This window comes from Serratia sp. D1N4 (genome assembly GCF_054552755.1).
In genome coordinates this window covers 288,358-346,028 of the sequence record NZ_CM137274.1, presented here as the reverse complement: position 1 = coordinate 346,028, position 57,671 = coordinate 288,358, and the positions used below count along the sequence as shown (strand labels likewise).

55 protein-coding genes (2 of these 55 only partly in view) are annotated in these 57,671 nt (G+C 55.9%); 16 read left to right on the top strand and 39 right to left on the bottom strand.

The window, feature by feature from the left end; translation table 11 throughout:
- The 14 genes from hemB to udp all read right to left on the bottom strand — a co-directional run.
- Window positions 1–945, bottom strand: partial view of a porphobilinogen synthase gene (gene hemB / locus ACX1CU_RS01525; protein WP_459400907.1) — the 5' portion only. 78 nt of this gene lie to the left of the window's left edge; 945 of the gene's 1,023 nt are visible here — the first part of the coding sequence; its start codon is at window positions 943–945; its stop codon lies beyond the left edge, outside the window.
- 14 nt (window positions 946–959) lie between these two features.
- On the bottom strand, window positions 960–1,742 hold the full coding sequence (gene tatD, locus ACX1CU_RS01520; RefSeq protein ID WP_459400906.1) for a 3'-5' ssDNA/RNA exonuclease TatD: 783 nt from the start codon (window positions 1,740–1,742) through the stop codon (window positions 960–962).
- A gap of 53 nt (window positions 1,743–1,795) precedes the next feature.
- Entirely contained in the window at window positions 1,796–2,566 is a 771-nt protein-coding gene (tatC, locus tag ACX1CU_RS01515; protein WP_459400905.1) for a Sec-independent protein translocase subunit TatC, read from the bottom strand.
- Between the two features lie 3 nt (window positions 2,567–2,569).
- Window positions 2,570–3,127: a Sec-independent protein translocase protein TatB gene (tatB, locus tag ACX1CU_RS01510; protein WP_459400904.1), complete on the bottom strand. Its 558-nt coding sequence runs from the start codon at window positions 3,125–3,127 to the stop codon at window positions 2,570–2,572.
- Window positions 3,128–3,130: 3 nt separating this feature from the next.
- A complete protein-coding gene (gene tatA, locus ACX1CU_RS01505; protein ID WP_459400903.1) occupies window positions 3,131–3,397 on the bottom strand; it encodes a Sec-independent protein translocase subunit TatA in 267 nt (88 codons plus the stop codon).
- A gap of 103 nt (window positions 3,398–3,500) precedes the next feature.
- On the bottom strand, window positions 3,501–5,132 hold the full coding sequence (ubiB, locus tag ACX1CU_RS01500) for a ubiquinone biosynthesis regulatory protein kinase UbiB (RefSeq protein ID WP_459400902.1): 1,632 nt from the start codon (window positions 5,130–5,132) through the stop codon (window positions 3,501–3,503).
- Window positions 5,129–5,737, bottom strand: coding sequence for a ubiquinone biosynthesis protein UbiJ (ubiJ, locus tag ACX1CU_RS01495; protein ID WP_459400901.1), 609 nt, complete (start codon window positions 5,735–5,737; stop codon window positions 5,129–5,131). The genes ubiB and ubiJ overlap by 4 nt, the downstream gene beginning before the upstream one ends.
- Window positions 5,738–5,750: 13 nt before the next feature.
- Window positions 5,751–6,506: a bifunctional demethylmenaquinone methyltransferase/2-methoxy-6-polyprenyl-1,4-benzoquinol methylase UbiE gene (ubiE, locus tag ACX1CU_RS01490; RefSeq protein WP_459400900.1), complete on the bottom strand. Its 756-nt coding sequence runs from the start codon at window positions 6,504–6,506 to the stop codon at window positions 5,751–5,753.
- A gap of 80 nt (window positions 6,507–6,586) precedes the next feature.
- Window positions 6,587–8,122, bottom strand: a complete 1,536-nt coding sequence (rmuC, locus tag ACX1CU_RS01485) for a DNA recombination protein RmuC (protein WP_459400899.1) — start codon at window positions 8,120–8,122, stop codon at window positions 6,587–6,589.
- A 127-nt stretch (window positions 8,123–8,249) separates the two neighbouring features.
- The gene (locus ACX1CU_RS01480; RefSeq protein WP_459400898.1) at window positions 8,250–9,563 is read right to left on the bottom strand and encodes an OprD family outer membrane porin; all 1,314 of its coding nucleotides are present in this window, start codon (window positions 9,561–9,563) and stop codon (window positions 8,250–8,252) included.
- A 92-nt stretch (window positions 9,564–9,655) separates the two neighbouring features.
- Window positions 9,656–10,438, bottom strand: a complete 783-nt coding sequence (locus ACX1CU_RS01475) for a histidine phosphatase family protein (RefSeq protein ID WP_459402697.1) — start codon at window positions 10,436–10,438, stop codon at window positions 9,656–9,658.
- Between the two features lie 330 nt (window positions 10,439–10,768).
- Complete coding sequence (locus tag ACX1CU_RS01470; RefSeq protein ID WP_459400897.1) at window positions 10,769–11,299, bottom strand: DedA family protein; 531 nt, start codon at window positions 11,297–11,299, stop codon at window positions 10,769–10,771.
- Window positions 11,300–11,385: 86 nt separating this feature from the next.
- Window positions 11,386–12,171 (bottom strand): tyrosine-protein phosphatase, encoded by a 786-nt coding sequence (locus ACX1CU_RS01465; protein WP_459400896.1) that lies wholly within the window; start codon window positions 12,169–12,171, stop codon window positions 11,386–11,388.
- 150 nt (window positions 12,172–12,321) lie between these two features.
- Window positions 12,322–13,083 carry a uridine phosphorylase gene (udp, locus tag ACX1CU_RS01460; protein ID WP_459400895.1) on the bottom strand — a complete coding sequence of 254 codons (762 nt, stop codon included), beginning with the start codon at window positions 13,081–13,083 and terminating at the stop codon, window positions 12,322–12,324.
- A gap of 453 nt (window positions 13,084–13,536) precedes the next feature.
- Here udp and ACX1CU_RS01455 point away from each other — a divergent pair, with 453 nt between their 5' ends.
- From ACX1CU_RS01455 to ACX1CU_RS01445, 3 genes are all read left to right on the top strand, one after another.
- On the top strand, window positions 13,537–14,373 hold the full coding sequence (locus tag ACX1CU_RS01455) for a dienelactone hydrolase family protein (RefSeq protein ID WP_459400894.1): 837 nt from the start codon (window positions 13,537–13,539) through the stop codon (window positions 14,371–14,373).
- Window positions 14,374–14,437: 64 nt separating this feature from the next.
- Window positions 14,438–15,235, top strand: coding sequence for an AraC family transcriptional regulator (locus ACX1CU_RS01450; RefSeq protein ID WP_459400893.1), 798 nt, complete (start codon window positions 14,438–14,440; stop codon window positions 15,233–15,235).
- Between the two features lie 82 nt (window positions 15,236–15,317).
- Window positions 15,318–15,983: a B3/B4 domain-containing protein gene (locus ACX1CU_RS01445; protein WP_459400892.1), complete on the top strand. Its 666-nt coding sequence runs from the start codon at window positions 15,318–15,320 to the stop codon at window positions 15,981–15,983.
- A gap of 203 nt (window positions 15,984–16,186) precedes the next feature.
- On the opposite strand, the gene metE is transcribed toward ACX1CU_RS01445, so the two are convergent.
- Window positions 16,187–18,463, bottom strand: coding sequence for a 5-methyltetrahydropteroyltriglutamate--homocysteine S-methyltransferase (gene metE / locus ACX1CU_RS01440; protein ID WP_459400891.1), 2,277 nt, complete (start codon window positions 18,461–18,463; stop codon window positions 16,187–16,189).
- Between the two features lie 105 nt (window positions 18,464–18,568).
- Here metE and metR point away from each other — a divergent pair, with 105 nt between their 5' ends.
- Window positions 18,569–19,519: an HTH-type transcriptional regulator MetR gene (gene metR / locus ACX1CU_RS01435; protein ID WP_459400890.1), complete on the top strand. Its 951-nt coding sequence runs from the start codon at window positions 18,569–18,571 to the stop codon at window positions 19,517–19,519.
- 4 nt (window positions 19,520–19,523) lie between these two features.
- Here metR and ACX1CU_RS01430 read toward each other — a convergent pair whose 3' ends face one another.
- From ACX1CU_RS01430 to ACX1CU_RS01390, 9 genes are all read right to left on the bottom strand, one after another.
- Window positions 19,524–20,384 (bottom strand): carboxylate/amino acid/amine transporter, encoded by an 861-nt coding sequence (locus ACX1CU_RS01430; protein WP_459400889.1) that lies wholly within the window; start codon window positions 20,382–20,384, stop codon window positions 19,524–19,526.
- Window positions 20,385–20,526: 142 nt separating this feature from the next.
- The gene (locus ACX1CU_RS01425; RefSeq protein WP_459400888.1) at window positions 20,527–21,483 is read right to left on the bottom strand and encodes an AEC family transporter; all 957 of its coding nucleotides are present in this window, start codon (window positions 21,481–21,483) and stop codon (window positions 20,527–20,529) included.
- Between the two features lie 103 nt (window positions 21,484–21,586).
- Window positions 21,587–22,324: a glycerophosphodiester phosphodiesterase gene (gene ugpQ / locus ACX1CU_RS01420; protein ID WP_459402696.1), complete on the bottom strand. Its 738-nt coding sequence runs from the start codon at window positions 22,322–22,324 to the stop codon at window positions 21,587–21,589.
- Between the two features lie 173 nt (window positions 22,325–22,497).
- Window positions 22,498–23,685, bottom strand: coding sequence for an aminotransferase-like domain-containing protein (locus ACX1CU_RS01415; RefSeq protein WP_459400887.1), 1,188 nt, complete (start codon window positions 23,683–23,685; stop codon window positions 22,498–22,500).
- Window positions 23,686–23,901: 216 nt separating this feature from the next.
- Entirely contained in the window at window positions 23,902–24,603 is a 702-nt protein-coding gene (gene livF / locus ACX1CU_RS01410; protein WP_459400886.1) for a high-affinity branched-chain amino acid ABC transporter ATP-binding protein LivF, read from the bottom strand.
- A gap of 4 nt (window positions 24,604–24,607) precedes the next feature.
- Entirely contained in the window at window positions 24,608–25,375 is a 768-nt protein-coding gene (gene livG, locus ACX1CU_RS01405) for a high-affinity branched-chain amino acid ABC transporter ATP-binding protein LivG (protein ID WP_459400885.1), read from the bottom strand.
- Window positions 25,372–26,655 carry a high-affinity branched-chain amino acid ABC transporter permease LivM gene (locus ACX1CU_RS01400; protein ID WP_459400884.1) on the bottom strand — a complete coding sequence of 428 codons (1,284 nt, stop codon included), beginning with the start codon at window positions 26,653–26,655 and terminating at the stop codon, window positions 25,372–25,374. The genes livG and ACX1CU_RS01400 overlap by 4 nt, the downstream gene beginning before the upstream one ends.
- Complete coding sequence (gene livH, locus ACX1CU_RS01395) at window positions 26,652–27,578, bottom strand: high-affinity branched-chain amino acid ABC transporter permease LivH (protein WP_459402695.1); 927 nt, start codon at window positions 27,576–27,578, stop codon at window positions 26,652–26,654. Before livH ends, ACX1CU_RS01400 begins: the two co-directional genes overlap by 4 nt.
- Window positions 27,579–27,816: 238 nt before the next feature.
- On the bottom strand, window positions 27,817–28,932 hold the full coding sequence (locus tag ACX1CU_RS01390; RefSeq protein WP_459400883.1) for a branched-chain amino acid ABC transporter substrate-binding protein: 1,116 nt from the start codon (window positions 28,930–28,932) through the stop codon (window positions 27,817–27,819).
- A 473-nt stretch (window positions 28,933–29,405) separates the two neighbouring features.
- Between ACX1CU_RS01390 and panM the strand changes: the two genes are divergently transcribed.
- From panM to ACX1CU_RS01375, 3 genes are read left to right on the top strand one after another with little or no spacing between them, the layout of a single operon-like run.
- Complete coding sequence (panM, locus tag ACX1CU_RS01385; protein WP_459400882.1) at window positions 29,406–29,798, top strand: aspartate 1-decarboxylase autocleavage activator PanM; 393 nt, start codon at window positions 29,406–29,408, stop codon at window positions 29,796–29,798.
- A complete protein-coding gene (locus ACX1CU_RS01380; RefSeq protein ID WP_459400881.1) occupies window positions 29,795–31,006 on the top strand; it encodes a DUF3142 domain-containing protein in 1,212 nt (403 codons plus the stop codon). Before panM ends, ACX1CU_RS01380 begins: the two co-directional genes overlap by 4 nt.
- Window positions 30,993–33,032 carry a hypothetical protein gene (locus ACX1CU_RS01375; protein WP_459400880.1) on the top strand — a complete coding sequence of 680 codons (2,040 nt, stop codon included), beginning with the start codon at window positions 30,993–30,995 and terminating at the stop codon, window positions 33,030–33,032. Before ACX1CU_RS01380 ends, ACX1CU_RS01375 begins: the two co-directional genes overlap by 14 nt.
- Window positions 33,033–33,096: 64 nt before the next feature.
- On the opposite strand, the gene rpoH is transcribed toward ACX1CU_RS01375, so the two are convergent.
- From rpoH to ftsY, 4 genes are all read right to left on the bottom strand, one after another.
- Window positions 33,097–33,954: an RNA polymerase sigma factor RpoH gene (gene rpoH / locus ACX1CU_RS01370; RefSeq protein WP_459400879.1), complete on the bottom strand. Its 858-nt coding sequence runs from the start codon at window positions 33,952–33,954 to the stop codon at window positions 33,097–33,099.
- 314 nt (window positions 33,955–34,268) lie between these two features.
- Window positions 34,269–35,222, bottom strand: a complete 954-nt coding sequence (ftsX, locus tag ACX1CU_RS01365) for a permease-like cell division protein FtsX (RefSeq protein ID WP_459400878.1) — start codon at window positions 35,220–35,222, stop codon at window positions 34,269–34,271.
- The gene (gene ftsE / locus ACX1CU_RS01360) at window positions 35,212–35,883 is read right to left on the bottom strand and encodes a cell division ATP-binding protein FtsE (protein WP_459400877.1); all 672 of its coding nucleotides are present in this window, start codon (window positions 35,881–35,883) and stop codon (window positions 35,212–35,214) included. The genes ftsX and ftsE overlap by 11 nt, the downstream gene beginning before the upstream one ends.
- 5 nt (window positions 35,884–35,888) lie before the next feature.
- The gene (gene ftsY, locus ACX1CU_RS01355; protein WP_459400876.1) at window positions 35,889–37,265 is read right to left on the bottom strand and encodes a signal recognition particle-docking protein FtsY; all 1,377 of its coding nucleotides are present in this window, start codon (window positions 37,263–37,265) and stop codon (window positions 35,889–35,891) included.
- Between the two features lie 182 nt (window positions 37,266–37,447).
- Here ftsY and rsmD point away from each other — a divergent pair, with 182 nt between their 5' ends.
- The 3 genes from rsmD to ACX1CU_RS01340 all read left to right on the top strand — a co-directional run bounded on the left by rsmD (window position 37,448) and on the right by ACX1CU_RS01340 (window position 39,084).
- Complete coding sequence (gene rsmD / locus ACX1CU_RS01350; RefSeq protein WP_459400875.1) at window positions 37,448–38,071, top strand: 16S rRNA (guanine(966)-N(2))-methyltransferase; 624 nt, start codon at window positions 37,448–37,450, stop codon at window positions 38,069–38,071.
- A complete protein-coding gene (locus tag ACX1CU_RS01345) occupies window positions 38,061–38,333 on the top strand; it encodes a DUF1145 family protein (protein ID WP_459400874.1) in 273 nt (90 codons plus the stop codon). Before rsmD ends, ACX1CU_RS01345 begins: the two co-directional genes overlap by 11 nt.
- Window positions 38,334–38,457: 124 nt before the next feature.
- Entirely contained in the window at window positions 38,458–39,084 is a 627-nt protein-coding gene (locus tag ACX1CU_RS01340) for a lysoplasmalogenase (protein ID WP_459400873.1), read from the top strand.
- A gap of 40 nt (window positions 39,085–39,124) precedes the next feature.
- On the opposite strand, the gene ACX1CU_RS01335 is transcribed toward ACX1CU_RS01340, so the two are convergent.
- Entirely contained in the window at window positions 39,125–39,484 is a 360-nt protein-coding gene (locus tag ACX1CU_RS01335; protein WP_459400872.1) for an AprI/Inh family metalloprotease inhibitor, read from the bottom strand.
- A gap of 49 nt (window positions 39,485–39,533) precedes the next feature.
- Entirely contained in the window at window positions 39,534–41,102 is a 1,569-nt protein-coding gene (locus tag ACX1CU_RS01330; protein ID WP_459400871.1) for a serralysin family metalloprotease, read from the bottom strand.
- A gap of 575 nt (window positions 41,103–41,677) precedes the next feature.
- Here ACX1CU_RS01330 and ACX1CU_RS01325 point away from each other — a divergent pair.
- Window positions 41,678–43,993 carry a zinc/cadmium/mercury/lead-transporting ATPase gene (locus ACX1CU_RS01325; RefSeq protein ID WP_459400870.1) on the top strand — a complete coding sequence of 772 codons (2,316 nt, stop codon included), beginning with the start codon at window positions 41,678–41,680 and terminating at the stop codon, window positions 43,991–43,993.
- A gap of 33 nt (window positions 43,994–44,026) precedes the next feature.
- Here ACX1CU_RS01325 and tusA read toward each other — a convergent pair whose 3' ends face one another.
- Entirely contained in the window at window positions 44,027–44,278 is a 252-nt protein-coding gene (tusA, locus tag ACX1CU_RS01320) for a sulfurtransferase TusA (protein ID WP_459400869.1), read from the bottom strand.
- Window positions 44,279–44,498: 220 nt separating this feature from the next.
- Between tusA and ACX1CU_RS01315 the strand changes: the two genes are divergently transcribed.
- Both ACX1CU_RS01315 and ACX1CU_RS01310 read left to right on the top strand, forming a co-directional pair.
- Window positions 44,499–45,164, top strand: a complete 666-nt coding sequence (locus ACX1CU_RS01315) for a 7-cyano-7-deazaguanine/7-aminomethyl-7-deazaguanine transporter (RefSeq protein WP_459400868.1) — start codon at window positions 44,499–44,501, stop codon at window positions 45,162–45,164.
- Window positions 45,165–45,299: 135 nt separating this feature from the next.
- Window positions 45,300–45,857, top strand: a complete 558-nt coding sequence (locus tag ACX1CU_RS01310; protein WP_459400867.1) for a DcrB family lipoprotein — start codon at window positions 45,300–45,302, stop codon at window positions 45,855–45,857.
- Window positions 45,858–45,896: 39 nt separating this feature from the next.
- Here the strand turns inward: ACX1CU_RS01310 and glpC are convergent, their stop codons facing one another.
- From glpC to glpA, 3 genes are read right to left on the bottom strand one after another with little or no spacing between them, the layout of a single operon-like run.
- A complete protein-coding gene (glpC, locus tag ACX1CU_RS01305; protein WP_459400866.1) occupies window positions 45,897–47,096 on the bottom strand; it encodes an anaerobic glycerol-3-phosphate dehydrogenase subunit GlpC in 1,200 nt (399 codons plus the stop codon).
- Entirely contained in the window at window positions 47,093–48,364 is a 1,272-nt protein-coding gene (glpB, locus tag ACX1CU_RS01300; protein WP_459402694.1) for a glycerol-3-phosphate dehydrogenase subunit GlpB, read from the bottom strand. The genes glpC and glpB overlap by 4 nt, the downstream gene beginning before the upstream one ends.
- Complete coding sequence (gene glpA / locus ACX1CU_RS01295) at window positions 48,354–50,003, bottom strand: anaerobic glycerol-3-phosphate dehydrogenase subunit A (RefSeq protein WP_459400865.1); 1,650 nt, start codon at window positions 50,001–50,003, stop codon at window positions 48,354–48,356. The genes glpB and glpA overlap by 11 nt, the downstream gene beginning before the upstream one ends.
- A gap of 365 nt (window positions 50,004–50,368) precedes the next feature.
- On the opposite strand from glpA, the gene glpT reads away from it, so the two are divergent.
- The 3 genes from glpT (at window position 50,369) to ACX1CU_RS01280 (ending at window position 53,737) form a co-directional block, all read left to right on the top strand.
- Window positions 50,369–51,721, top strand: coding sequence for a glycerol-3-phosphate transporter (gene glpT / locus ACX1CU_RS01290; RefSeq protein WP_459400864.1), 1,353 nt, complete (start codon window positions 50,369–50,371; stop codon window positions 51,719–51,721).
- Window positions 51,722–51,804: 83 nt separating this feature from the next.
- Window positions 51,805–52,896, top strand: coding sequence for a glycerophosphodiester phosphodiesterase (glpQ, locus tag ACX1CU_RS01285; RefSeq protein ID WP_459400863.1), 1,092 nt, complete (start codon window positions 51,805–51,807; stop codon window positions 52,894–52,896).
- 130 nt (window positions 52,897–53,026) lie between these two features.
- Entirely contained in the window at window positions 53,027–53,737 is a 711-nt protein-coding gene (locus ACX1CU_RS01280; protein WP_459400862.1) for a hypothetical protein, read from the top strand.
- A 7-nt stretch (window positions 53,738–53,744) separates the two neighbouring features.
- Here the strand turns inward: ACX1CU_RS01280 and ACX1CU_RS01275 are convergent, their stop codons facing one another.
- From ACX1CU_RS01275 to ACX1CU_RS01255, 5 genes are all read right to left on the bottom strand, one after another.
- On the bottom strand, window positions 53,745–54,653 hold the full coding sequence (locus tag ACX1CU_RS01275; protein WP_459400861.1) for a LysR substrate-binding domain-containing protein: 909 nt from the start codon (window positions 54,651–54,653) through the stop codon (window positions 53,745–53,747).
- A gap of 84 nt (window positions 54,654–54,737) precedes the next feature.
- Window positions 54,738–55,961, bottom strand: coding sequence for a cytosine permease (locus ACX1CU_RS01270; protein ID WP_459400860.1), 1,224 nt, complete (start codon window positions 55,959–55,961; stop codon window positions 54,738–54,740).
- Between the two features lie 87 nt (window positions 55,962–56,048).
- Complete coding sequence (locus ACX1CU_RS01265) at window positions 56,049–56,441, bottom strand: allophanate hydrolase-related protein (protein ID WP_459400859.1); 393 nt, start codon at window positions 56,439–56,441, stop codon at window positions 56,049–56,051.
- A gap of 19 nt (window positions 56,442–56,460) precedes the next feature.
- On the bottom strand, window positions 56,461–57,420 hold the full coding sequence (gene arcC, locus ACX1CU_RS01260) for a carbamate kinase (RefSeq protein ID WP_459400858.1): 960 nt from the start codon (window positions 57,418–57,420) through the stop codon (window positions 56,461–56,463).
- A protein-coding gene (locus tag ACX1CU_RS01255; protein ID WP_459400857.1) for a YlbE family protein crosses the window boundary here: on the bottom strand, window positions 57,417–57,671 show its end. 1,167 nt of this gene lie beyond the right edge of the window; only the last 255 of its 1,422 coding nucleotides appear in the window; its start codon lies beyond the right edge, outside the window — the gene reads right to left on this strand; the stop codon is at window positions 57,417–57,419. Before ACX1CU_RS01255 ends, arcC begins: the two co-directional genes overlap by 4 nt.

Sequence of the window (57,671 nt, the reverse complement as noted above, 5' to 3'; positions counted from 1 at the left end):
ACGCTTGAAGCACATCAGGGATTCCATCACCGCCGGTTGTTCCTGCAACCAACCGTTCTGAATCGCAGCCATGTGCATCGCATATTCACCAGAAACCTGATAGGCGAAGGTCGGTACGCCGAAGGTATCTTTCACGCGGCGCACCACGTCCAGATACGGCATCCCCGGTTTCACCATCACCATATCCGCCCCTTCCTGCAGATCTTGGGCAATTTCCTGTAACGCTTCATCGCTGTTGGCCGGATCCATCTGATAGGTCTTCTTGTTGCCGCCTTTCAGGTTACCGCTCGAACCCAGCGCATCGCGGAACGGGCCGTAATAGCAGGAAGCATACTTGGCGGAATAGGCCATGATCTGGGTATTGACCAGGCCTTGCAGTTCCAGCCGATCGCGGATCGCCCCGATACGGCCATCCATCATATCGCTGGGTGCCACGATCTCGGCACCGGCTTCCGCATGGGACAGCGCCTGACGCACCAGAATCTCTTTGCTGATGTCGTTGATCACATAACCCTGCTCGTCGATCACTCCGTCCTGCCCGTGAGTGGTGTACGGATCGAGCGCCACATCGGTCAGGATCCCCAGCTCAGGCACGGCATCTTTCAGCGCACGCACGGTACGCTGCACCAGGCCATCCGGGTTATAGGCCTCTTCCGCATGCAGTGACTTCAGAGCGGGTTCAATCACCGGGAACAGGGAGATCACCGGCACGCCCAATTTGGCGATGGTTTCCGCCTCTTTGATCAGCAGATCGATAGTCATACGCGATACACCGGGCATCGATGCGACGGCTTCCTGACGATTGCTGCCTTCCATAACGAATACCGGGTAAATCAGATCATTCACCGTCACTTGATTTTCGGCCATCAGGCGACGGCTGAAATCATGACGGCGTAGGCGGCGCATACGGCGGCCAGGGAAAGTGCCCGGAAATGCATAACTCATGGTTTTCTCCTTGCTCATACCAGCCGGAACAACCGGCGGGCGTTTTCATCGGTTATCCTGCCCAGCCACTCAGGGTCTTCCTGTCGCCAGGCAGCAACCTGCCGGACAATGTGGGGCAGAAAACAGGGTTCGTTGCGGCGAGATGCTGGCTTTGGCTGCAAATCCCGTGGCAATAGATAGGGGGCGTCGGTTTCCAGCAGCAGACGATCGGCAGGGATGTGCGGCAGCAGCGCCCGCAATTCCAAGCCACGGCGCTCATCGCACACCCAGCCGGTGATACCGATCGACAGGCCCAGAGCCAGACAACCTGCCAGTTCTTCCGCCGTGCCGGTAAAGCAGTGCACTACTGCGGCAGGCAGTTTATCCAACCAGGGTGTCAGCAGCGCGGCAAAACGTGCGTGTGCTTCGCGGCAATGCAGGAATACCGGCATATTGAGTTCTGCCGCCAACGCCAGTTGGGCATTGAATGCCGCTTCCTGCTCCGCCGGGGTGGAAAAGTTGCGGTTAAAATCCAGCCCGCATTCACCGATCGCCACCACCTCGGGCCGCAACGCAAGCTGGCGGATTTGCTGCGCCACCTCTTCGTTCCAACTGCTGGCATGATGCGGATGCACACCGGCAGTAGACCAGCAATAAGCGCGCTGTTGCTGAGACAACGTACTGGCAGCCTCGCTTTCCTGCAGGTTGGTGCCGGTAATCAGCAGGCCGGTAACGCCCGCTGCGCGTGCGCGTTCAACCACCTGTGGAGCATCTTTGGCAAATTGTGAACTGGTCAGGTTAACGCCGATATCAAACATGGTTTTTCCAAAGCAAAAACCGCCCATCAGGGCGGCTCATTGAATAACAAAGATCAAACGGCAGGCGGCTCTTCTTCACCTTCGTCTTCTTCTGCAGGCTTACGCCGTTTCCCTACGTAGAAACGGGCGCAAAATACCCCCACTTCAAACAATAGGTACATCGGGATCGCCAACAGGGTTTGCGAGAACACGTCCGGCGGCGTTAACAACATGCCGACCACGAACGCGCCAACCAGCACATACGGGCGTTTCTTACGCAGATCGTCCGGCGTGGTCACACCGCTCCAGCACAGCAGAACGATGGCAACCGGCACCTCAAATGCCACGCCAAACGCCATAAACAGCGCCATGACAAAGTTGAGATAGTTGTTGATATCGGTAGCAATTAGCACTCCAACCGGCGCCGTTTTGGCAAAGAAACCAAAAGCCAGCGGGAACACGATAAAATAGGCAAACGCCATGCCGAGATAAAACAACAGGCTGCTGGACACCAGCAAAGGCATCATCAGGCGGCGCTCGTGTTTGTACAGCGCGGGGGCGATAAAGGCCCAGACCTGATAGAGAATGACCGGCGCGGAGAGGATCACCGAAACCATCATCGTTAACTTAATCGGGGTAAAGAACGGTGAGGCCACATCGGTGGCAATCATGCTCGCCCCGGCAGGCAATTGTTTGATCAGCGGCGCAGACACCAACTGATAAATGTCATTGGCGAAAAACACCAACACGATAAAGATCACCAGCACGCTGATAATCGAATTCAACAGCCGCTTACGCAGTTCGATCAAATGACTGATAAGCGGTTGGGTATCTTCAACGGCCATGTTTTAACGTTCGCCACTAGGTTGTTGAGACGCAGGGATTTTATCCGCCACCGGCTCTTGAATGGACTGCGTTGCAGGGGCTGGCGTCACGGGCTCCGTTGCAGCAACAGTTTCCACAACGGGCGCAGGCACGGGTTCTGCGGTGTGCGGCACAGCGGCCGGTGCCGATGCAGTGGTTACCGCGTCCGCTGGAGTGACACCGTCGTGAATCGCTTCAGGGTCGGTCGCCACCGGGTTATGAATGGTGTGCGCTGGCTCGTTCGGATCGCTATGATAAGAACGCTTCAGCGACTCTGCCGCTTCTTTCAACTCATCCATGGATGCTTTGAGTTCCGGCGTCAGATTCTGCAAGCCGGCACTCTCCACCTTCTTCAGGCTTTCCTGCAATTCCTGCAGTTTCAACTCCTGCGAAAGCTCATTTTGCACCGAAGCCGCCAGCGAGCGCAGCGCCCGGATCCAGCCCGCAACTGTTCTGACCGCCACCGGCAAGCGTTCCGGCCCGAGCACAACCAGGCCGATTACCATCACCAGCAGCAGTTCACCAAACCCAATGTCAAACACGGTTTATACCTGCTCTTTGTTCTTCGACTCTTCGGTGGTTTTCACTTCCGGCTGCTTATCGGTGATAGGCTTGGCCGTAAAGTCAGCATCATCCAGGCTGCTTTTCTCAGCCGTGTTAGCCGGTGGCGTATTGTCGTCGCCGATCGCCTTCTTGAAGCCTTTGATTGATGCACCGAGATCGGATCCCAGCGTACGGAGCTTTTTGGTACCAAACAGCAGCACCACGATCACCGCGATGATCAACAATTGCGTAATACTAATACCGCCCATTCCAATAGCCTCTAGATTAAAGGGTTACTCCATGTTGCCGCATTATACCCTTTTCATCTTTCAATGGGATATGCAACAACGTATAACCAGATTTTGACTTCATTCAGGTGGTGCGCTTCCAACCCACGCACCAGGCGATCACACCACCAGCAATCAACCATAAAGGAAACACTTCGACGTCTCCCAACAGCAAAATCGTACCACTGACTAACAGTGTAGCGCCAACCCCAAACAAATATCGTGATTGACCTTGGCGAATACGCTGCCCTTGCATCTGGCTGGTCAGCTTATCGACGCTTTGCTGCAACCGTTTATGCTGCTGCAAGCTATCGTAAAACAGTTCAGGTAACTCAGGCAGTTTCTCGGCCCAGTAAGGCGCTTTTTCTTTCAGCGCCCGGATCACGGCGGGGATCCCCACCTGATCGCGCAACCAGCTTTCCAGGAACGGCTTCGCCGTAGTCCAGAGATCCAGTTGCGGATAAAGCTGGCGGCCCAAGCCTTCAACATACAACAAGGTTTTCTGTAATAACACCAGTTGCGGCTGCACTTCCATATTGAAGCGGCGCGCCGTGTTGAACAGGTTGAGCAGCACATTACCAAACGAAATTTCCGCCAGCGGCTTTTCAAAAATCGGCTCACAGACGGTGCGGATGGCAAACTCAAAATCTTCTACGTTGGTATCACGCGGCACCCAGCCGGAATCGACGTGCAATTCCGCCACCTTGCGGTAGTCGCGGTTGAAAAAGGCAATAAAGTTTTCCGCCAGATAGCGCTTATCATCCTTGTTCAACGAGCCAACGATGCCACAGTCAATACCGATATAGCACGGATCATGCGGGTGTTCGTAGCTGACAAAAATATTGCCAGGGTGCATGTCGGCATGGAAGAAGCTGTCGCGGAACACCTGGGTAAAGAATACCTGTACGCCGCGCTCTGCCAGCAGCTTCATATTGGTGCCCTGCTGTTCCAAGGCTTCAATATCCGACACCGGGATGCCGTAAATCCGCTCCATCACCAGCACGCTTTCGCGGCAGTAATCGGAGTAAATTTCAGGCACGTAGAGCATCGGGCTGCCATCGAAATTGCGGCGTAGCTGGATGGCGTTGGCCGCTTCGCGCAGCAGATTCAGTTCGTCCAGCAGGGTTTTCTCGTACTCGCGCACCACTTCACGCGGGCGAAGACGGCGGCCATCCGGCATCAGCATCGGCACCCAACCCGCCAGGCGGTACATCAGGCGCACATCGGCCTTGATAATCGGCCCAATGTCCGGGCGGATCACTTTCAGTACCACTTCCTGCCCGGTAGTTTTCAAGCGTGCGGTATGCACTTGTGCGATGGAAGCGGAAGCCAGCGCCTGCTGATCGAAATCATCAAACCAGGTTTCCAGCGGGCCACCCATCGCCAGTTCGATATGTTGGCGGGCCAACGCGCCATCAAACGGCGCAACGCGGTCCTGCAACAGCGTCAGTTGATCGGCAATGTGCGGAGGAAACAAGTCACGGCGGGTCGACATCATCTGGCCGAACTTGATCCACACCGGGCCCAGTTCCTGCAACGCCAAACGCAGACGTTCGCCCAGCGGCATGTCTTTATGGCGATTCGGCATCCAGAACAGCAGGCGGCGGCCAAAACGCAATGGCCACGTCAGGCGCATTTTAGGGATCAGTTCATCCAAGCCGTAGCTGAGAAAAACGCGGATAATCAAATACAGGCGGCATAGTTCGCCAGGGGTCATCGTTTACCCTCCAACTTGTCCATTCGGGCAATCAGTGCTTCCGCACTACGGGCAGCGGCATCAACCTCTTCGTTAAACCACACCACTTCAAGCGGCCCGGGGGCCACGCGCCATTCTTCCGTCAAGGTTTCCGCCACATAATGCTGCTGGCGTTGTAAACCTGATTTAAACAGTTCGGCACCTTTACCGACAATCTGGCTGATCCCTTGCGCGGCGATGTCACCGATATAGGGTGCCAACCATTCCGCCGGATCCCATTCTGCCAGATCGAGCAGCGCCACCAGCTGTTGCACCACCTGAATATCGCCTTCGACGATCAGCTCACCGCTGCGCATCAGCGGCGAAAGCTGCTGGCGATCGCGCAATTTCAGCAGCACTGAAAGGCGGGTTTGCACCGTGCAATCCGCGCTGTCTTCAGACTGGCCGAGCACATCGACCCGTTGCTCGCTAAACACCAGCACCAGCGGCGCATTGAGTTCCTGCAATTCGATGCGCAACACTTTCCCCACCAGCCGCTGACGCGCGGCCTTCATGCTGCGATCGCGAAATAGCAGGCTATTGAGCGAAGTTTCCACTACGCCGGTCAGTAACGGGGTTAACAGCATTGGCATTTCCATATCAGAACTTGAAGCCTCGGTGCAGGGCAACAATGCCACCGGTCAGGTTGAAATAGCTGACGTTTTCAAAACCGGCGTTCTCCATCATCCCTTTCAGCGTCTCCTGATCGGGGTGCATGCGGATCGATTCCGCCAGATAGCGGTAGCTGTCCGGATCTTTCACCACTAGCTCACCGATTTTTGGCAGCACGTGGAAAGAGTAGGCATCATAAGCTTTGCTCAGCGGCTCCAGCAGCGGTTTGGAGAACTCCAGCACCAGCAGGCGGCCGCCCGGTTTCAGCACGCGGTACATCGAGCGCAGCGCTTTGTCTTTATCGGTAACGTTGCGCAGGCCAAAGGAGATGGTGATGCAATCGAAATAGTTGTCTGGGAACGGCAGGGCTTCGGCATTGGCTTGCACGTAATTGATGTTACCGACGATGCCGAGATCGCGCAGTTTCTCACGCCCCATTTTCAGCATCGAATCGTTGATATCCGCCAGCACCACCTGCCCTTGCTCACCCACCATGCGGGAAAACTTGGCCGCCAGATCGCCGGTTCCACCCGCCAGATCCAGCACGCGCTGCCCACGGCGCACGCCGCTGCAATCAATGGTGAAACGCTTCCAGATACGGTGGATGCCAAACGACATCAGGTCGTTCATCACGTCATACTTTGCGGCTACCGAGTGAAAAACATTGGCCACCATGGCCTGTTTTTCCTCTCTTGCCACGGTGCGAAAACCGAAATCAGTGGTTTCCTGCGTTTGATCTGCCATTGTCCTGCCTGCTATTCAGTCAATTTTGTGTGGTGGAGTGTACCAGAAAACCGGCGAAACACCCCACCTTGCAAAGGCTTTCACCCCTGCGATGCGGAGCGCGGTTCTTCGGTGCTATCGTCGTCTTCTATTTCGGGCAACGCGTCGATCTCGTCATCGGCATCGTCGTCATGTTGGGCGCTGGCCTGCTGCGCCAGCAACGGCTGGATGGGTCGTTTGACCTCAACTCCCAGCGTGCGGAAGCCTTCAATCCGGCCGATAAGATTACCACGGCCTTCGCTCAGTTTACTCATGGCCTGACGATAGCTACCCTGGGCCTTGTCCAGGCTTTGCCCCAGCGCAGACATATCGTCAACGAACAGACGCATCTTGTCATACAACCCGGCAGCACGATCGGCAATGCGCTGGGCGTTCTGGCTCTGGTGCTCGTAACGCCACAGATTGCTGATGGTACGCAGCGCCACCAGCAGCGTGGTGGGGCTCACCAGCATAATGTTGTGTTTCAATGCTTCGCTGATCAGTTCCGGTTCGCGATCTATCGCCAGCAGGAACGCAGGCTCAACCGGGATAAACATCAGCACATAATCCAGCGAGCGCAGACCAGGCAGTTGCTGATAGTCTTTGCGGCCCAACAAGCGAATATGACCACGCAGCGAAGCAAGATGCTCACTCAGCGCCGCTTCGCGCTCAAACTCATCTTCACTATTGAAGTAACGCTCGTAAGCTACCAGCGACATTTTGGCATCAATCACCACATCTTTGCCCTGCGGCAAGCGCACGACCACGTCGGGCTGCATGCGGCTTTGATGATCCAACCGTACGTTGACCTGCGTTTCATATTCATGCCCTTCACGCAGCCCGGAGGCCTCCAGCACCCGGCTCAACACCACTTCCCCCCAGTTGCCTTGGGTTTTGTTGTCGCCTTTCAGCGCTTTGGTCAGGTTAAGAGCTTCCCGCGCCATCTGCGCGTTCAGTTGCTGGAGGTTACGGATTTCGTGCGTCAACGTATGGCGCTCGCGGGCTTCCTGGCCGAAGCTGTCTTGCACCTGGCGGCGGAAACCGTCCAGTTGCTCGCGCAGCGGTAGCAACAGGCGATCCAGGCTTTGCTGGTTCTGCTCATCTACCTTGCGGCCACTGTGTTCAAAAATGCGATTCGCCAGATTTTCGAATTGAGTGGTCAGCCGTTGTTCACTGTTGATCAGCAACCGCTGTTTCTCTTCGGCGGCCATGCGGGTTTCTTCCAGGCGAATGGTGACTTCGCGCAGTTCCGCCTCCTGAGCACTGTTCACTTCGCGCTGCGCCCGCAGTTCCTGATTCAGTTGCTCACATTCATTGCGCCAGTGATTGAGCTGTTGCATCCGCTCCTGCCCGGCAGCCACCTGGCTATGTAACTGACGTAGTTCCAGATCGTTGTGCCGCAGTTGCTGTTCGTGGCGTTGCAGCATCTCCTGGCGGGTAGCGGTTTCCTGCTGCGCCTGTTGCAGGGATTGTTCCAGCAAGCGCAGATCGGTTTCATGCTGGGCGCTGTGCTGTTGCAGGCGCAGGCTGGCGATCAGCCAACCCAGCAGCATGCCGATCGCCACCCCGCCAATACCGTAAACTAAACTGGACTCCACCCTGCCCCCTATAACCTATGACATTACGTTGCCTGCCACGTTAAAGGGAGCCTGTATGGATGTCCAGCGTGTTTTTATTCAGGAAGAGGCGGTGCCTGGTTGCAGCACCGCGCGAGTTAAAGCGGGGCTAAAACAGTTTGAAACGATACTCGGCGATAAACTCAGCCCCCAGAGAGTGCGACGTAAGGTAATCCCCTTGGGACAGTATCGGTGTTTTATTCACGTTCTTATAGGACCAGCCGGGGCCGACCATGGCAAATACCGTCAGATTTTTTAGCTGCGGATGAGAAGGTGCCCAACGGCCGAAAATATTGACCTCGCCGGTACGCACCGTCGCACTCTGGTAGCCGAACTGGCTGTAGATGCCGGTCAACCCTGCGGTGAATTCAGGCGTGATGTTGTATTCGGCAATCGACGCCAGCATGGTTTCGCCATCTCGCATATAGTCTTCACCGGCATACGCCATCGAAGTAAAAGTACCGCGTGAGTTTCGCGCCATATGACGCGGGTAAAACCCAAGCTCGCCGTCGGCCTTCGGTGCCCGCGTGTGAGCAATACCGAGTTTGAAGCTCCAGAGCTTCTCCTGCCATTTGGCGTCAAAGGCGTAGTGGTTGGCATTACGATCGAAATTACGCCTGCTCAACGCCATTTCTTTGTAATCATCCAACGCCTGAGTGGTGTAAATCTGGCTACCCAAGCTGAGGTTGTTATTGGGTTTCAGCGCCACGCGCAGGATCTGGCGGCGCAGATAATTTTGCGATTCACCGTAAGCCAGTTGGCCGTTGAACAGGCTATTTTCATACCCCAGTTCGCCGGTGGCCAGATGGTTAATCTCACGGCCATCGTTGGTTTGCAGGCGCAGGCTGTCTGGCGAGTTGCGCTCCATGGAACGATCAACATAGGCCCCGCGCAGTGATAACCCCTCCCTCGCCACCCCGCCGGACCAGCCCAGATAAGTGGTGGGTGAAAGCCGGGTTGAATTGGAGATCACGCCATAATTACGCAGCGTTTGCCAGCCGAACTGCGCATTCAGCGCCGCATCGCCAACCTCCCCCTTCAGTTTGAGATAGCGCTGGCCGAATTTGCTAAAGCCGGTCGCGTTATCTTTGCTGTTGCCGGGGCCGTTGTTGTACAGCACCCCGCGCGAATTGAAATAGTCACTGGCCCCCAACTTTACCGCACTGTAGTAATCGACGTTCACGCCAAGCGTATCAGCCAGATAACCAGACTGATACCCCAGCGCCACCCCTTGCCCCCAGGCGTTGTGCACCGTGGTCGGGTTGGCGGCGTCTTCTTTGAGGTATTTCCAGTAATTCTTCAGCGATAATTCAGCTTTACTGTCAGTGAAAAAAGGCGAAGAAAATACGCTTTCATCGGCGGCTTGAGCAACCGTTGAAAATAAAGCAATCGTAATTAAACACCATGAAGCAGAGTTTTTCATTATTATTCCCTGGAGTCGGCATAGGAAAGCCCTACCAGGGCATTTAATATTATCACCCTGGCGTTTATTTATTGTTTTATATACCTAAGGAATTAACGGCCTTTATTTAACGCTTCCTTTCCTTTGGCGACATAACTCATATCACCCAATTCGGCGATCGTATATTTCCCGTCTTTATACGTAATCTTGACTACCGCCGCGTTAGCCAGTGGCTTATTCTTATTCGGATTGTCGGTCATATCTGAAACCATCATCAGCATCGATAACCCGGAGGAAACAGCCAACACATTCTTGTCACCTTCCTTCAAAGCATCCTGCACAATGGTATGCAATGCACGCTGCATGCGTGTTTTTACCTGCAAGGCATTTTCTGCTTCCTTCTTCTCATCGCTTTGGCTAATGGCATTCACCATCGAAATAAGATCAAGCTTGCCTTCGCCCGCCTGTTGGAACATTGCTGCCCCAGATGCCATCCCCATCTTCTTGGCAGCGGCGTTCGCCATATCAGGGTTTGGTAGGCCTTCAAAACCACCAAAGAACATTTCGCGTAAATCAGGCAGCTCCGTTACTTTAACGTCTGACTTACCCATTTCCTTAAGGATCACCTGCATGGTTTCACGCTGGCGGCCAGCATCGCTGGTGTAATAACGGTCGAACGGAATATCTTTTAAACCGGCACCAAGATAGCGGGCGGTTTCAAGCCCCGGAGCCGTCAACGGTGAGTCTGACCACCCTTGAACGCGATCATAAGTATTGAGTATGGTTTTCCCATGGCGGGCGAAGTAAATCGTCACGCTATCGTCCGCAGCCGCAAACGCATTGGATGTGGTGGCAAAAGAAAGAGAAAGCAGAGAAGCAAATAACCATGTTTTTATTTTCATCTGATACTCCATGACTCATATAGGTTAATTTAATTAATCATTAGCGGAGTAATCCTAATAATCAGGGTAAAAAAAAACCCAAACCCCTGACATTGATGTCAAGAAAGTTTGGGTTTTGCCTGTTTATTAACAGTAACAATCCACTTGGTTAAAAATTAACATTTTCGAAAAATAAGGGAAGTGAAAAAGTCAAATTAAAGACAAATTCGTGATCGTATTCTCATTCTGCCTGCAATACTTAATAAGTAACCTAAAGTGAACTCATAATAAATACGGGAATATTGTCACGCCCCTGCAACAGCAGGGAACGCTAATATAAGGGATTTATCCCATCCATTGACTGAGCCATTTAATGCCATATACGCCCGGTGCGAGAATACCGAATGCCCAAATCATCGCCGAGGTAATATTGGCAATCTGGAAAGAGGTTTGCGGCATCGCACAAATCCCCCCCACCAGCGGCACCACCGCGCGCAGCGGGCCAAAGAAGCGGCCAAAGAAGATGCCCAGCACGCCCCAGCGTTCAAAAAACGCATGGCCACGCACCAGCAATTGCGGATTACGCGACAGTGGCCACATATGGGCAACGCGATCCTGATAGTGATAACCCACCCAGTAGGAGAGCCAGTCACCAAAAAATGCGCCGGCGGCGGCAGCGGCCCAAATCGGCCAGAAAGCAATACCGCTTTCACCGATCAAAGCCCCCAACGCCAGCAAAATAACCGTGGCGGGCAATAACAGCGACAGAAAGGCCAGTGATTCGCCGAAGGCCAGAAAGAAGATAATCGGAATGGCCCAGCCTTCATGCTGCCGCACGATGTCGCTGACCCAATGGACAATATCATTGAGGCTCAATAGCAGGCTCCTTAAACGAAAAATCCAGCCCCAAGGATACGCAATGCCAGCCCGCCTTGGTTAAACCCTGGCTAAACATGCCGTTTTTACTGTTCCAGATAAAACGCCTGTAACTGCTCACGCTGGCTTTGCCCCAGCCCATATTCGCTTTCCAACCAGCGATCGGCAGTACCATATTGTTCGCGAATGCAGCCCAGCGCCGTCATCAGGAACTCTTCACGCGCACTCAACACATGGGCAAACTGCGCCAACGCGGCCGTATTCAAACGAACGGAGAGTTGTTCCAGCATATGCTCGCGGAAAGCCGCCAGCGTGGTTTCGGTCAGCAGATAGTCTTCAACCACCGTGTCCTCATCCGCCCCCAGCGCCAGCAGTACCAACGCCGAACCGACCCCGGTGCGGTCTTTACCCACCGCACAATGTTGCACAATCGCCCCGGGTTCAGGCGTGATCAGCAACTGTGCCAATTGGCGATAGGCCGCATTGTTAAACGGCAGGCGGCGGTACAGTTCCAACATAAACGCTTGGGCGTTGAACCCGGCCAAGGTTTCGTTGGTGAGCTTTTCCAGGTTGGCATTCACTTCGCTACTGAGCGGGTTCGCCGGGAAATGGTGGTAATCGGCCCCTTGCCACAGCACATCCGGTTTGGCCTGCACTTCATCAGCATCGCGGTAATCAAGCACCGAACGTACCGGTACTCCGGCCAGAAAAGCACAATCGCTTTCACTTAAGCGCTCGAGTGAGCCGGAACGGAACAGCAACCCACGTTTGATGCGGCGGCCATCGGCCACGCTGTTACCGCCGAGATCGCGGAAGTTGATACCACCGTCAAGCGGGGCCAGTGAAGGATGAAGCAGGGTCTGAGCGGTCATAGACATCCTCATAGCGATTATCTTGGGGAAATGTCATCACAAATACCGGCCTGAAAAAACAGCCGGGAGAATGACGCAAGTGGGCTCTACCCTAACAGATTACTGCGGGATGGAAAAACGGGCCGTTGAACGGCCCGAGATTGGCAAGGATTACAGCAGGCGGCGGGCAGCCTCGACCACAATCTGCACGGCCTGGCTTTCAGTTTTCTTCATGGTTTCCGCGTCAGGGATCTCCTGCTGGGTGCGGTTGACGATCACCCCGGCCACCATCCCGGCACGCAGGCCCTGGCTGGCACACATGGTCAGCAGGGTAGCGGATTCCATTTCATAGTTCATCACGCCCATAGATTGCCACTCGGCCATCGAACCTTGGAAACGGCTGACCACCCGGCCGGAATAAGTGTCGTAACGCTCCTGGCCTGGGTAGAAGGTATCGGAAGAAGCGGTGACGCCAATATGGGTGGTAGCGCCACAGGCCTTGGCTGCTGCCACCAGCGCCGTGGTGCAGGCAAAATCGGCCACCGCCGGGAACTCCAGCGGTGCAAAGTGCAGGCTGGCACCGTCGAGGCGCACTGCCGCCGTGGTGACCAGTACATCCCCCACATTAATATTGGCTTGGATCGCACCGGTGGTGCCAATGCGCAAGAAAGTACGAATGCCCAGTTGTGCCAGTTCTTCAACCGCGATCGACGTCGATGGGCCACCGATCCCGGTGGAACAAACGATGATCGCTTTGCCATCCAGCTCTGCACGCCATGAAGTGAATTCGCGATGTGTTGCCAAGTGCACCGGATTTTCCATCAGCTTGGCAATCTTCTCTACGCGCTGCGGATCGCCGGGGACGATGGCGAGCGTTGCTCCCTGCAAGTCGTTTTTAGTGAGGCCGAGATGGAAAACGTCAGATTGAGACATAGAAGACTCCTCTTGGATGCTGTTTATGGGGAGGAACAAATAGGTACTCTACTGAAAATCGTCGGTCATTTTTGTGAATTAATTCACTATTAATTAAGAAACAAAAAATTAAATTACAAATTTTTTGTGAATTAAATCACACAAAAACGACGTATTGGCCCACTGGATAAGTTTAGCTGGCGTAAAAAGACGAGTCCCAACATGGGACTTGAGGTTGATGACAAAGTGGTTTTTTAGCCCGAGATACTCGGGCCTAGCGCACCGAGGGGCGCTCCGGCGGCTTACGCCGCTACGACCCCTGCGGCACGCTCTCCCTAATATCTGGCTTTGTCAGCAGTCTGGTAGTCACAACTTCAAATGGCTAAAAATACCCCACAAGATGCCAATACGCGGTAATCTTGCCTATAGTTAGCCGTTCCCGAGCTTTTCTCTCATTGATTGCATGGAGACCGCATGAAAACCGAACAAGAGATAGTACTAAAGCAGGCTCAGGGGGGATTTGCCCCGGCAGTGGCGCCGTTAGCCACATCGACGATTCTGACCGATGAGCAGGGCATCCATACCGGGGAAACCACTATTCCTTCACAAGGCGACGAACTCCCGGCGTATATCGCCAAACCCGCCGATCACCCAGGGCCGCTCCCGGTGGTGCTGGTGGTGCAGGAGATCTTCGGCGTGCATGAACATATTCAGGATCTGTGCCGCCGCCTGGCGAAACAGGGCTATCTGGCAATTGCCCCGGAGCTCTATTTCCGCCAAGGGGACGCCAGGGATTACAGCGAAATCGGCGATCTTCTGCAAAATCTGGTCAGCAAAGTGCCGGACAATCAGGTGCTGGCGGATCTGGACCATACCGCACACTGGGCAACGCGTCACGGCGGCGATGCCAACAAACTGGCGATCACCGGTTTCTGCTGGGGCGGGCGTATCACCTGGCTGTATGCCGCACATAACCCGCAGTTGAAAGCCGCCGTAGCCTGGTATGGCAAACTGGTGGGGGAGAAAACCCTGAACTCACCGAAGCACCCGGTTGATATCGCGACGCATCTCTCAGCGCCGGTGCTTGGCCTGTATGGCGGCCAAGATGGCAGCATTCCGCTGGAGACGGTGGAAAGCATGCGCCAAGCGATCCGCGCGGCTAACGCCGATGCAGAGATCGTGGTTTACCCCGAGGCGGGCCATGCGTTCCATGCCGATTACCGCCCAAGCTATCACGCCGAAGCCTCTGCCGATGGCTGGCAGCGCATGCTCAGTTGGTTTATCCAGCATGGCGTAGTAGGTGTGAAATAATCGTCAGGGGCAGCCCTTGCCCCTGATTCACTTTCCCTGATACAAACCGCAAAGAGTGTTCCAGATGACGGCGACTTTCAGCATGCCAGCCTGTTGCATACCGGGTATCGAAGCGGTGATCGCCACCTCACGCCACAGTTATCCTAAACATTTTCACGCGCAGTTTGGTATCGGGCTGATAGAGCATGGGGCACAGAAATCGCTCAGTGGGCGCGGGCAGGTAGAAGCCGGGCAAGGCGACATCATCACCGTCAACCCTGGCGAGGTGCATGATGGCCGCCCGATCGGTGAGCAGCCGCGTTCATGGCGTATGCTCTATCTGGAACCTGCCGTGATAGCCGCCGCCAGCGGCGATCTTGCCGCTGGCAACGCACACCACTGCGAGTTTTCATCCCCGGCGCTTACCGATACCAAGGCTGCCGGGAGTTTCCGTATTCTGTTCAATAGTATAACTGGCGCACCACACAACAATCTCCAGCAGGAACAGGTTCTGTTGCTCCTGCTGGCGCGGTTGCTCCACGTCAGTGAGCCCAAGGAAACCACCCCACCCATTCGGCTCGCCAGGGAACGCCTTGACGATGACCCGGCCAGCCCGGTGACTCTGGCCGAACTGGCACAGCTTTGCGGCATAAACCGCTTTCAACTGTTACGCAGTTTCCAGCGCGCCACCGGCATCACGCCACATGCTTACCAGATCCAACGCCGCATCCAGCTGGCACGGCGATTGATTGCAGCAGGCACACCGTTGGCAGAGAGCGCCGCCGCGGCAGGTTTTGCCGATCAAAGCCATATGACCCGGCAATTCAGCCGGGTGCTAGGCGTATCCCCCGGTACCTACGCCAATCATAAACGTCGCCGTTAATCGGCTGCAATTTCGTTCAAGACGCCGCGGGTTATAGAGGCCACAGTAGCGCCACTGACCTCAACCTCATTTCCGGTGAACCATGAACTTTACTTACGCCAGCAGTATCAGATCGGCTTTTCCCACCTTAGTTTCTTGTTGCCTGCTGATTGACAGTGTCGATCAGCAGACGGATGTCAGCCAAGCGGTGGCAGATTTCAACCGCCGGGCCGCAGTCAGATTGCGCGGCGGCACCGAAAGCGACTTGGTGGAGATCCAAGCCTGGCGGCGCGCCTTCGTCAATATGGGGCTTAAACCCACGCAGTACCGCTGTGCGGCGGAATCCCTGCTGCGCCGCTGGCGCAAAGAGGGTTCACTGCCTGCCATTTTCCCATTAATCGATCTGTGCAATGCCCTGTCACTGGCATTTGCCATTCCGATTGCGGTTTTTGATCGGCAAAAAATCAGCGGAGACCTTCAAGTTAGGCTGGCCATAGGCCATGAGATTTACCACACCTTTTCTGGTACCACCGAAAGTCCGGCCCCCGGTGAGGTGATCTTTGCCGACGCCGCCGACCACGCACACGCCCGGCGCTGGACGCATCGGCAAAGCGGTGAGTCGGCGGTTTCGGTAAACACTACGCAGGCCCTGATTGTGATGGAAGCCATGCATGGCACAGCGGCAGAAGATATTGCCGCATTAAGCACGGCATTGATGCAGCAGATCCAAAGCATTTGGCCCGGCAGTACGCTAACACGCTCCGAATAGCAAAAGGGCGCAGCAGCGGCCTTGAGGTTGATGACAAAGTGGTCTTTAAGCCTGGGATACCCGGGCCTAGCGCACCGAGGGGCGCTCCGGCGGCTTACGCCGCTACGACCCCTCCGGCATGCTCTCCCTAATAACCGACTTTGTCAGCAGTCTGAAGAGCGCCGAAGCGCCCTTGGAAAGATGTCTCTAATAAAGCATTGAGGTTACACCTGCTGCTCACGCAGCCGCTGAGCCGCCAGCACCATGTTGGCCAGTGACTGACGGGTTTCCGGCCAGCCACGGGTTTTCAGGCCGCAGTCCGGGTTAACCCACAGACGCTCTGCCGGGATGTTCTGCGCCGCTTTGCGCAGCAGCGCTTCGATCCACTCCACGCTAGGCACGTTCGGCGAATGGATGTCGTACACGCCCGGCCCCATCTCGTTCGGGTATTCGAACTCTTTGAAGGCCTCCAGCAGATCCATATCGGAACGTGAGGTTTCGATAGTGATCACATCCGCATCCAGCGCTGCGATCGAATCCATGATGTCGTTGAACTCGCAGTAACACATGTGGGTGTGGATCTGGGTGTCATCCTGCGCCACTGCGGCGTTCAGTTTAAAGGCATCCACCGCCCAGTTCAGATAGGCAGCCCAATCCGAGCGGCGCAGCGGCAAACCTTCACGCAATGCCGGTTCGTCGATCTGGATGATGCCGATACCGGCTTGCTCCAAATCGGCCACTTCGTCACGCAGTGCCAGTGCGATCTGTTTGGCAATCACTTCACGAGTCACGTCTTCACGCGGGAACGACCAGCAAAGAATGGTCACCGGGCCGGTCAACATGCCTTTTACCGGTTTGCTGGTCAGCGACTGGGCAAACTTGGCCCACTCGACGGTAATCGCCTGCGGGCGGCTGATATCACCGATAATCACCGGCGGTTTCACACAGCGGGAACCGTAGCTCTGCACCCAGCCGTTTTGCGTGAACACAAAGCCGTCGAGGTTTTCGCCGAAATATTCCACCATGTCGTTACGCTCGGCTTCGCCGTGTACCAGCACGTCCAAGCCTAAACGTTCCTGTTCAGCGATCGCCTGCTTGATGTGTTCACCAATGCTGGTGCGGTAATTTTTACCGTCCAGGCGGCCCTGTTTGAAATCGAGACGCAGGCCGCGGATCTCGGTGGTTTGTGGGAAGGAGCCGATGGTGGTGGTCGGCCAGGCTGGCAGATTGAAACGATCGCGCTGGGCCTGAGCACGCTGCTGATATGGGCGCTGGCGCTCACTATCTTTGGCGGTGATGGCGGCAAGGCGCTGTTCCACCTGCGCATTATGCACGCGGCTGGACTGGCGGCGGGCGCGGATCGGCGCGCTGTAAGCGTCCAGTTCCGCCTGCTTGTCGGCCCCTGGTGCATTCAAAGCTCCACTCAGCAACGCCAGTTCCGCACATTTCTGCAAAGCAAAGGCAAACCAGCTTTTCACCTCTTCATCCAGACGAGTTTCCACGCTGAGATCGATCGGGCTGTGCAGCAGCGAACAAGAACTGGCAATCCACAGCGGGCGGCTGTTGACCAGTGGTTGCAGGCGGGTAAACCAGTTGCTCAGATCGGCACGCCACACGTTGCGGCCATTGATCACTCCCAGCGACAGCAGCCACTCTTTTGGCAGTGCGTTGTGCAGTGCGGCAATATCATCATGACCTGCCACCAGATCCACATGCAGCCCTTGCACCGGCAAAGCACGAATGGTGTCGAGGTTGTGGCCCACACTGTCAAAATAGGTGGTCAGCAGCAGCTTAACCTGACCTTGCAGCGCCGCGTAAGCCGGTTTAAAGGCGTCCAGCCAGACCTGCGGCAATTCCAGCACCAACGCGGGTTCGTCGATCTGCACCCACTCAATACCGCGTTTGGCCAGTTCCGCCAGCACTTGCTGATACACCGGCAGAATATCGTTCAGCAGCGACAGGCGATCGAACGCTTCGCCTTTCACTTTGCCCAGCCACAGATAGGTTACCGGCCCCAGCAGCACCGGTTTGACCTGGTGGCCCAGCGCCAGCGCTTCGTCAACTTCCTCCAGCAGTTGGGTCCAGCTCAGTGTGAACTGCTGGCCTTGAGTAAACTCAGGCACCATGTAGTGATAGTTGGTGTTAAACCATTTGGTCATTTCTGCCGCTGCCGCCGGTTCACCGGTCGGTGCGCGGCCACGGCCGATGCGGAACAGCGTATCCAAGTCGATGGAACCCTCTTTATTCTGGTGACGTGCCGGGACGTTGCCCAGCAGCAGGCTGGTGGTCAGCACGTGATCGTACCAGGCGAAATCGCCAACCGGCACCAAATCCACCCCGGCTTGCTGTTGTTGTTGCCAGTGGCGAGCCCGCAGCTCGCGGCCAACCGCCAGCAGTTCTTCCTGCGTTGAATTGCCTGCCCAGTAACTTTCTTGCGCTTTTTTCAGTTCACGACGCAGACCAACGCGTGGAAAACCCAGAGTGTGATTCAGAATTGTCATCGTCATATTTCCCATTTAGCCGTCCAGATGTTTACACATCTATAATCCGCAGGTACTGTATCAACCACAAGCGCAATATATTCACTGTCACTGTGAAGGACTCTCATGATCGAACTGAAACACCTAAGGACGCTGCAGGCATTGCGTAATACCGGCTCGCTGGCCGCCGCCGCCGCGCAACTTCATCAGACACAATCTGCGCTTTCGCATCAGTTCAGCGATTTGGAACAGCGTCTGGGCTTTAAGCTGTTCGTTCGTAAAAGCCAGCCGCTGCGCTTTAGCGCACAGGGCGAGATCCTGTTGCAGTTGGCAGAACGAGTGTTGCCGCAGATCCAGCAGGCGCTACAGGCGTGCCACGAACCGCATCAGGCCACGCTGCGCATTGCCATCGAGTGCCACAGTTGCATCCAGTGGCTCACTCCGGCGCTGGACAACTTCCACCAGAGCTGGCCGCAGGTGGTGATGGATTTCAAATCCGGTGTCACTTTCGATCCGCAACCGGCCTTGCAGCAAGGTGAACTGGATGTGGTGCTCACTTCCGATATCCTGCCGCGCAGCGGGCTGCACTATTCGCCAATGTTCGATTTTGAAGTGCGGCTGGTGCTGGCGCCCGATCATCCGCTGGCCAACAAACCGCACATTGAGCCGGAAGATTTGTGCGATGAAACGCTGATGATTTACCCGGTGCAGCGCCAGCGGCTGGATATCTGGCGGCATTTTCTGCAACCGGCAGGCGTCAGCCCAACGTTGAAGAGTGTGGATAACACGCTGTTACTGATTCAGATGGTGTCGGCCAGGATGGGGATCGCCGCGTTGCCGCACTGGGTGGTGGAAAGTTTTGAACGCCAGGGCCTGGTGGTAACCAAAACCCTGGGCGATGGCCTGTGGAGCCGGTTGTATGCCGCCGTGCGCGACGGCGAACAGCGCCAGGCGGTGATCGAAGCCTTTATCCGCTCCGCCCGCCAACACGCCTGCGATCATCTGCCGTTTGTGCGCGATGCCGCGCGCCCCGGTGCTGGCTTTGCCAATATCAAACCGCCAGCACCACAGGTTTAAGCGATCACTGGGTGGCCTGCGGAGCCACCCAGCGGCGATGTACCCACAACGAAGCTACAATCACCGCGCCGCCGATGATAAAGCTGGTCCAGTGCGGTTGCTGCTGCCAGATCGCCAGATTAACCAGCAGCCCGGCGGGCACATGCATATTGTTCATAATGCCGAGAGTGCCAGCATCCACCTGCGTTGCGCCGTAGTTCCACATAAAGTAACCCAGCCCGGAAGCCACCACGCCCAGCCACACCAGAATGCCCCATTGCAGGTTGGTGGTCGGCAGTTGGTGCGGGTTGCCCCACAGGCACCAGGCGATCGCGGCCACCGCCAGCGCCCCCAGATAGAACCAGGAAAACGCCGTATGCTGCGGCAGCGGATGCACTTCCATCAGCCGTTTATAGCCCACCATGCCGATGGCAAAGCTGATATTCGCCGCCTGTACCAGCAGCAGCCCAAACCAGAAATGCTCACTCAACTGGTGATAACGGATGATCGCCGCGCCCAGCACCGCCAGCAGCGCGCTGAACACATAGCCCCAACGTAGGCGTCGGCGGCTGATCAGGTCATAGATCAGCGTGATATACAGCGGCGTCAGCACGGTGAACAGCAGGAATTCCTGCACCGTCAGGTACAAAAAAGCCCGGAAGCTAAACAGGTACATAATGCCAAGCTGGCACGCCCCCACCAGCATATACAGCAGGATCACTTTCAGTGGGATATTGCGCCAGCGCAGGAACGGCAGGAACACCAATGCCGCCAACCCGACGCGGATCAGCACCGAGAACCAGCTATCGACATGGCCAGCCAGATACTCGCCTATCAGGCTGAAAGAAAATGCCCATAAAATGGTGGTAATAACCAGAAGCCACACGTCAAATTCACCCTAAAAGATCGGAAAAGGCGATTGTAGCGGAAGGCGGGAAATGGCGTGACGGAAAGGTGGTTGACATCTGTACAAAAAACAGCCCGTCGTGCGATATCGTACCGCTGGGCTGTTCTATTGTAGCCACTGACTACACCCGCACGCCCATAATGGTGAGAATCAACGGTGTGGTGATCGCCGCCAGCGCGGTGGACATCACCAGGCTGGTGGCGGCTGGGCCGGTAAGCACGTTGAACTGGCGTGACATCAGGTAAACGTTCACGCCCACGGCCATGGAACCCAGCAATACCACCACGTGAGTTTCCATCGGCGGTAAATCCATCGCCCAGGCCAGCAGCCAGATCACCATTGGCTGCACCAACAGTTTGAGGAAGCAGATAGCGCTGCTCAGTTTCCAGCCTTCACTGATCGGATATTCCGCCAAGCCCATACCGAGCACCACCAGCGACAGCGGTGCCGCCACCTGGCCGAGCATACTGACCGGTTGATCGACAAACACCGGCAACGGCAACCCGGTCAGACTGAACAGCGTGCCGGAGAGGATGCCGATAATCAGCGGGTTAGTCAGCACGCTGCGTGCCGTCTTGATAAAACCGTGCAACGTGGGTGAACCATTGCGCGCCCATTCGATAGAGATGGTCACCAGCGTCCACAGGATCAGGCCGTTGAACACCAGCACCAAAGCCACCGACGGAATTGCCGCTTCCCCAAGCATCACGCTGGCGATCGGCAGACCAAGCATCACGTTATTAGAAAAAATGCCGCCCAGCGCGAACACCGAACCGGACACCCCGTCCAGCTTGAATACTCGCTTAGCCGTAATACGGCCGATGACAAAGACGATCAGGCAACTGCCAAAGAAGGCGATCAGCAACCGGGCATCCACCGCTGGGCGTTGCGAGAAATCACACATCATGCGGAACAGCATGGCGGGCAGAGCGAGAGAAAACACGAAGCGAGTCAGGCCGTCGGTGATACTGGCAGGCCATTTACCCCAGCGGATCAGACCATATCCCAGTACGATCAGCACAAATAATGGCAAAGACAACACTATCTGGTGCCACAGTGAAAAAATAAAAGCAGACATCGCATCCCTTCCGGTGGCGCGGCGGCAAAGGGGCTGACGTCGCAAGATTTAATGAGCGCCGACGGATTATTGCTGGGCACAGCAAACGGTGCCCCATTAACCATTAAAAACCCGGGCCTATTAAATCTATCCGGTCGGTACAAATACAGTCAACGCCCCAGTTCAACAATAAACGCGCGCGCTCAGGGCTGTTGACGGTATACACCAGAATACGCAGCCCGGCGTCTTTCAGCATGTTTACCCGCTCGGCGGTCAGCACGTTGTGATTGAGATGTATCGAAACACATTCCAGCCGTTCGGTCAGTTCGCGCCAATGGTCATCCCACTCATCCAGCAGCAGGCCGCGTGGCAGTTCCGGCACCGCGCTCTGCGCCGCTGCCAGTGCTTCAATGGAAAATGAAGACAGCAGCGGGTCGGTTTGCCCTTGCCATAGCAGACGCGCCGCCAAGGCTACCTCGCGGCCGGTTTCGTCTTCCACGCCCAGCGTCGGTTTGATTTCGATATTGGCCATCAGACCATGCTGTTTACAACGCTCAGCCACTTCCGCCAACAGCGGCAGGCGTTCACCCTTGAATGCCGCGCTATACCAGTTACCGGCGTCCAACTGCTCCAGCTTTTCCCACGGCAGATCGCCCGCTACGCCCCAGCCGTTGCTGGTGCGATCGAGCGTATCGTCATGCAGTAGGAAGATCTGCCCGTCCTGCGCCAGTTTGGCGTCGAACTCGATCATCTTGTGGCCGTGACGTGCGCCGACATCGATCGCCGCCAGGGTATTTTCCGGTGCCAAGGAACCACCGCCGCGATGAGCAGCAATATGAGGGTAAGGCCAGGCCGTGGTCATCATTCCATCCTTAATCCGCTATGAGTATTAAAAAAATGCAGTGCCTACACAGGCAACTGTAAATATAACCGGCTGCCCGCTGGCGGCAAGGTTTCGTTAAACAAGCAGGGATAATGGAAGAGATGGCAATTTGATGTCGGCGGCATGGAATGCTCCACGCCGCCGCAAAGAGATTACAGCGCGCGGCGCAGGCGGGCGACCGCTTCCTGCATCTGCTGCTCGGTAGCAGTTGCGAACGACAGGCGGAACGTGGAGTGATCCGGCTTATCGGAGAAGAAATACTCGCCCGGCACAAACACTACGCCCTGATCCAGCGTGGTTTTCAGCCATTCGGTGGCGTTAAACGGCTGGCGGAAACGCGCCCACAGGAACATACCGCCTTTTGGCATATCAAAGCTGATCACATCACCCAGCTCTTTTTCCACCAACCCGGCCAAAATGCTGCATTTCTGCTTATAGGCCGCGCGGATCTTCTCGATCTGTGCCGGTAAACGGTTCAGGCCCAGATAGCACTCCGCAATACTCTGCGACAGCGAGCTGGCGTGCAGATCGGCCGCCTGCTTGATGATCGCGATCTTGTGTAGCAGGAACGGCGGCAGGATAACCCAACCCAAGCGCAGGCCCGGTGCCAGGATCTTGGAGAACGTCGAGGTGTAGATAATGTTATCGGTATGGCCCAGAAGCTGCTGTGAAACCTGATACAGCGTAGCATTGCGCTCGTCGGTGAAACGCAGCTCGCCGTACGGGTCATCTTCCACAATCAGGAAATTATGCTCGGCAGCCAGCTTCACCAGTTGCTCACGGCGTGCGGCACTCAGGGTCAGGCCGGTCGGGTTGCCGAAGTTCGGCACCACGTACACCCCTTTGATTTTCTGGGTTTTCAGCAGTTCCGCCAGTTCTTCAACCACCATGCCATCGCTGTCGGAAGAGACCGACATGATGTTAGCTTCCGCCAGTTCCAGCGTCTGCAATGCCGCCAGATAGGTTGGGCGCTCCACCACAAACACATCGCCGGGGTTAACCACCGCGCGCATCACCAGATCCAACGCCTGCTGAGAACCGGCGGTGACCAGCACGTCTTCCGGTTTGGCGCTGACGCCGCGTTCGGTACACAGGGTGCAGATGCGTTCACGCAGCAGGTAGCTGCCTTCGGTCAAGCCATACTGAAAAGCACTTTTAGCCTGTTCGGTAATCGCCTGCTGTGTGGCAATACTCAGTCCTTCGAAATCAAACAGCGCATCAGAGGGAATGCCACCCGCCAGCGAAATGACATTTTCCATTTTACTGTGCTTGAGCAATTCACGGATTGCCGAGCTTTTTACCTTCACCATGCGCTGCGCGAGGAGTCCTTCTGTCTTCATTGGTTATTCTCGTAATCGTTAAAAGTATGAGCGCAATCTGTTGTTTGATACCACCGAGCCAAGACTGACCTTAACCCTCTCTTTCGCAGAGAGGGTTAAGGTGAGGGATATGACATTGTGCCAAGCCCCTCACCCCGGCCCTCTCCCTAAGGAAGAGGGGGCGTAATCACAATCTATTGCGCCACTATATGTGAAGTTCAACCTGTGTTTGGCGAATTAACCGCCCAGATACGCCGATCTCACTGCTTCGTTTGCTAACAATGCGGCCCCTGTATCTTCCAACACCACGCGGCCGTTTTCCAGTACATAACCACGATCAGCCAGCTTTAACGCCTGATTGGCATTTTGCTCCACCAGGAAGATGGTCATCCCCTCTTCGCGCAGTTGCTGGATGATGTCGAAAATCTGCTGGATGATGATCGGTGCCAACCCGAGCGAAGGCTCGTCGAGCAGCAGCAACTTCGGCTGGCTCATCAGCGCCCGGCCAATCGCCAGCATCTGCTGTTCACCGCCGGACATGGTGCCGGAACGCTGGTTGCGGCGTTCCAGCAGGCGTGGGAACAGGCTGAACACCCGCTCGATGCGCTGCTGGTACTGATCGCGGGTGGCAAAGAAGCCGCCCATCGCCAGATTCTCTTCCACCGTCATGCGGGAAAATACGCGCCGCCCTTCGGGTACGATCGCCACAGCCTCACGCATAATGCGCGCGGTCTGCCACTGGGTAATGTCCTGATCCAACAGTTGGATGGTGCCTTCGCTGGCACGCGGTTCGCCACAGAGTGTGCCGAGCAGCGTGGTTTTACCGGCACCGTTGGCACCGATCAGGGTGACGATCTCACCCTGTTGAATATTCAGGCTGACCTGATGCAGCGCCTGGATTTTGCCGTAATGGGCGGAAACCTGATTAAATGACAACATATGCTTATTCGCCCAGATAGGCCCGGATCACATCCGGGTTATTACGGATTTCTGCCGGAGTACCCTGCGCCAACGGGGTTCCCTGATTGACCACATAGATGCGATCGGAAATCCCCATCACCAGTTTCATATCGTGCTCAATCAGCAATACCGACACCTTATGCTGGTTGCGCAGTTCCACGATCAGGTGATCCAGCTCGTCGGTTTCTTTCGGGTTCAAGCCTGCCGCCGGTTCATCGAGCATCAGCAGTTCCGGGCGCGTTACCATGCAGCGGGCAATTTCCAGCCGCCGCTGCTGGCCATAGGCCAGGTTACCCGCCGAACGGTTGGCCATTTCCAACAGGCCGACGCGCTCCAGCCACACCATCGCCCGCTCCAACGCATCGGCTTCGGCACGGCGGAACGCCGGGGTTTTCAGCAAACCGGCAAACACGCCGCTTTTCAGGTGCTGATGTTGGGCCACCAGCAGGTTTTCCACCACCGTCATTTCGCGGAACAATCGCACATGCTGGAAGGTACGCACCACGCCCATGCGCGCAATCACCTGGCCAGAAAGCCCTTCCAAGTGGCGATCGCGCAGTTTGATGGTGCCGCCGGTTGGGCGATAGAAGCCGGTCAGGCAGTTAAATACCGTGGTTTTCCCCGCGCCGTTCGGGCCGATCAGCGAAACGATCTCACCCTCGTTCAGCTTCAGGGCCACGTTGTTGACCGCCAACAGACCGCCAAAACGCATCGACAGCCCTTCAACCGCCAGTAAAGGTTGAGTACTCATGCCTGCTCCCCCTTCGCTGACTTGATCTCTGCCACTTTCAGCTTCAGCTGTGGCCGCTTCATCGGCAACAGGCCTTGTGGCCGCCAAATCATCATCAATACCATCAATGCGCCCAGCAGCAACATGCTGTATTCATTCAAATCACGCATCAGCTCACGGGAAACCACCAGCAGGATCGCCGCCAGGATCACCGCAAACTGCGAACCCATCCCGCCCAGCACCACGATCGCCAACACAAAGGCCGATTCAACAAAGGTGAAGGATTCCGGGCTGACAAAACCTTGGCGCGCCGCGAACAGCGTTCCGGCAAAACCGGCAAACGCGGCGCTGATGATGAAAGCGGTCAGCTTAATCTTGGCAGGGCTAAGGCCGAGCGATCGGCAGGCGATCTCATCTTCGCGCAACGCTTCCCAGGCACGCCCCAGCGGCATGCGCAGCAGGCGGTTAATCACGAACAGCGTCAGGATCACCAGCAGCAGCGCCACCAGATACAGGAATACGATGCGATCGCCGGGATCGTACTGCAGGCCAAAGAAGTTATGAAAGGTATCCCAGCCGCCGTCACGCACGCTGCGGCTAAACTCCAAACCGAAGAAGGTCGGTTTCGGGATCTGGCTGATGCCGTTCGGGCCGCCGGTGATCTCGGTGTTGTTCAGCAGCAGAATACGCACGATCTCACCGAAACCGAGCGTGACGATCGCCAGATAGTCACCACGCAGGCGCAACACCGGGAAGCCGAGAATAAAGCCAAAGACAGCCGTCACCATGCCTGCCAGCGGCAGGCTTTCCCAGAATCCCAGGCCGTAATAGTGGTTCAGCAACGCATAGGTATAAGCGCCAATGGCATAAAAACCACCGTAGCCCAACACCAGCAGGCCAGAAAGGCCGACCACCACGTTGAGGCCCAGGCCGAGCATCACGTAGATCAGCGTCAGGGTGGCGATATCCACCGTGCCGCGTGAAACCAGAAACGGCCAGACCACCGCTGCGATGATGAGCACTGCCGCCAGCAGTTTCTGGCGCGTGGTGGTGCCGTCAAAGCTCGGTAAAACGAACGAAGGGCCTGAGACTTTTTTCAGCCCCTGCTGCATCAGCGGGCGCAGCAGTTGGAAGAAGAACACCACTACACAGCCAATGCCAATCCACATCCAGCGCACTTCAGCAGCGCCGTGTACTACCAGCTTGGTGCCGTCGAGGCTCAGTTGCATCCCCATCAGGAAGGACGCCATGATAAACAGCACTACCGTGGCAATGATGGCGTTAAGTAGATCGAGTTTCATACTTTCTCAACCTCCGGGCGCCCAAGAATGCCGGTCGGCATCACCAGCAACACCACGATCAGCAGTGCAAAAGACACCACGTCTTTGTATTCGGTACTTAAATAAGCCGAAGTGAGCGCTTCGGCCACGCCCAGCACCAGCCCACCGATCATCGCCCCCGGAATGCTGCCGATCCCGCCCAGCACGGCGGCGGTGAAGGCCTTCATCCCGGCCATAAAGCCGATGTACGGGTTAATCACGCCGTAGAACTGCCCAAGCAGCACACCGGCTACCGCCGCCATGATGGCACCGATAACGAAGGTCAGCGAAATCACCCGATCGGTGTTGATGCCCAGCAGGCTGGCCATCTTCAAATCTTCTGCACAGGCGCGGCAAGCGCGGCCCATGCGCGAATAACGGATAAACATCGTCAACGCCAGCATGGCGAGGAAGGTCACGATCCAAATGATGAGCTGCATAGTGCTGATGGTGGCGGCAAAGCCGTTGCTTTCGCCGAGCACCCACTGGCCGGTGACCAGGCTCGGTAGCGCCACATCGCGTGAGCCCTGCGTCAGGCTGACGTAGTTTTGCAGGAATATCGACATCCCGATGGCGGAAATCAGCGCGATCAGGCGCTTAGAATTGCGCACCGGCTTATAGGCCACGCGCTCAATGCTCCAACCGTAGGCGCTGGCAATCACGATAGAGACCAGGAAGGCGCAGCCGATCAGCAGCCAGCCCACGTCGATCCCGATCATCATCAGGGCGGCGATAACGATAAATGAGACATAACTGCCGATCATATACACCTCGCCGTGGGCGAAGTTGATCATGCCAATAATGCCGTAAACCATGGTGTAACCGATGGCAATCAATGCATAGGTGCTGCCCAACGTGACACCGTTGAACATCTGCTGCAGAAAATAGAGAAACTGCTCTGACATACTCTGGCCTTCTAAGGTGTTGTCGCGGCCGTAAATATCGGCCCAACGGCCTGCTAACACGGCAGGCACCGGGAGTACCCGGCTTGTAGATATTTCAGTTAAGGCTAACCCTCTCCTTTTAGAAAGAGAGGGTTAGGGCGAGGGGATCTTAGCGTAGCCATTGCCCCTCACCCTGGCCCTCTACCACAGGGAGAGGGGGCGCCACCTTAAGCATTGGCATACTGAATATTATTATGGCTTATTTAATTGGCGTTGATGAACCATCAGCATGCCATTCGAACACGCCGAACTCGAAGCCTTTCAGATCGCCCTTCTCATCCCAGCTCAGTGGCCCCATAACGGTTTCCACCGGTTTGCCGGTTTTGAGATCTTTGACGATGTCCGCAGGCTCCTGGCTGCCGCTGCGCTCCATCCCGGTCACCAGCGATTGCAACGCGGCGTAGGTGGTCCAGACGAATGGCCCGGTTGGATCCAGTTTCTTGCCCTTCAGCGCATCAACAATCGGCTGGTTGGCAGGAACCTGATCGTAGCGTTTCGGCAGGGTCACCAGCATGCCTTCAGACGCAGCACCGGCGATGTTAGACAGCGAAGAGTTACCTACGCCTTCCGGCCCCATAAAGCGGGTAGTCAGGCCAGCCTGCTTGGCTTGGCGCAGGATCTGCCCCATCTCTGGGTAGTAACCACCAAAGTAGACGAAATCAACGTTCTCTTTCTTCAGGCGCGCCACCAGAGTAGAGAAATCTTTGTCACCGGCGGTAACGCCTTCAAACATCACCACTTCGGTGCCCTGCTTTTTCAGGCTGTCGCGCACCGAGCGCGCCAAACCTTCACCGTATTGCTGCTTGTCGTGCACCACGGCAATGCGCTTCGGTTTAATATCGTTGAGGATGTATTTCGCCGCGGTTGGGCCCTGATCGGAATCCAGGCCGGTGGTGCGCATGATCATTTTGTAACCACGGGTGGTCAGATCGGCGTTGGTCGCCGCCGGGGTAATCATGATCAGCCCCTCGTCTTCATAGATATCTGACGCAGGCTGGGTTGAAGAGGAGCACAGATGGCCGATCACATAACGGATACCGTCGTTGATCACCTTGTTAGCCACCGCAACTGCCTGTTTCGGGTCACAAGCATCGTCGTATTCTACGCCAACCAGCTTATCCCCTTTGATGCCGCCTTTAGCGTTGATGTCGGCAATCGCCTGACGTGCGCCGGTGAACTCCATATCACCGTACTGCGCCACCGGGCCAGACATCGCACCCACGATCGCCACTTTGATGTCTTTCGCCATCGCGACATGGCCCATGGCCATCGCGATACAACCAGCCAGCAGCGCTTTACCCTTTGTTAATTTCATCCGCATAATCCCCATCTATCGTTGTGAGTTTGCCCGTGGTGTTTGCCGCACCTAGCTCAATGTATACCCTTTATTGCCCGAAACTGCAGCCAGGCAGCAAATGCGTGAGCGGCTTAAGGTATGCAGGGTATACGGCTTTTATCTATAAGTAATAATGATTTAGGTGTATTCTCGACAATATTTTCTAATAAGACTTTACTTTTCATGCCATTAAACAGGAATTTTCTTCTGCAAATCAACTCTCATGCTCAGAAACAAGCGGTGTAAACAGAATAAAATCTGGATTAATTCTACGCTAGATTAGATATGGCACAGCGCATTGTGCTAGTTAACAAGCCAGTAACTAATTTTTTACTCGGAAAATGCTGGCTGCAAAAAACATTTTACGCAGTCGTCGTACAGAAAAACTTACACAACGCTCTGAACAAGATCTATTACACTGTCCAAACTCTCTATTCGGGTGGAAATTTTGCATGAAACTGACCATTGAGCGACTAACCACGTTATCCGCGCAAGACCTGATTGACCTTGGCAAAATCTGGCCACACCAGCAACCGGCAGAGTGGCAAGCCTGGCTGCAAGATGGTAAAGCACTGTTCGCCGCACGGTTTAATGAGCGCCTGCTGGGGGCGGTAAAAATTGAGCTGTTGAACGACAGCGCGCAACTGCACGATCTGATGGTGCGTGAAGTGACACGCCGCCGTGGCGTTGGGCTGTATCTGGTACAGGATGCCCAGCGCCAGCTGCCGCAGGCGTTACGCTGGCAGCTCTCCACCGCCGGGTTAACCCCACGTGAGCGCGGTGAAGTAGAGAACTTTATGCGTGCCTGTGGCTTCTCCGCACAGGGCGATCTCTGGCAGAAATGAAGCGTTGGCCCGCCTTGGCAACCCTACTGTTGCTGGCGCTAGCCGCGGGGTTAGCTGGCCGCTATCAGGCATTGCGGCTGCATCCTGCCTGGGATCAGCAGGTTTATCTGTGGCAAAGAGTCTGGACGCCACAACATGCCAACGCGCTGGCTGCCAGCCGTGAGCTGTTCTCTACCCTGCGCGTTCTGGGCCTGCAAGTGCATCCGCGTGAAGGCTACCGCGAGATCCAGGTCAATATGCCACTGCTGAAGCAGGATGGCCGCCCGCTGTGGCTGGTGGTGCGCTTGGATGGGCAATTGAAGCAGCTGGATGAAGCGGCAATCCGCCAACGCCTGTTGCAACAGTTGCAACGCTGGCAGGCCGCCGGGTTGCCGGTCATCGGCGTGGAGATCGATCACGATGCCGCTACCGCGCGGCTGCCGGAATACCGGCATTTTCTACAGCAACTGCGCCAGCAGCTTCCTGCCTCGTTACAGCTGGGGATCACCGCTCTGCCCGCCTGGATCGGTTCTCCGGCGTTACCCGATGTGTTACAGCAGGCCGACAGCTCGGTGCTACAAGTGCATGCGGTGTTATCCCCAGAGCAGGGCTTGTTCGATGGCCCGCTGGCCCTGCGCTGGGTCAGCCAGTATGCCCGCACAAGCCGCAAACCCTTCCGCGTGGCGCTGCCCGCTTACGGTATGGGCCTGGTGGATGTTGACGCCCAGGGCGCACAGGTGGAAAGCGAGGCTTCTGTACGCGTGGCGGGCAGCACGCAGGAACTCACCGTTGCGCCCCAGCAGGTGGCCGATTTTCTGCACCAGCTTGCCACGCTCAACCCACCACGATTGCGCGGTATCATCTGGTTCCGCCTGCCGCTGGAGGGCGATCGCCGCGCCTGGTCACTCGCCACGCTGCGAGCAGTGATCGGTAACCAACCGCTTACCGTCAGTTGGCAGGTAAAATTTCTGCCACAGCAAAATGGGTTGTATGATCTGCTTATTCAGAATGATGGGCCGGTAGATGCCCCGCTCCCACGCGAGATCGTCATTAACGCCAGTCGTTGCCTGGCGGCCGATGCGGTGGCTAATTACCGGCTGGAAACCACGGCACAGCAACAACACTTTATCCGCATCAGCGGCGATCAGCTACGCGCCGGGCAATCACGCCCATTAGGCTGGCTACGCTGCCAACAGATCACGCCAGGAGGCACTTATGTCGTCCCATGATTTGCGCACTCTTCCGCTCGTATCCCTGATTGCCGCTGCGTTAGCTATTCCTTTGAGCGGCCAAGCCTGCGGGCCGGATTTCCCCAACCGCTTACTGCTCAATCGCAACAGCACCCTGCTGTATATGCCAGAAGGTAATTTCGCTTTCGAAACCAGCCGCTTGGTCGCGGTAGACAAACAATTGCCGCTGTGGAAAGAGCCTGCACCGGAAGCGCCGCCAAAACCGATGCCGCAATCGCCTCAGGAGCAGGCAATCAACCAAATGCGCGCCAGTAAGACCGTTGAGCAAGCCAGTGCAGTTGACGCACAAGCGCTCTCCACCGCAGCGCATCTGTACACCCTGGGCGCGGTAGCTTTTGCGGCGGAAGATCCCCGTGCAGCCGAATACTTCCAGCAGGTTCTGGCGCTGCCAGCGGCCGATCGGGGCGATTGGGGGCTACGGGCACAATACTCGCTCGGGCGGCTATGGATGAATGACCATGGCACGCCGGAAAACGTCGACGGCTCAGCCACTCCGCTGGTGAAACATCCAGAGAAAGCGCAGCTTGATAAGGCTATTGCAGCTTTCCAGCAGGTGATCGACCAAGTGAAAAACGGCGAGGCCGACCCCGATCAGCTGGCATTGAGCAGCCTGGGCCAGCAGGCGCGAATTCACCTGTGGCAGGGCGAGATGACCGCTGCGGTACAGTTATATGCACAACAGGCGGCACAGGGTGATAGCGATGGCGGTTTGTCATTGCAATATATCTCCAGCTATCTGGTCAACCCGAACCATCTGGAAGCGCTCAAGCAGGCGATTCACGATCCGCTGGTCCAGCAACTGGTCACCATCGAACTGTTCGCCCGCAGCGCTAACGTGCAACCATACGACAACACCAAGCAGGTCATTGACCCGATCCTGGCGCTGCTCAATGAATCGGTACAAAGCGGTTTTGCCGGTAGCGATCGATTGGCGGCATTGGCCTATCGTTCCGGGAACTACCCGATGGCCGCTAGCCTGCTGAAAAACGCCGGGGACAGTGGTTTGGCCTGGTGGTTGCGCGCCAAGATGGCGCTGCGTGACGGCAACGTCAAGGCCGCCACCGCCGCCTATGCCAAAGCCGCAGCGGCGTTCCCTTCTGACGAAAGCTGGGGGCCACAATATGATGGGGATTTCGCCAATGAGATGATCATCCCCGAGTGCCGGGTGGCCGGTGAACAGGCCATTCTGGCGCTGAACCGGGGTGATTACCTGCAAGCGATGGAGTTGATGTACCGTGGTAAAGAGAATTACTGGGCAGACGTCGCCGATATCGCCGAGCGGGTGCTGACCATTGATGAGTTGAAAGGCTTTGTCGATAAACATGCCCCTGCGCCCACCACGCCGCTGAAACCGGTTAAGCCTGATGAGTACAATGGCCAGCAGCTCACGCCGGAAGTACAGTTGCGCGAACTGCTGGCACGGCGGATGATGCGCGCCGGGCGTTATCAGGAAGCGGTAAATTACTTCGCCATTCCGAACTATGGCCAAGCTGCGCAGGAATTTGCCGAACATTTGAAAGTGGCGCAGGATAAAACCGGCGACAAAACCACTCGCGCCAAAGCTTACTATCAGGCGGCGGCGTTACTGCGCGAGCAAGGGCTGGAATTCACCGGCTACGAAATGACGCCAGATTACGCCATTTACGGCGCGGGCTACTCCTATCTTGGGGATGCCTTTGATACCCGCGAGCTAAAACACAAGAGTTGGATCAGCGCCGCTGAGGCGGTGCGTGCTGCCAAATCTCTACCGGCGGCGGATAACCGTTTCCTGCACTATCGCTGGCAGGCCGTGGCGCTGGCACAGCTTGCGGCCGATCTCTTGCCACCAAAAAGCCAAGCCTACGCCGCCGTGCTGTGCAACGCCGCAAGCTGGGTGATAGCGCGTGATGCCAAAACCGGGCGGGCGCTGTATCAGCGTTACACCAAAACAGGGGCTCAATACGACTGGTCAAGCCGATTTGGCTATAACTGCCCGGCACCGGAGTTTGCTGCAGTAGCCAAATAAACGCCAGAAACAGAAAAGCCCGGCTGTTAACACAGACCGGGCTTTTGCAATGCGCTGAGCAGAATTACGCTTCGATCGCCATCTTCAGCTTCTTCATGGCGTTCTTTTCAAGCTGGCGCACACGTTCGGCGGAAACACCGTACTGATCGGCCAGTTCCTGCAACGTGGACTTGTTGTCATCGTCCAGCCAGCGGGCGCGGATGATATGCTGGCTGCGCTCGTCCAGACCTTCCAGCGCGAAGGCCAGTTTGTCTGCGGCACTGCTTTCCCAGTTATCTTCCTCAATGCCTTCGGCAAAGTCTGAGCTTTTATCCTGCAAATACAGCACCGGCGCCATTGCCTGACCATCACGCCCTTCGTCTTCCGGCGTTGGGTCAAAGGTCATATCCTGTGCGGCCATGCGGGATTCCATCTCGCGCACGTCTTTACTGGTTACACCCAGTTCACGCGCCACCAGTTCCACTTCGTCCTGGTTGAACCAGCCCAGACGCTGCTTGTTTTTGCGCAGGTTAAAGAACAGCTTGCGCTGTGCCTTGGTCGTGGCCACTTTGACAATGCGCCAGTTACGCAGCACGTATTCGTGAATTTCTGCCTTGATCCAGTGCACGGCAAAGGACACCAGGCGCACACCCACTTCTGGATTGAAGCGGCGCACCGCCTTCATCAGGCCGATATTCCCTTCCTGGATCAGATCTGCCTGCGGCAACCCATATCCTGAATAGTTACGGGCAATATGAGCAACAAAGCGCAGGTGGGACAGGATGAGCAACTTAGCTGCTTCCAGATCGCCCTGATAATGCAGCCGTTCAGCCAATTCCCGCTCTTCCTCTGCCGTCAGCATCGGATAGGTGTTGGCTGCCCGCAGATAGGCTTCCAAGCTGCCCTGTGGGACTAAGGCTAAAGTTTGCATTTCTTTGGTCATTCAAAACCCTCTCTTGATAAAACAGATCATGCAGATGATTTTACGGCGGGGGAGTTATTGATCTTATGGCTATTGCTGTTGCAAAAGCGGTTCCACACGCCGGGCACCTTAACATTTGCTGCCATTTTCGACCGTGTTCTACCCTATAAGTTCCGTATTTTTCGCTCGCAACGCTAATGACAATACGTGACGAAAGCTCAGAATAATAGGAAATTTGTGCGTTATTGAAAAGAGGCTGGATAACTTGCTGTTTGAGTGCTCTTCTCCCGCAACACGGTGGGACGCAGCAGGAGAAGAGTATATCAAAAAATCATTTATTGTGGTGTAAATCGGCGTAAATGTTGCACTGTGGCCAACCAGGCGGCAACCCAGCCAATCATGGCGGCAATCAGCAGTAACAACAGGGCTTCATCCCAGCCGAGACCATGCAGGGTAAAGGTGGTGCCAAACACTTTTGCCACGCTGGTGACCACCGATTCCAGCTTCCACACCAGCGCCCCAGACAGGATCAGCGAGAACAGGGCACCAAAGAAACCGAGCATCGCACCGCCGTTCAGGAACGGGCGCAGAATAAAGCCATCGGTCGCGCCAATCAGTTTCATCACGTTGATGGTATCGCGGCGGCTGAAGATGCTCAGACGCACGCTGTTACCAATCACCAGGAACACTGCCACGATCATCAGCACGCCGATCATCGCCGCTACCTGGCCCACCAAACCGGTCAGCGCCGCCAAGCGGGCAAACCAGCTGTCGTCCATCCGCACGTCGTCCACACCGTGTACCGCTGCGACGCGATCGCGCAGGGTATTGAGCGTATCGGAGCTCTGGAAACTCATCTTCGGCGTGATAATAGCCACCGCGGGCAGCGGGTTCTCTTCCAGCATGTCCAGCGCACCGCCAAAACCGGACCAGTTGCGGAATTCACCGCGCGCTTCTTCACGCGACAGGTAATTCACCTTCTCCACGCCCGCTTCCGCCTTGATGGCGTCCAGCACTTTCACCGCCGCGTCATCATCAAGGGATTTATCCAGATAGACCGTCAACTGCGGCGTTGGATACCACTGGGTGGCTGCCGTGCTGACGTTTTTCCACACGATGTAACAGACGCTGGGTAACGTCAGGGAGATGGCGATCACCATCACCGTCAGCAGCGTTGCCAAGGGTTGGCGCAGCATATCCGCGATGGCGTTCATCCAGGCGTAGCGCCACTGTTCGCGCCAGCCGCCGCGCAGTGCCTTGCTCTTGGCCGTTTTTGCGTTATTCGCCATGATGCACTCCTCCTGCCATGCGGCCTTGGCTCAGCGTCAGGATGCGGTAGTTGCGGCGCGCAATCAGCCCGGTGTCGTGGGTGGCCATCAGTACCGTGACCCCAACGCGGTTAAATTCTTCAAACAGGCGCAAAATGCCTTCCGACAGCGCATCATCCAGGTTACCGGTTGGTTCATCCGCCAGCAGAACGGCGGGTTTGTTCACCACCGCGCGGGCAATGCCGACGCGCTGCTGCTCGCCGCCAGAAAGCTGGATCGGGAAGTTCTTCGCTTTATCCAGCAGCCCAACCTTATCCAGCGCAGCCGACACGCGGCGGCGAATGTCTTCGGTACTGGCACCGGCGATCACCAGCGGCATCGCCACGTTGTCGTACACGGTGCGATCCAGCAGCAAATGGTGATCCTGAAAAATCATGCCGATCTGGCGGCGCAGGAAGGGCACTTCGCGGCTTTTCAAGCGGCTGATATCATGCCCGCCGAACCAGATATGCCCCGCGCTCGGCCGTTCGATACCACAAATCAGTTTCAGCAGGGTACTTTTCCCCGCGCCGGAATGGCCGGTCAGAAACGCCATCTCCGCCGGGCGCAGATGGAAATCTACCCCTTGCAGCGCCTGCCGTCCGCCCAGATAAGCTTTACTGACCTGTTCAAAGCGAATCATCCGTATTAATCCTCTCGGGCAAAAAGTGCCTCAATAAAATCGTCAGCCTTAAACGGCCGCAAATCTTCAATGCCTTCACCAACGCCGATATAACGGATCGGGATACCGAACTGATCGGCGATGGAGAAAATCACCCCGCCTTTGGCGGTACCATCCAGTTTAGTCAGCGTAATACCGGTTAAACCTACGGCTTCATTAAATAATTTCGCCTGATTGACCGCGTTCTGCCCGGTGCTGGCATCCAGGGTCAGCATAACCTCATGAGGGGCCTGCTCGTCCAGTTTTTTCATGACGCGCACGATCTTCTTCAGTTCTTCCATCAGGTGCGCTTTATTCTGCAAGCGGCCAGCGGTATCGGCGATCAGCACATCGATGTTACGCGCCTTGGCGGCCTGTACGGCGTCGAAGATCACCGAGGCGGAATCGGCGCCGGTATGCTGGGCCACCACCGCAATGCGGTTGCGCTCACCCCAGACCTGCAACTGCTCAACCGCGGCAGCACGGAAGGTATCGCCCGCTGCCAACATCACCGACTTGCCTTCGGCCTGGAACTGACGCGCCATTTTGCCAATGGTAGTGGTTTTACCCACGCCGTTAACACCGACCATCAGGATGACAAACGGCGTTTTACCGCCAACGTCCAACGGCTGATCCACCTTCGCCAGAATTTCTGACATCTCTTCTTTCAGTTTGCCGTACAGCGCCTCGGCGTCATTCAACTGCTTGCGGCTGGCATGCTGGGTGAGAGACTCGATGATTTTACGCGTGGTTTCCACGCCGACGTCGGCAATCAGCAGCTGTTCTTCCAACTCTTCGAACAGCTCGTCGTCGATCTTTTTGCCACGGAACAGGCCGATAAAACCAGAACCCAGATTCTGTTTGGTTTTCAGCAGGCTGCGCTTCAGGCGGGCAAAAAAGCCCTCTTTGCTCGGGCGTTCCTGCTCCTGCGTTACCGCCGGGGCCAGTAATTCGGGGATTTCTGCCGGGGCTTCGATCTCGGCCATGGTGGCAACCGGCTCTGGCTCTGGCTCTGGCTCTGGCTCTGGCTCAGGTTCAACCACCTCTGCCACCGGTTCAATAAGGGGTTCGATCTCTTGGGCTGGGGCGGGCTCCTCCACTGCAGCACTGTGTTCGATCAGCGCCGGGATATTTTCGGCAATCGGTTCGCCGTTCTGGCCGGCATCCCACTCCCCTGGGGTATCGTTGAGATCGGCTGGCTCGGATTCCTGAGCGGGAAGCTTGTCGTCCAGTTTTGGGGCAACCGGAGTTTCTGCAACCTGATGCTCCTGTTGCTCTGCGGCTGGCTCAGGTTGTTGCTGCTTTTCTTCCTGTTGGCCGAAGCCCAGCCAGGAGAAAAACCCACGTTTCTTATCTTTTGCCATCTATTAACCCTACTCCGTACCAATAGCTTGCCAATGCAAAAATTAATCCGCCGAGTCTATCACTTTCCCTCGCACAGCAACACGCATCGGGCATGCTTTCCAGAGCAACAGCGTTTTACGTTTCCCCCGGCGCGCCACACCGGTAGAATGGCGGCAACTTTTTGTTAACTCCGAAACTCTCTATGGCAAAAATATCTTCACGCAGCCCGGCTAAAAAAGCGCCATCGGCCTCTGCTGGCCAAATCCGCATTATCGGCGGCCAGTGGCGCGGGCGTAAACTCCCGGTTCCTCACAGTGAAGGGCTGCGGCCCACCACCGATCGCGTGCGTGAAACGCTGTTCAACTGGCTGGCTCCGGTGATCCGCGGCGCTCGCTGCCTGGACTGTTTCGCCGGTAGCGGTGCGCTGGGGCTGGAGGCGCTATCGCGCTACGCCGCCAGCGCTACGCTGCTGGAATATGAACGGCCGGTAGCCCAGCAGTTGGAGAAAAACCTGGCGTTGCTAAAGGGCGAGGGGCAGGTCATCCATACCAATACGCTTCATTGGCTAGCGGGCAACGGGCAACCCTTTGACGTGGTATTTCTCGATCCGCCATTCCGCAAAGGGTTGCTGGCCGAAACCGTTATACTGTTAGAACAACGAGGCTGGCTGGCGGATGAGGCGTGGATTTATGTCGAGGCTGAAGCCGAAAGCGCAGCCGCTGATGTCCCTGCAACCTGGACGCTGCACCGCGAGAAAATCGCTGGTCAGGTGGCCTACCGTCTTTACATCCGTTCTATTGATGAGAAAACCGAACATGCTGATTAATCTGGGCCGCTTGCTGATGCTGTGCGTGTGGGGCTTTTTGCTCACTAACCTGTTCTCGCCGTACCCCAAACCGCTGAAATACTTCATCGACGTGGCGCTGTTCTTTATGGTGGTGATGCATGGGCTGCAACTGGTATTGCTGAAATCCACCCAGCCGAAAGATCAGCCCATCAGCCGCTGGCAGCAAGCCAAAATTTTTATTTTTGGCGTCTTTGAAATGCTGGCCTGGCAGAAGAAGCAGCCACCGATCAAGAAGAAATAGACCTCAATCAGGGATCCCGAAGAAAGCGTTGTCTAACTTACGCGCGCTGCCTAAACTGAAGAAGTGACACGAGTGACAATCTGGAGCTGGTGACACAGCTCCCATCATAAATAAGGAAGACAAAATGAGTTGGCCGTTCCTTGCCGTATTTTTTTCCGGTTGGCTGTTCGTCGATGCCTCCTACCGCGGTCCTCGTTGGCAACGCTGGGTGTTTAAACCGGTCACGCTGCTACTGATGCTACTGATGGCCTGGCAGGCACCGGTGCTGGGTGCAACCGGTTATCTGATCGTTCTGGGCCTGTTGGCCACGCTGGTGGGGGATGCCCTGCTCATGCTGCCACGCGAACGCGTGCTGTATGCCATCGGCGCGTTCTTCCTTTCACATTTACTCTATACCCTGAGCTTTACCAGCCAGATGACGTTCAGCCTGTTCTGGCCATTGCCTGTGGTGTTACTCATCATCGGGGCAGCGCTGTTGGCAACCATCTGGAGCCGGTTGGAAGAGATGCGCTGGCCGATCGCCACCCTGGTGGCAATGACGTTGCTGATGGTGTGGCTGGCAGGTGAACAATATTTCCTGCGCAGCACCGATTTCAGCTTCTCACTGCTGGCGGGCGCATCATTGCTGCTGCTGGCCAACGTGGTGTGGCTGCTGAACCGCTACCGCTTCACGTTTCAGGCTGCAGACGCGATTGTGGCTTTCTGCTACTTCGTCGGCCATTTCCTGATCGTCCGTTCGCTCTATCTGTAATAGATACCATGGGTTCGGTTCGCCGAACCCATTTTGCCTGTTACAGCGCCTTTAACGTCAAGCCAGCCCCGCTATAAACATCACCCATGCGTGAGAAAAACACCCAGGTGCTGCCGTCCGCCTGTAATAACGCAATACCATCCGGCGCTGGCCGCCAGCCAACCACCTCTGCGGCAAACAGGGTTTTCAAACAGTGCTCGCGATCCCGCAGTTGATAACCATTGGCACCCTGTTGCTCGCTGGCGAGAAACTCCACCTGGCACTGCTGCTGGCGATCGGTAATCTGCCACTGGCCTGCCAGTGACTGTGCGGTCGGAAGAACTAAACTGCTGGCCATCGCGGCTCCCATCACTGTGATGCTCACCGCTACCATAGCGGCACGCGTTAATCTGCCTTTCATAGAGGCTCCTGCAAGTAGGGGCAGCCATGCTACCCCTACATGCATCCTGCTAAACGATAAAGTCTGCCGTCAAATCGGCCTGACCGCCGATCCTCAACAAGAAATCAGGGGTCTGATATCCGCCAAGATTCAGTGCCAGATGACTCAGGTTGCTGGCCGCATCATAAGTCAGCAATGCTTCACCGGCGGCCCCGCTCAAGTGATCGACAAAGTGGATGAAATCTTTGCCCTGCGCGCCCTGATTAAAGAACGACAGGTCAATTTTATCGCTACCACTCTCGAAGTCGTAGATATAGTCGCTAAATTCAGGGGTGGAATCGCTGGCAGCGGTGAATACAAAGGTATCCTTGCCTTCACCACCAAACAGTTGATCGGCACCCGCACCACCATACAAAATATCATCTCCTGCACCGCCGAGCAGTTGATCATGGCCGTTGCCACCAAACAAGATGTCGTTACCCCCATCCCCCCACAAGCGGTCGTTACCATCGCCACCGGCCAGTATGTCGTTGCCCGCACCGCCGAACAGCACGTTACTGGCAGCATTGCCCACGATCACATCGTTGCCTGAGCCCCCAATCGCGTTTTCGATGGTGACACCGGCGGCAATCGCCACGTTGCCTTTAAGCCCACCCACATCAGAAAAAGATTTTTCATTCAGGTTGATGCGCTGGTCAGCGGTATACCCTGAGAAATCAAAGGTATCGTTGCCACCCGCATCCCAGGCGGCGAAGATCACTTTCTGTGCGTCGCTGCTAGTGCTGAGGAAATCACGATCGGTGTTGGAATTAAAACCATACACGGTATCACCACTACGGGTGGTCATATTGGCCCCATACAGATGCTGGATCGCGGAAATATCGTCGATCAGCGGTGCCGCCGCGTAATGGCCGCCGTTATCGCCACCCGTGTTGGTTTCACTCCAGTAACTCATCAGACTAAATTGACGAGTATCTTCGGCATAGCTGGCGTTTTGATAGGTTGGGTTGCCCTCGCCAGCGTTGTAGTCACCCGGATGGCTCAAGCCCAGCGCATGGCCGATTTCATGGGTGAACGTTTGGCGGCCGTAATCTTCGGTGGCCGGGTGTTTCACATTGAACTGGTTGATGTTGTACCAAGTCTGGCCGGAGAGATCCTGTCCCTGATAAACCGAACCCGGCAAAAAGGCATAGGCCTGAGTCCCGTAATCATTATGACCAGGGTAATCCTGGCTGTAGTTACCAAAGGTGATATTAGCCTTATGGCTGGCCGCCACTTCGGTAAAGGTAATATTGGCAACATCAGCCCAGGATTGCAGCGATAGCTTCGCCTGCTGTTGCTGCTCAACGCTGAACTTGCTGAGCCCAGTGTCACCCGCAACGTTGGTGGTGGAGAATTTATAATCTGGGAATGAGAAGGTTAACTTAACCGACTGGTCAAAAACCCCTTTGCCATTCCAGGTTTGATTAGTACGTGTAATGAATAACCCAGCTTGCTCGGTAGAAAATGAATCCTTGCCATTAATCTGAATCCCGTTACCTCGCTCATGATAATGCAGTAAAGCATCGACTGCGTCATAACCGGTGGTCGCCGACAAATTGGATCCAGTGACTTCAACTGCTTTTTTCGTCGATTGCATTGGTTCGATTCCACTCATTATCTGATTGTCTATTAATCAGATAGATAGACATAACCACCCCACCATCCACAGTACATACATTATGAAACGGCGAGAGGGACTGATGCGCCATTGCTGGCAGTGATTCAGGTAGAATTAATGCAGGTAAATCGGTAAATAAGATCACCATCTCAAATGGCAATCGTTTCCAAGTATAGGCAGGGGCCCAGCACGCTGTTAAAAACGATCAACTGTTTATTCGCAACAAATAAGTTAATAACGCTGCTTTTATCAACAAACAACAAAGTTAAGGCAGGATAACGATGGAATATTGGCTACAAACTTCAGCCATGCTGCGGCATGCAGAGACAAGAGAGTTATGCTGGCATTTCACTCAAAAATAATAAATTTTATTGAATATATTTATATTATTAAGTTTTAATATTAATTCATTTGTATTTTATATTTCACAACGAGGCATCGACATATCGCCCGCTGCAGTTAGTAATAATTCTCATATAGGTCTTGACTCTGGAGTCAGCTCCAAGGTGTAGAGTCAATCCTGAGAACACCGTTAATTGCCTGAAGGGGGCGTTATGCATACTCATAAAGAACATAATCATCAGGAACATAGCCATAAAGAGAACGGCTGCGGCTGCAACCATAGCCACGCGCAAACTCAGCACGGTTGCAGCAGTGAAAAAACCACTGGGGCGGAAAATCACGCCCATTCCCACGAACATGCCCATGAGCAAAGTGCCAGCTGTTGCAGCAGCGGTCACGACGATCCGGATGAGGAAAGCGACAGGCTGGCTGCCGTTCCCTCTTCCGGCAGCCAGCGTTTCAGTTGGAAAGTCACCGGCATGGATTGCCCAAGCTGTGCCAAAAAAATTGAAAATGCCGTCACGTCCATTCCCGGTGTCGCAAGCGCGCGCGTGCTGTTTGCCACGGAAAAACTGGTGGTGGATGCCCAGAGCGATATCAGCCTGCGCGTACAAGATGCGGTAAAACAGGCTGGTTTTACCCTGCTGAATACGGCAGTCAAAACCGATGAGCCGAAAACCTCGCGCCTTGGCGAATTCGGCCCACTGCTACTGCTCTCGCTACTGATGGCAAGCAGTTGGATCTTGGATCTCATCAACCCGCAATTCGGCCAGATAGCTTTTATCATTACCACACTGGTCGGCTTGGCACCTATCGGCCGTAAAGCGCTGCGCCTGATCCGCTCAGGCACCCCGTTTGCTATTGAAACCCTGATGAGCGTCGCCGCCATTGGCGCACTGTTCATCGGTGCCACGGCCGAAGCCGCCATGGTGCTGTTGCTATTTATGGTAGGGGAACTGCTGGAATCCTATGCCGCCAACCGCGCCCGCAAAGGCGTGAAAGCCCTGATGGCACTGGTGCCGGAGGATGCCCTGCTGATCCAGGGTAACGCACGCAAAAAGGTGCCGGTCGCCAGCCTGCGCCCCGGCGATGTGATTGAAATCGCGCCGGGTGGCCGTCTGCCTGCCGATGCTGAGTTGCTCAACCCCTTCGCCAGCTTTGATGAAAGCGCATTAACCGGTGAATCCGTGCCGGTTGAACGCCAACAAGGGGAGAAAGTGGCGGCTGGCAGCTTGTCGGTCGATCAGGCGGCGCAGATGAAAGTGACCTCTGAACCGGGCAAAAATGCCATCGACCGTATTTTGCAGTTGATTGAAGAAGCCGAAGAGCGCCGTGCGCCGATCGAACGCTTCCTCGATCGCTTTAGCCGTTACTACACCCCGGCGATTATGCTGCTGGCGGTTGCCGTGATCCTGGTACCACCGCTGCTGTTCGCCGAACCTTGGCAAATGTGGATCTATCGTGGCCTGACCCTGCTGCTGATCGGTTGCCCTTGTGCGCTGGTGATCTCGACTCCGGCGGCGATCACCTCCGGCCTGGCCGCCGCTACCCGCCGTGGTGCGCTGATTAAAGGCGGGGCGGCGCTGGAACAGTTGGGCCGAGTACAAACCATTGCGTTCGATAAAACCGGCACGCTGACCGAAGGCAAGCCGACCGTCACCGACGTGTTGCCAGCCAACGGCGTCAGCGAGCAGCAATTGTTGGCTCTGGCGGCAGCGGTCGAGGCCGGTTCACACCATCCACTGGCGCAGGCCATCATCAATCGCGCCGGGGAAAACGGCGAAGCACTGCCGCTGGCTGAAAGCCGCCGGGCACTGGCGGGGATTGGCGTAGAGGGTGTGGTTAACGGTAAAACCATTCTGATCAGCGCGCCGGGTAAGTTGGCAGAAAGCCAGCTCAGCCGCGAATGGCGCAGCCAGGTTGAAACCCTGGAAACAGCAGGGAAAACCGCCGTAGTGGTGCTGGAAGAGGGAGTTCCCGTTGGCCTGCTGGCACTGCGTGATACCTTGCGCAACGACGCCAAACAGGCCATTGCCGAGTTGGCAGAATTGGGCATTCGCGGCGTCATGCTGACCGGTGATAACCCACGCGCAGCGGCAGCTATTGCCAACGAGTTGGGGATTGATTACCGCGCAGGATTGATGCCGGAAGACAAGGTGCAAGCCATCACGGCGCTGAATCAGCAGCAGCAGACGGCAATGATTGGTGATGGCATCAACGATGCCCCGGCGATGAAAGCGGCCAGTATCGGCATCGCCATGGGCAGCGGTACCGACGTGGCGCTGGAAACGGCCGACGCCGCATTGACGCACAACCGCCTGGTTGGGGTAGCCGAGATGATTCGTATCGCACGCGCCACGCACGCCAACATTCGCCAGAACATTGCCATCGCGCTCGGGTTGAAAGGGATCTTCCTGATCACCACCCTGCTGGGGATGACCGGCTTATGGCTGGCAGTGTTGGCAGATTCCGGTGCTACCGCGCTGGTGACCGCCAACGCGCTGCGTCTGTTGAAGAAACGCCCATAGCAACAATCCGTCAGGCCCCACGCGGGCCTGACGTTACTCCACCAGCCCTTTGCGCAACAGATAGCGATAAGGGGCCGTTTCGGTTTCCTGCGCGACCAGCGTGTGTTCCATAAAGCGGCAAAAACCCGGAATATCGCGGGTGGTGGCCGGATCGTCGGCAATAATCAGCAACGTTTTACCGTTGTCCATATGGCGCACGGTTTTACGCACCATCATTACCGGTTCCGGACAGCGCAAGCCCAGCGCATCAAGCGTCTGGTCTGCCTGGGTAAAAATATCAGTCATGCATTGTTCTCGATCAAAAACGATCGGCGAAGGCTCGCCGGATCTCACTGGCATATAGTTTACGCCAGTGGTTTTTCTGTGCAACATGCGTTAACGTTTGCGTGAAATTTAACCACAACCTAGGTTGCATTGGTTGCGCAAACGCGTATTATGCGCCACGCAGGTAAAATCTCTACCGTTAAATATGGGTTCCCTCACCCCAACTTAAAAAGGCAACATCATGTATTCGTTTACCGCTCAACAACGCGTTACCGCGTTGGTTTGGCTATCGCTATTCCATATTGCCATCATTACCTCCAGTAACTATCTGGTGCAGTTGCCGATCAGCATTTTCGGCTTTCACACCACCTGGGGAGCATTTACTTTCCCATTCATCTTCCTGGCGACCGATCTGACGGTCAGGATCTTCGGTGCCCCGCTGGCGCGCAGAATTATCCTCGCCGTGATGGTCCCCGCGCTGTTCATCTCCTATGTGATCTCTACCGTCACGTTTCAGGGGGAATGGCAGGGCCTGGGCGCGCTGACCAGCTTTAACCTGTTTGTGGCACGCATCGCCGTCGCCAGCTTTATGGCCTACGTGCTGGGCCAGATCCTGGATGTGTACGTCTTCAACCGCCTGCGCCAACGCCGCACTTGGTGGCTCGCCCCGGCAGCGGCGATGTTCCTCGGCAATATCAGCGATACATTGGCGTTCTTCTTCATCGCTTTCTATAGAAGCAGCGACCCCTTTATGGCCGCCAACTGGGTGGAAATTGCGCTGGTAGATTACGGCTTCAAAGTGCTGATCTGCATGCTGTTCTTCCTGCCGATGTACGGCGTGCTGCTAAACATGCTGCTCAAACGCCTGGCATCGCGCCAGCAAGACGGCCAATTACAGCCGAGTTAATCCGCTGATAAGGGGTGGCTCGACTGCCCCTCTGCTGCGCAAACAAGCCTTGTGACAACATCTGCCTTGCATTTCAGCCTGGAATACGGTGCCATACGCTACAACCCCCTACCTGTGAAGGAATAAGGAAGCCCCATGCGTAAAGTAGCAAAATTGATGGGTATCAGCCTGTTAGTGCTTGGCCTCGCGGCCTGTGACGGTGCCAAAGACAACAACGAGCCGGTCAACGGCAGCGCGAGTACCGCAGCTAACCAGACGGTGAGCTTACTGGATGGCAAACTGGCCTTTAACCTGCCAAACGGCATGGCGGATCAGAGCAGCAAGCTGAGCCAGCAGTCCAATAACCGCCACGTCTTCGCCGACAGCACCGGCCAACGGGCGTTGATCATCATCCTGGGCGATAAACCGACAGACAGCCTGGAAACTCTGGCCCAGAACATGGAACAGCAACAGCGCTCACGCGATGCCAACCTGCAGGTGATCACCAACAAAGTTATCGATATCAACGGGGTGTCATTGCGCCAACTGGATAGCATCATTACCAGCAGCGGCCAAAAGGCTTACTCGTCGATCTTGCTCGGTGAATTGGGTAACCAGTTGCTGACCATTCAGGTCACGCTGCCCGCGGATAACCAACAGCAGGCGCAAAGCGAAGCCGAAAGCATTATCAGTTCGTTGAAGTTACAGCCTTAATGTAGCAAGGGCCGGTGTTCGTACCGGCCCCTTTAATTTCTAGCCCAGCGCCTGTGCCAGTACGGTGATCGGGTGTTCACAGCGCTTGCTGGTCGACATCTCGATTTGCCATTTACAGGTTTCGCAGTCGGTAATCACCAGGTCCACGCCGCTCTCTTCAATCTGGCGGAACAATGAAGCACCAATGCCCTGCGAGGTTTCATAGTTCTCTGACTTGAAGCCGTACGTTCCGGCGATCCCGCAACATTGCGACTCCAGCACCACCAACTCCAACCCTGGGATCTGCCGTAACAGCTCCAACGTGTAAGCAGTCCAGCCCATTTTTTCCATATGGCATGGCGTATGGTAAGCCACGCGCAGCGGCGTGTGCTTGAGCGGTAAACTGCGCCCCTGGCTCAGCAGGCGATAAAGATAACGCGTTGCCAGTTCTACCCGTTCGCGCACCGCCGAGGTATCGATCTCCAACAGATGCGGATATTCATCGCGCAGGGTAAAGGTACAGCTCGAAGAGGTGGCAACTACCGGAATACCGCGCTCCAGCACCGCATCGTGCAAGGATTCGGCGTTCACCTTGGCCTGCTTTTTAGCCTGTTCCATAAAGCCATTGGCGATCAGCGGTACGCCGCAGCATTTCTCGCGCTTCAGCAGTTGCACGCCGATATCCATGGCGTTGAAAACCTTGATCAGATCTTTACCGAGCTGCGGATGGTTGTAATTGACAAAGCAACCGTGGAAAAACGCCACCTGTTCGCTATAACACTGTTGCTGTTTCGCCTGTTGGCGATACCAGCGGCGGAAGGTGCCGAAAGAGTATTTTGGCAGTTCACGCCGGTGATCGATCTTCAGCGCTTTATCCAGCAGCATACGCACCGGCTTCAACCCGGTGGTGGCATTAACGATCGGCGCAAACGGCGTTGAAAGCGAGCCCATGATATCGGTATGGCTGAGAATAGCGTCGCGCAGCGTCGGCTTCTTCTGGCTGAAATTGGCGCGGGCGCGCTGGATAATGTCACCGATTTTCACCTCGGATGGGCACGCCACTTCACAGCGTTTGCAGTTGGTGCAGTATTTCAGCGCCTCATCATACAGCGCGGGATCTTTCAGCCGCAGGCGCTCGCCATCCGGCCCGGCCTGCTTCGGCCCCGGATAGAGCGGGTTGACCTTAGCCACCGGGCAATAGGTGGTACACACCGTGCATTTAATGCAGCTCTCAAAACTGTTGTCTTTTAACAGGCTCATGCCGAAACCTCCTGCATAGCAATCTGTTGTGCCACGTGCAACGCCCCAATCAGCGATACCCCAGCTCCACAGCCTTGCTGTAACGGATCGTAACCCCCGACCACGGCACCGATAGCGTACAGGTTAGCCATCGCCTGCCCCTGCTTCAGCGCACGTAAACTGGCATCGGTCTGCACGCCAAATTGCAGATAGGGTTGCGACGCGAACAAATCGCTGCGGCTCCACTCTTCACGCTGGGGCTTGCTGTAAACGTCGAGGCCAAACACTGGTTCACGGATGCCGTCAAACTCCGCCACCAGCCCATTGCTGAAGAAACTGCCGCTGGCCAACACCACCTGCTGCGCGCGCAGCGGAATGTCAGTGTGGTTGCGCGTATACAGGCCGTTAATACGTTGCCCGTCAAAATCCGCCCGTAATACGGTATCCCCCGGCATAAATACGCCGCCCAGCGTCTGCAAACGCTGGCGCAATGCCTGATGCAACCGCATGCCAAGCACCGAAGGCGGCAGCGTCGGCAACAGGAATACCGGTTTGCCTAGCGCCTCGCGCAGCGCCGCCAGTGGCCGATCGCTTTCCAGCCCCAGACAGGCAGGCAGGAAGATAGCTTCCGCCTCACCCGCCTGGCGTTTTATCTCTTCCGTCAACACGGCCAGATTCTCTGGCACATCCAGCACGCGGGCGATATTTACCGCGCGGAACTCACTGGGGTTATTGCGCAGCCGATCCAGCAGCGGTAAATGCAGCGAAGCGACCTCGGCTTTCACGCCCTGTTCCTCGGCCAGCGAACTGGCCGCCATCTGCGGCTGAAAATCCAGGAAGCCTTCGATGCCCAGCACCGCGATCTTGCGCCACGGCAAAACGCCGCCAAGCGCAGTGGTCGGAATCGCCTGCGGGCTGAGCCAGGTGGCGCGGCGCGTGCCGAGCGGCGTGACGCGTAAGTGGTTACGCTCGCTGCTGCCCTGCATCTGCACGCCACAGCGCGCCAGCAACTGCACCGCCTCTGCGGCCAGTGCGGCGACGCGGGTAGCCCCCATCAGGCTATAAGGGTGTTGCGGAGCCTGCTGCGCCAGCGCCGGTAAGGCCGCCAACGGTGATTCCACCGCCGTGCCATCGGGCAATTGCGCCAGCAGATCGAGCGAGCCGGAAGAAAAATAGAGCGCACTCTGGCCAGAACTGACCACTGCGCAACGCTTGCCCTGCTCGGCCAAACGGATGGCGCAGCTCAGCCCTGCCAGCCCGCCGCCAATCACTACCACGTCAAATTGCATCATCGGCCTCCTGCTGCTGATCACCGCGCGCATCAAGCCCGCACAACCCCTGGTAAACCCAACTGGTGAACTCACTGGCCCGCAACGCATCGCCCCAGGCGATAGGCCGCACGCCTTTCCAGCGTTCATTGAGGAAGTGAGAGAGCTGTGCGATGGATTGCTGCGGCGTGGTGACATTAAAGTGCGTGAGTAACCCAGCAGCACGGCAGGCACACAGCTCCCCTTGGCAGGTGCCCATGCCAACGCGGGTGCGGCGGCGCAGATCGACCAAGTTATTGACGGTCAAGGAGTTCACCGCATAGCGGACTTCACCGGCGGTCACCGCCTCGCATTCGCACACCAGGCTGTTATCCAGCCGATCGCCCGAAGGAATCTGGCTGGCGCGATCGCCGTGGCGATATACCGCCGAACCCCGGATGCTCGCAGGCAGCGACACCACGCTGCGCACCGTTTCTTCCGCCGACTGGCGGGAACCCGGCAACGCCACTTGCGCCGTGGTGCACGGGCTATTAATGCCCAGCTTGGCGCACACCTTGTCGGTCGCCCATTCCGCCATCAGCCGATAGGTCATCAGCTTGCCGCCGGTAATGGTGATAAAACCCTCCAGGCCGTCACGTTCCGCGTGATCGAGCAGCACAATGCCGCGGCTGACGTTACGCCCGGAAGGATCGTCATCGCGCGCCACCAGCGGCCGCACACCGGCGTAGGCACGCAGAATGCGGGTTTGCGCCAGTATTGGTGACAATAGCGAGCCTTCGCGGATCAGCACGTCCACTTCCTGCGGGGTAACCACCATGTTGTCGATCTGGTCGTAATCAATACGGGTAGAGGTAGTGCCAATCAACGAGATAGTATCTCCCGGCACCAGAATGTCGGCGTCTGCCGGTTTGCGGCAGCGGTTGATCACCATGTTATTAATGCGATGGCCGAGGATTAACAGCGCCCCTTTGGCCGGGAACATGCGCACCCGCAGATCGGCATACTCTGCAATCTGTTGGCCCCAAATGCCGGCGGCATTCACCACCACCTGCGCATAAATGTCGTATTGACGAGCGTTTTTATGGTCGAAAACGCGCACGCCGGTCACCCGATCGCTCGTACGCAATAAACCTATTACCTGATGATAGGTGAGCACCTGCGCACCATGCTCACGCGCATCCAGCATATTGGCGGCGGTCAGCCGGAAAGGATCGACGGTGCCATCCGGCACCCGCACAGCGCCGATCAACGCCGGGTTAGCCGCAGGCTCCAGACGCAGCGCCTGCTGGGGTTCGATCGCTTCGGCATTAATCCCGGCATTCAGGCAGGCGGTAATAAACTGCTGTTGATACGTCAGCGAATCCTGCGGCAGGGTAATAAACAAGCCATCGCTAGGTTCGATGCAGTGGTGGGCAATGCGTTTCAGTATGCGGTTTTCTTCAATGCACTCGCGGGCCGATTCACCGTCGGTCACCGCATAGCGCGCCCCGCTGTGCAACAGCCCATGGTTACGGCCGGTCGCCCCGGTAGCGATGTCATGCCGCTCCAGCAAAACGCAGCGCAACCCGCGCCGTGCACAGTCACGGGCAATACCTGCACCGGTCGCCCCGCCGCCAATAATGATCACATCCGTTTCGGTCACTGGTGAGTCGTTATTCATTACGCCCCCTGGGCCTATGGTTATCATCCTATTGGTACACATTTATTAAGGATTTTGTTTGATAAGGAACAATAACGAACAAAAAACGAAAGTAAAATGACCTTAAAAAACCACAAATGTGATCAAAATCACAAGTTTTTGCTGTTTACTCATTTCAAAATGTTAACCAATCGCGCAGAATCCGCCGATGTTTCATAAAAGTGTAACAATTGCGCCATCCATCACAATGGGACTCGCGGGTTTTGACTAGGATGGCGCTCGTTATGGAACAATTTGACAACACTTAATTCTGGTATCCGCTCGATCATCTTCAGGACATCCGTTTCCTGCTGATGTAATAACTGATAAAGCCATCGGAGGCGCTCATGTTGAGTATTTTTAAGCCAGCCGCACACATTTCCCGTGTGCCGGTCGATAAGGTAGATCCGCTCTACCGTAAGCTGCGCTGGCAAATTTTTATGGGGATTTTCTTCGGTTACGCCGCCTACTATCTGGTGCGTAAAAACTTCACCCTGGCGATGCCGTATCTGATCGAGCAAGGTTTCAGCCGTGGGGACCTGGGCTTTGCGCTGTCAGGGATCTCCATCGCTTATGGTTTCTCCAAGTTCATCATGGGGTCGGTTTCCGACCGTTCTAACCCGCGCGTGTTCCTGCCCGCAGGCCTGATCCTGTCAGCCGCAGTGATGCTGTTTATGGGCTTTGTGCCTTGGGCAACCTCCAGCATTGCGGTGATGTTTGTGCTGCTGTTCCTGTGTGGCTGGTTCCAGGGCATGGGTTGGCCACCGTGTGGCCGTACCATGGTGCACTGGTGGTCGCAGAAAGAGCGTGGCGGTATCGTTTCGGTGTGGAACTGTGCCCATAACGTGGGTGGTGGTCTGCCGCCGCTGCTGTTCCTGCTGGGGATGGCGTGGTTCAACGACTGGAAAGCGGCGCTGTATATGCCAGCCTTCGGTGCGATCCTGGTGGCGATGATCGCCTTTGCTCTGATGCGTGATACCCCGCAGTCCTGTGGTTTACCGCCGATCGAAGAGTACAAAAACGACTACCCGGATGACTACAGCGATAAAGCAGAAGAAGAACTGACTGCCAAGCAGATCTTCATGCAGTACGTTCTGCCGAACAAGCTGTTGTGGTATATCGCCATCGCTAACGTTTTTGTCTACCTGCTGCGTTACGGCATCCTCGACTGGTCGCCAACCTACCTGAAAGAGGTCAAACACTTCGCGCTGGATAAATCATCCTGGGCCTACTTCCTGTACGAATACGCCGGTATTCCAGGCACGCTGCTGTGTGGTTGGATGTCGGACAAGGTGTTCAAAGGTAACCGTGGTGCCACCGGGGTGTTCTTCATGGTGCTGGTCACCATCGCCACTATCGTTTACTGGCTAAACCCGGTGGGTAATCCGGGCATCGATATGGCCTGTATGATCACCATCGGCTTCCTGATCTACGGCCCGGTCATGCTGATCGGCCTGCACGCGCTGGAGTTGGCACCGAAAAAAGCGGCGGGTACGGCGGCGGGCTTCACCGGTCTGTTCGGCTACCTGGGTGGCTCCGTTGCCGCCAGCGCCATCGTCGGTTACACCGTAGACTATTTCGGCTGGGACGGCGGCTTTATGGTGATGATCGGCGGCAGCATCGGCGCAGTCATCCTGCTGTTGTTAACCATGATCAGCGAGAAGAAGCATCACGCTGATATCGCAGCCAAACGCGGTTAACTGTCACAATACTTTTGCATAATTTAAAGGTCGCTCTCTGCGGCCTTTTTACTTACCTCTGCCTATAAAATGGAGATTATAGAATGCGAACTCAAACCAAAGCCCTGCTAACAGGGATCATTCTCGCCACTTCAATGCTCAGCGTTGCGCAGGCTGCGGATAAACTGGTCATCGCCCACCGTGGTGCCAGCGGTTACCTGCCGGAGCACACGCTGCCTGCCAAGGCTATGGCCTACGCCCAAGGCGCGGACTATCTGGAGCAGGACGTGGTCATGACCAAGGACGACAAACTGATCGTCCTGCACGATCACTTCCTTGACCGCGTGACCGACGTGGCGCAGAAGTTCCCAGACCGCAAGCGCAAAGATGGCCGCTATTATGCCATCGACTTCACCCTGGCCGAGATCCAGTCGCTGAAGTTCACCGAAGAGTTTTTGGTTAAAGACGGCGTGCAGCAGCAGAAATTCCCTAACCGTTTCCCAATGTGGAAATCTGATTTCCGCATCCACACGCTGCAAGATGAGATTGAGATGATTCAGGGGATGAATCACTCAACCGGCAAGGATATTGGCATCTACGTGGAAACCAAGGCACCTTGGTTCCACAAAATCGAAGGCAAAGATATCTCCAAAGCCGTGCTGGAAGTGCTGAAATCCTACGGTTACACCAAAAAAGACGACAAAGCTTACCTGCAAAGCTTTGATGCGCCGGATTTAGAGCGGGTGAAAAAAGAGCTGTTACCGGCGATGAACATGGACATCAAACTGGTACAGCTGATCACCAATACCGGCGATCAGAAGGTGAGCGAAACGATGGTGATCCACCCGGACGGCAGCCTGACGCCGTACAGCTACGACTGGATGTATGAACCCGGCGCTGCCGCCAAGCTGGCTAAATATGCCGATGGCATTGGCCCATGGTATCCAATGATTGTGAAAAGCACTTCAACCCCTGGCCACATTGAGCTGACCACCTTGGCGAAAGAGGCTAAGCAGCAGGGCTTGCAGATCCACCCTTACACCTTCCGTGCCGATCCGGGCCAGGTTCCTGCCTACGCCAAGGATTTCAACGATATGCTGAAAATTTTCTACATTGATGCAGGCGTTGACGGCCTGTTCACCGACTTCCCAGACAAAGGCGTACAGTTCCTGCAACAGCACAAGTTACACAAATAACCCCAGCCAGCCCCGCCCATTCGGGTGGGGCTTCCTTTGAACCTACTCGAGTAACCAATCCCCCATAACCTTGAAAGCCGACCGGTATAATGGAAGGATACGGATCATGGTTATTACGAGGATGCAGTTTATGGAACGCTCAGTCTTATTGCAGCATCTTAAAACGTCATGTTATGCCCTATCGGCCATTGTGCTGACCGGCTGGGTCACCGATGCGCTGAATGAAGGTCTGATCTTCAAAATGGTATTACGCTTTTTCCGCCCAGACGACGTTGAGCGTTACTCCCATCCGTTTAGCGACCTCGTCAGTTTCCTGATTTGGTTTATCCCATTACTCTTTACGACGCTGTTACTATTATTTGCCTCGGTAATGACCTTGCATCACGTCAAAAAACCGCACCTTTACCAGATCGCTAAAAGAAAACCGCTGCTCTACTGCCCGCAGGTGGTGGGTTCCCCGCCGCTGGAGCATTTACCTTCATTCTTGCAAACTTACCGAGCAGCCGAGAAATTATCACTGCTGATCCCGGAATCCTTGCAGCAGGAATATAGAACTACGCTGGCGAATATGGCGGGGAGCAGAAATTATGAAATCCACCTGCTCAAAGAGCATGACGATCTGCAAAAAATAACCTTAGAGATGGAGCAGTGGATCAAAAAAGAAGTGAAAAACCAGCAGCACGAAAATCATACGCCGCTGTTCTTTGATATTACCTACGCCTCAGCGGCCCACAGCAGCGCCGCTTTATTTTGCAGTTTGGATCAGGATATGGAGCTCATTCAGGCCGCACCTGATGGAACCCTATATTCGTACGATTTAGTCTGCAAAATTCAGGAATAAACCGCTTTCACAATTGACCATGCAACCGGGCGCGGAACGAAGGTGCCAGCAGGTAATCCATACACCAGCGGCTGACCTTGCCCATGCCATCGGAACGAGCGGCTAAAAAGATCTGCGTGGCATGTTTATGTTCCTGCATCGATTTTTTGACTAACGAACCGCAGTTCAACAACGGCAAAGCCAGATGGTGCGGCACATAACCAATGCCCACATTGCGTTGGATAAGCTCAATGGCGGTGGCAAAATCAGGCACAAACATCGGTTTTTGCCCCTCCAGCAACCACGCCTGCTGCGGCACAAAATTGACTGCGGTGTCGCGGATGCACAGCGCCGGATAGTGTCGCAGTTCATTGTTCTGTAATGGCAAAACCTGGGTGGCCAGCGGATGCTCTGGCCCGACGACGAAATCCCATTCCAGGTGGCCTATCGACTCACTGATAATCCCTTCGGTGCTGGGCACCACATGCGGAGCGCCAATCACCAGATTGGCCCGTTTGCTATACAGCGCATCCCAGCAGCCGTTATACACTTCGGTATCAATGGTCAGCCGGGTGGAGGGAAACATCGCTTCAAAGTCACAAACAAACTCCACGATCGCCGAACGGGGAATAATATTGTTCACCGCGATCGTCAGCTCCTGCTCCACACCGCCGTGAATCAGGGCGGTATTGCGCTGTAGCGCGTCCAAATCATTGAGAATGGTTTTGCTGTGTTCGACAAAGTACTCACCCGCCGGGGTGAGTTCGATATAGCGGCCTTTGCGCAAGAAGAGTTCAACGCCAAAACTCTCCTCTAATTTTTTAACCGTATAGCTGATCGCGGAAGGGACTTTATTCAGGTGCTCAGCGGCGGTAGTAATGCTCTGGTATTTGGCAACCAGATGGATGACCCGCAATGTTTCGTCGGAGATAAACATAATGATTCCCTGAAGCAGCCTAGAGAGGAGACTGCCAGCTTACGTGCTGGCAGCATATTCACTATGTTCGATTATACCTGAGTATTATTTTTGCGTACCGATCCGGCTTAACAGCGCATAACCCACGCAGGCCACCAGGATCGAGTCCACCGAAGGAATGGTGGTCAGGGTAAACATCCCTTTTACCGTCATAAAACCCACCGCCGAGCCCGCAGCCCAGGCAACAAACGTCAGCAGCTTAATCTGCGGCTCCGCCGCCAGCACCGCTTCCTGATAACCATTGCGGCGATAGAGGAAGAAGTCGGCGATATAAATACCGGCCACCGGCGGTGTAGCGATTCCCAAGAACAGCAGGAACGGAATAAACCAGCTCATGATATCCATACTGCCGACAATCGCCGACAGCACGCCCAGCGCCAGGGTGATCTGCCATTTCGGGAAACGGGTCAGTAACGTTGAAACCACCAAGGTGCCCTGGAACATATTACCGGCGTTACCGGTGATGCAGGCAAACACCAGCAACAACGCCGCCGGTAATACCGAACCGAATACCGCCATCGCGGCCAGCAGCGACCCTTGCCCGCTCAATGCGCTCGGAGTGGCTCCCACCCAATACAGCAGTGGGTAAGCGATAAGGAAGGTGATCAACGCACCGATCAGCGCATGCTTGCGGTTATGCACGAAGCTGCCAAAGTCCGGCAAGGTGGCCACCAGCACAATGATCGTCCCCACCACGGTAGACACCGCCACGCCGATGTCCATACTGCCAGCGCGTTGTGCCAGTTCCACCTCGCCGTGCGTCGCCACATACAGGATATAACACAGTACCAGCGCGATAATCGGCACTGCGATCTGTGCTACTTTGCCCAGCACGGCAAAACCAAAGGCGGTGGACGCGACGAAAATACAGCACCCTACGGCCACCAGTAGCGGCGTTGGCAGATCCATACCACGCTGCGCCAGCAGATCGTGCACCGAATGACCGAACATATTGGCGGTCACCGCAATCCAGCCAAACAGGCTGATCGCCATCAGAATGTTGATAGCCACCGCGCCACGTTCGCCGAAGGGATACTTCACAATGCCGTAGGTCGGCAAACGGGCTTTTTCACCCACGCTGATGGTGATGGCGGCCAACACCGCCAGAATAATCCCCCCTAAGCCCACCACGGTGGTCAGCTCTGAACGGGATAGCTGGTTGCCGAGGCTGGAAGAAGAGAGCAACACCGGGGTGACCGCAATCCCCAGTAAGATCATCGCAATATGAAAGCCGGATGCGGTACTGACGCTTTCATCCGTTTTACGCATAAATTACTCCTATGGAGTTTTGTATCAGGAGGTCCCGCCAGCGCACATCAGTGCCACTGGCGGGGCATAGCCTGAAGAGCTAGAAACTCATTCTGTGAAAGTTTCACCGGTATACTGTCGCCAGCCGCCGCACTCGGTAATTTCCTTTTGCCCGGCCACCAGCCAAGGTTCCGCCAGTACGCCCAGCACTTCGTTGCCGTTGAGCAACTTCACTTTGCCGATCGACAGCCCAGCAGGTTCGCTCAACAACAGCGTCGCGAACGACGCCATCGGCAGCTCCCAGATTTCCAGCGCTACCGAAACGCCGCCTTCCATCACCCGGATCATGCCGGGGTGGCGATCGTTAATACTCCACAGCCGGTAGTGGGCATCGGTTTGATCTTCACGAACAAAAACCCCGCCTGCTGCGGTCATGTTGCCGTTCAGTTCCAGGCCGCGCATCAAGGTGCCATTCACAGCCACCAAAGTAGTCTGACTCATCGTGTTAATTCCTTAATTGTTATGACTTAATCCAAGTGCCGGTCTGGTGATTCAGTGCAGCCTTAATGGCTTGCGGGCTGGTGATTAGCCCCTGGCCGTTCTTGCCCTGCTGCTGACTGCGGGTGACAAAGCCCAAGATGGCTTCGACTTTCGGCTGCATGCTGCCAGCACCAAATTGCCCCTGTTGCAGTAATTCCTGCGCCTGTTCAATACTCAGCGTATCCAGCCACTGCTGCTGGGGAGTGCCAAAATTGATGGCAACCTGTTCAACGCCGGTTGGGATCATCAGCAGATCCGCACCGAGCTGTTCTGCCAGCAATGCCGAGGCGAGATCTTTGTCGATCACCGCTTCTACGCCTTGCAGTTGTTGGTGTTCATCGCGGATCACCGGGATCCCGCCGCCGCCACAGGCGATCACGATGCAGCCCTGGGCCAGCAGTTGGCCGATCACCTCACGTTCGATGATCTCCAGCGGCTCAGGGGAAGGCACCGTGCGGCGCCAGCCGCGGCCCGCGTCTTCCATCACCGTCCAGCCCAGCTTCTGCTGGCGCTCCAACGCCGTTTTCTGGTCGAAAAATGCCCCTACCGGCTTGCTCGGGTGCTGGAAGGCGGGATCATCAATGCTGACCAGAGTTTGCGTCACCAGCGCGACCACAGGGCGCTGAATCCCCCGGCGTTGCAGTTCGTTATTCAATGCCTTCTGGAACATGTAGCCAATCGCGCCCTGGGTATCGCCCACCGCGTAATCCAGCGGTACCGGTGCCACTTCTTCCGCCGCCAGCTCGGAACGGCGCAGGATAAACCCGACCTGCGGCCCGTTGCCGTGGGTCAGCACCAGATCCCAACCGGCTTCGATCATCTCGACAACGTGCCCGACGGTTTCCATCACCGCCTGATACTGATCGGGAATGCTGTTTTGCCGATCGTTCTGAATCAACGCGTTACCGCCAACGGCAACCACGGCTAAAGGTTTGCTCATGCTGTTTCTCCCGCTGGCAGTGACTGAGCCAATGCCTGAATGGCATCGACGAAACAAGGCATCGGCGCGGTGGTAATACCTGCGCCAATCTGCCCAACCCCTGCCTGTTTGTGGGCGATACCGGTATTGATCACCGGCAGGATCTGGCGATCGGCCACTTTACGCGCATCGATCCCCGCCGCCGTCGGCGCAAAGTTGAGCGCAGGCAGGGTAAAGGCCGGGTTAGCACCGACGGTAATCGCTTGCATACG

Coding starts and splice junctions, on each gene's coding strand:
- tatD (WP_459400906.1), bottom strand. CDS start 1,742: ATGTTTGATATCGGCGTTAACCTGACCAGTTCACAATTTGCCAAAGAT.
- tatC (WP_459400905.1), bottom strand. CDS start 2,566: ATGGCCGTTGAAGATACCCAACCGCTTATCAGTCATTTGATCGAACTG.
- tatA (WP_459400903.1), bottom strand. CDS start 3,397: ATGGGCGGTATTAGTATTACGCAATTGTTGATCATCGCGGTGATCGTG.
- ubiB (WP_459400902.1), bottom strand. CDS start 5,132: ATGACCCCTGGCGAACTATGCCGCCTGTATTTGATTATCCGCGTTTTT.
- ubiJ (WP_459400901.1), bottom strand. CDS start 5,737: ATGCTGTTAACCCCGTTACTGACCGGCGTAGTGGAAACTTCGCTCAAT.
- ubiE (WP_459400900.1), bottom strand. CDS start 6,506: ATGGCAGATCAAACGCAGGAAACCACTGATTTCGGTTTTCGCACCGTG.
- ACX1CU_RS01480 (WP_459400898.1), bottom strand. CDS start 9,563: ATGAAAAACTCTGCTTCATGGTGTTTAATTACGATTGCTTTATTTTCA.
- ACX1CU_RS01465 (WP_459400896.1), bottom strand. CDS start 12,171: ATGACCGCTCAGACCCTGCTTCATCCTTCACTGGCCCCGCTTGACGGT.
- udp (WP_459400895.1), bottom strand. CDS start 13,083: ATGTCTCAATCTGACGTTTTCCATCTCGGCCTCACTAAAAACGACTTG.
- ACX1CU_RS01455 (WP_459400894.1), top strand. CDS start 13,537: ATGAAAACCGAACAAGAGATAGTACTAAAGCAGGCTCAGGGGGGATTT.
- ACX1CU_RS01450 (WP_459400893.1), top strand. CDS start 14,438: ATGACGGCGACTTTCAGCATGCCAGCCTGTTGCATACCGGGTATCGAA.
- ACX1CU_RS01445 (WP_459400892.1), top strand. CDS start 15,318: ATGAACTTTACTTACGCCAGCAGTATCAGATCGGCTTTTCCCACCTTA.
- metE (WP_459400891.1), bottom strand. CDS start 18,463: ATGACAATTCTGAATCACACTCTGGGTTTTCCACGCGTTGGTCTGCGT.
- metR (WP_459400890.1), top strand. CDS start 18,569: ATGATCGAACTGAAACACCTAAGGACGCTGCAGGCATTGCGTAATACC.
- ACX1CU_RS01425 (WP_459400888.1), bottom strand. CDS start 21,483: ATGTCTGCTTTTATTTTTTCACTGTGGCACCAGATAGTGTTGTCTTTG.
- ugpQ (WP_459402696.1), bottom strand. CDS start 22,324: ATGACCACGGCCTGGCCTTACCCTCATATTGCTGCTCATCGCGGCGGT.
- ACX1CU_RS01415 (WP_459400887.1), bottom strand. CDS start 23,685: ATGAAGACAGAAGGACTCCTCGCGCAGCGCATGGTGAAGGTAAAAAGC.
- livF (WP_459400886.1), bottom strand. CDS start 24,603: ATGTTGTCATTTAATCAGGTTTCCGCCCATTACGGCAAAATCCAGGCG.
- livG (WP_459400885.1), bottom strand. CDS start 25,375: ATGAGTACTCAACCTTTACTGGCGGTTGAAGGGCTGTCGATGCGTTTT.
- ACX1CU_RS01400 (WP_459400884.1), bottom strand. CDS start 26,655: ATGAAACTCGATCTACTTAACGCCATCATTGCCACGGTAGTGCTGTTT.
- livH (WP_459402695.1), bottom strand. CDS start 27,578: ATGTCAGAGCAGTTTCTCTATTTTCTGCAGCAGATGTTCAACGGTGTC.
- ACX1CU_RS01390 (WP_459400883.1), bottom strand. CDS start 28,932: ATGAAATTAACAAAGGGTAAAGCGCTGCTGGCTGGTTGTATCGCGATG.
- panM (WP_459400882.1), top strand. CDS start 29,406: ATGAAACTGACCATTGAGCGACTAACCACGTTATCCGCGCAAGACCTG.
- ACX1CU_RS01380 (WP_459400881.1), top strand. CDS start 29,795: ATGAAGCGTTGGCCCGCCTTGGCAACCCTACTGTTGCTGGCGCTAGCC.
- ACX1CU_RS01375 (WP_459400880.1), top strand. CDS start 30,993: ATGTCGTCCCATGATTTGCGCACTCTTCCGCTCGTATCCCTGATTGCC.
- rpoH (WP_459400879.1), bottom strand. CDS start 33,954: ATGACCAAAGAAATGCAAACTTTAGCCTTAGTCCCACAGGGCAGCTTG.
- ftsX (WP_459400878.1), bottom strand. CDS start 35,222: ATGGCGAATAACGCAAAAACGGCCAAGAGCAAGGCACTGCGCGGCGGC.
- ftsE (WP_459400877.1), bottom strand. CDS start 35,883: ATGATTCGCTTTGAACAGGTCAGTAAAGCTTATCTGGGCGGACGGCAG.
- ftsY (WP_459400876.1), bottom strand. CDS start 37,265: ATGGCAAAAGATAAGAAACGTGGGTTTTTCTCCTGGCTGGGCTTCGGC.
- rsmD (WP_459400875.1), top strand. CDS start 37,448: ATGGCAAAAATATCTTCACGCAGCCCGGCTAAAAAAGCGCCATCGGCC.
- ACX1CU_RS01345 (WP_459400874.1), top strand. CDS start 38,061: ATGCTGATTAATCTGGGCCGCTTGCTGATGCTGTGCGTGTGGGGCTTT.
- ACX1CU_RS01340 (WP_459400873.1), top strand. CDS start 38,458: ATGAGTTGGCCGTTCCTTGCCGTATTTTTTTCCGGTTGGCTGTTCGTC.
- ACX1CU_RS01335 (WP_459400872.1), bottom strand. CDS start 39,484: ATGAAAGGCAGATTAACGCGTGCCGCTATGGTAGCGGTGAGCATCACA.
- ACX1CU_RS01330 (WP_459400871.1), bottom strand. CDS start 41,102: ATGCAATCGACGAAAAAAGCAGTTGAAGTCACTGGATCCAATTTGTCG.
- ACX1CU_RS01325 (WP_459400870.1), top strand. CDS start 41,678: ATGCATACTCATAAAGAACATAATCATCAGGAACATAGCCATAAAGAG.
- tusA (WP_459400869.1), bottom strand. CDS start 44,278: ATGACTGATATTTTTACCCAGGCAGACCAGACGCTTGATGCGCTGGGC.
- ACX1CU_RS01315 (WP_459400868.1), top strand. CDS start 44,499: ATGTATTCGTTTACCGCTCAACAACGCGTTACCGCGTTGGTTTGGCTA.
- ACX1CU_RS01310 (WP_459400867.1), top strand. CDS start 45,300: ATGCGTAAAGTAGCAAAATTGATGGGTATCAGCCTGTTAGTGCTTGGC.
- glpC (WP_459400866.1), bottom strand. CDS start 47,096: ATGAGCCTGTTAAAAGACAACAGTTTTGAGAGCTGCATTAAATGCACG.
- glpB (WP_459402694.1), bottom strand. CDS start 48,364: ATGCAATTTGACGTGGTAGTGATTGGCGGCGGGCTGGCAGGGCTGAGC.
- glpA (WP_459400865.1), bottom strand. CDS start 50,003: ATGAATAACGACTCACCAGTGACCGAAACGGATGTGATCATTATTGGC.
- glpT (WP_459400864.1), top strand. CDS start 50,369: ATGTTGAGTATTTTTAAGCCAGCCGCACACATTTCCCGTGTGCCGGTC.
- glpQ (WP_459400863.1), top strand. CDS start 51,805: ATGCGAACTCAAACCAAAGCCCTGCTAACAGGGATCATTCTCGCCACT.
- ACX1CU_RS01280 (WP_459400862.1), top strand. CDS start 53,027: ATGGAACGCTCAGTCTTATTGCAGCATCTTAAAACGTCATGTTATGCC.
- ACX1CU_RS01275 (WP_459400861.1), bottom strand. CDS start 54,653: ATGTTTATCTCCGACGAAACATTGCGGGTCATCCATCTGGTTGCCAAA.
- ACX1CU_RS01270 (WP_459400860.1), bottom strand. CDS start 55,961: ATGCGTAAAACGGATGAAAGCGTCAGTACCGCATCCGGCTTTCATATT.
- ACX1CU_RS01265 (WP_459400859.1), bottom strand. CDS start 56,441: ATGAGTCAGACTACTTTGGTGGCTGTGAATGGCACCTTGATGCGCGGC.
- arcC (WP_459400858.1), bottom strand. CDS start 57,420: ATGAGCAAACCTTTAGCCGTGGTTGCCGTTGGCGGTAACGCGTTGATT.